This is a genomic window from Caulobacter sp. DWR1-3-2b1 (genome assembly GCF_049895765.1).
Lineage (GTDB): Bacteria > Pseudomonadota > Alphaproteobacteria > Caulobacterales > Caulobacteraceae > Caulobacter.
On sequence record NZ_JAFCSZ010000005.1, the window covers coordinates 1 to 54,555 of the forward strand.

59 protein-coding genes, 2 tRNA genes and 1 pseudogene (1 of these 62 only partly in view) are annotated in these 54,555 nt (G+C 66.0%); 26 read left to right on the top strand and 36 right to left on the bottom strand.

Translation table 11 applies throughout. The features are described from left to right. The 3 genes from ACP69S_RS06430 to ACP69S_RS06440 form a co-directional block, all read right to left on the bottom strand. Positions 1–119 (bottom strand): GTP-binding protein (locus ACP69S_RS06430; RefSeq protein WP_425995007.1); only part of this gene is annotated, 119 nt, incomplete at its 3' end. 55 nt (positions 120–174) lie between these two features. Next, positions 175–248: transfer RNA gene (locus ACP69S_RS06435), tRNA-Gly, on the bottom strand. Positions 249–342: 94 nt separating this feature from the next. Further along, positions 343–428: transfer RNA gene (locus tag ACP69S_RS06440), tRNA-Tyr, on the bottom strand. A gap of 170 nt (positions 429–598) precedes the next feature. Here ACP69S_RS06440 and rlmB point away from each other — a divergent pair. The 3 genes from rlmB to ACP69S_RS06455 all read left to right on the top strand — a co-directional run bounded on the left by rlmB (position 599) and on the right by ACP69S_RS06455 (position 3,984). Next, positions 599–1,423 carry a 23S rRNA (guanosine(2251)-2'-O)-methyltransferase RlmB gene (gene rlmB, locus ACP69S_RS06445; RefSeq protein WP_425995990.1) on the top strand — a complete coding sequence of 275 codons (825 nt, stop codon included), beginning with the start codon at positions 599–601 and terminating at the stop codon, positions 1,421–1,423. A 120-nt stretch (positions 1,424–1,543) separates the two neighbouring features. After that, on the top strand, positions 1,544–3,199 hold the full coding sequence (locus tag ACP69S_RS06450; RefSeq protein ID WP_425995750.1) for a hypothetical protein: 1,656 nt from the start codon (positions 1,544–1,546) through the stop codon (positions 3,197–3,199). A 41-nt stretch (positions 3,200–3,240) separates the two neighbouring features. Next, the gene (locus ACP69S_RS06455; RefSeq protein WP_425995751.1) at positions 3,241–3,984 is read left to right on the top strand and encodes a TerC family protein; all 744 of its coding nucleotides are present in this window, start codon (positions 3,241–3,243) and stop codon (positions 3,982–3,984) included. Between the two features lies 1 nt (position 3,985). Here the strand turns inward: ACP69S_RS06455 and ACP69S_RS06460 are convergent, their stop codons facing one another. From ACP69S_RS06460 to ACP69S_RS06470, 3 genes are read right to left on the bottom strand one after another with little or no spacing between them, the layout of a single operon-like run. Further along, positions 3,986–4,420 carry a hypothetical protein gene (locus ACP69S_RS06460; protein ID WP_425995752.1) on the bottom strand — a complete coding sequence of 145 codons (435 nt, stop codon included), beginning with the start codon at positions 4,418–4,420 and terminating at the stop codon, positions 3,986–3,988. Beyond that, positions 4,417–5,427 (bottom strand): phosphotransferase family protein, encoded by a 1,011-nt coding sequence (locus tag ACP69S_RS06465; RefSeq protein ID WP_425995753.1) that lies wholly within the window; start codon positions 5,425–5,427, stop codon positions 4,417–4,419. Before ACP69S_RS06465 ends, ACP69S_RS06460 begins: the two co-directional genes overlap by 4 nt. Continuing rightward, entirely contained in the window at positions 5,424–6,530 is a 1,107-nt protein-coding gene (locus ACP69S_RS06470; RefSeq protein WP_425995754.1) for a hypothetical protein, read from the bottom strand. The genes ACP69S_RS06465 and ACP69S_RS06470 overlap by 4 nt, the downstream gene beginning before the upstream one ends. Before the next feature lie 109 nt (positions 6,531–6,639). Here ACP69S_RS06470 and ACP69S_RS06475 point away from each other — a divergent pair, with 109 nt between their 5' ends. Continuing rightward, on the top strand, positions 6,640–7,035 hold the full coding sequence (locus ACP69S_RS06475) for a DUF423 domain-containing protein (RefSeq protein WP_425995755.1): 396 nt from the start codon (positions 6,640–6,642) through the stop codon (positions 7,033–7,035). Between the two features lie 53 nt (positions 7,036–7,088). On the opposite strand, the gene ACP69S_RS06480 is transcribed toward ACP69S_RS06475, so the two are convergent. Next, positions 7,089–8,306, bottom strand: coding sequence for a multidrug effflux MFS transporter (locus ACP69S_RS06480; RefSeq protein WP_425995756.1), 1,218 nt, complete (start codon positions 8,304–8,306; stop codon positions 7,089–7,091). A gap of 153 nt (positions 8,307–8,459) precedes the next feature. On the opposite strand from ACP69S_RS06480, the gene ACP69S_RS06485 reads away from it, so the two are divergent. Continuing rightward, a complete protein-coding gene (locus tag ACP69S_RS06485) occupies positions 8,460–9,422 on the top strand; it encodes an alpha/beta fold hydrolase (protein ID WP_425995991.1) in 963 nt (320 codons plus the stop codon). Between the two features lie 4 nt (positions 9,423–9,426). Here ACP69S_RS06485 and ACP69S_RS06490 read toward each other — a convergent pair whose 3' ends face one another. After that, on the bottom strand, positions 9,427–9,681 hold the full coding sequence (locus ACP69S_RS06490) for a low temperature requirement protein A (RefSeq protein WP_425995757.1): 255 nt from the start codon (positions 9,679–9,681) through the stop codon (positions 9,427–9,429). A gap of 98 nt (positions 9,682–9,779) precedes the next feature. Here ACP69S_RS06490 and pip point away from each other — a divergent pair, with 98 nt between their 5' ends. Then, positions 9,780–10,769, top strand: a complete 990-nt coding sequence (pip, locus tag ACP69S_RS06495) for a prolyl aminopeptidase (protein WP_425995758.1) — start codon at positions 9,780–9,782, stop codon at positions 10,767–10,769. A gap of 4 nt (positions 10,770–10,773) precedes the next feature. Here the strand turns inward: pip and ACP69S_RS06500 are convergent, their stop codons facing one another. The 8 genes from ACP69S_RS06500 to ACP69S_RS06535 form a co-directional block, all read right to left on the bottom strand. Further along, positions 10,774–11,322, bottom strand: a complete 549-nt coding sequence (locus ACP69S_RS06500) for a GNAT family N-acetyltransferase (protein WP_425995759.1) — start codon at positions 11,320–11,322, stop codon at positions 10,774–10,776. Then, entirely contained in the window at positions 11,322–12,479 is a 1,158-nt protein-coding gene (rodA, locus tag ACP69S_RS06505; protein WP_425995760.1) for a rod shape-determining protein RodA, read from the bottom strand. The genes ACP69S_RS06500 and rodA overlap by 1 nt, the downstream gene beginning before the upstream one ends. Further along, positions 12,476–14,482, bottom strand: coding sequence for a penicillin-binding protein 2 (mrdA, locus tag ACP69S_RS06510; protein WP_425995761.1), 2,007 nt, complete (start codon positions 14,480–14,482; stop codon positions 12,476–12,478). Before mrdA ends, rodA begins: the two co-directional genes overlap by 4 nt. A 4-nt stretch (positions 14,483–14,486) precedes the next feature. Then, positions 14,487–15,002 carry a hypothetical protein gene (locus tag ACP69S_RS06515; protein ID WP_425995762.1) on the bottom strand — a complete coding sequence of 172 codons (516 nt, stop codon included), beginning with the start codon at positions 15,000–15,002 and terminating at the stop codon, positions 14,487–14,489. Next, positions 14,999–16,090 (bottom strand): rod shape-determining protein MreC, encoded by a 1,092-nt coding sequence (gene mreC, locus ACP69S_RS06520; RefSeq protein WP_425995763.1) that lies wholly within the window; start codon positions 16,088–16,090, stop codon positions 14,999–15,001. Before mreC ends, ACP69S_RS06515 begins: the two co-directional genes overlap by 4 nt. 48 nt (positions 16,091–16,138) lie before the next feature. After that, positions 16,139–17,182, bottom strand: coding sequence for a rod shape-determining protein (locus tag ACP69S_RS06525; protein WP_004623009.1), 1,044 nt, complete (start codon positions 17,180–17,182; stop codon positions 16,139–16,141). Between the two features lie 341 nt (positions 17,183–17,523). Further along, positions 17,524–18,402 (bottom strand): EamA/RhaT family transporter, encoded by an 879-nt coding sequence (locus tag ACP69S_RS06530; RefSeq protein ID WP_425995764.1) that lies wholly within the window; start codon positions 18,400–18,402, stop codon positions 17,524–17,526. Beyond that, a complete protein-coding gene (locus tag ACP69S_RS06535) occupies positions 18,399–18,989 on the bottom strand; it encodes an O-methyltransferase (protein WP_425995765.1) in 591 nt (196 codons plus the stop codon). The genes ACP69S_RS06530 and ACP69S_RS06535 overlap by 4 nt, the downstream gene beginning before the upstream one ends. Positions 18,990–19,118: 129 nt before the next feature. On the opposite strand from ACP69S_RS06535, the gene ACP69S_RS06540 reads away from it, so the two are divergent. Next, positions 19,119–19,592, top strand: coding sequence for a hypothetical protein (locus ACP69S_RS06540; protein ID WP_425995766.1), 474 nt, complete (start codon positions 19,119–19,121; stop codon positions 19,590–19,592). Here ACP69S_RS06540 and ACP69S_RS06545 read toward each other — a convergent pair. From ACP69S_RS06545 to ACP69S_RS06555, 3 genes and pseudogenes are all read right to left on the bottom strand, one after another. After that, on the bottom strand, positions 19,589–21,178 hold the full coding sequence (locus ACP69S_RS06545) for a 2-isopropylmalate synthase (protein ID WP_425995767.1): 1,590 nt from the start codon (positions 21,176–21,178) through the stop codon (positions 19,589–19,591). The two genes, ACP69S_RS06540 and ACP69S_RS06545, sit on opposite strands and share 4 nt — an antisense overlap. Before the next feature lie 236 nt (positions 21,179–21,414). Continuing rightward, a pseudogene (locus tag ACP69S_RS06550) lies at positions 21,415–21,791 on the bottom strand (alkyl sulfatase dimerization domain-containing protein); the annotation flags it as partial. Between the two features lie 33 nt (positions 21,792–21,824). Next, positions 21,825–22,532: a TVP38/TMEM64 family protein gene (locus tag ACP69S_RS06555; protein WP_425995992.1), complete on the bottom strand. Its 708-nt coding sequence runs from the start codon at positions 22,530–22,532 to the stop codon at positions 21,825–21,827. 219 nt (positions 22,533–22,751) lie between these two features. Between ACP69S_RS06555 and ACP69S_RS06560 the strand changes: the two genes are divergently transcribed. After that, positions 22,752–23,414, top strand: coding sequence for an AAA family ATPase (locus tag ACP69S_RS06560; protein WP_425995768.1), 663 nt, complete (start codon positions 22,752–22,754; stop codon positions 23,412–23,414). 153 nt (positions 23,415–23,567) lie between these two features. Here ACP69S_RS06560 and ACP69S_RS06565 read toward each other — a convergent pair whose 3' ends face one another. Further along, positions 23,568–24,152: a hypothetical protein gene (locus ACP69S_RS06565; protein ID WP_425995769.1), complete on the bottom strand. Its 585-nt coding sequence runs from the start codon at positions 24,150–24,152 to the stop codon at positions 23,568–23,570. A gap of 282 nt (positions 24,153–24,434) precedes the next feature. Between ACP69S_RS06565 and ACP69S_RS06570 the strand changes: the two genes are divergently transcribed. The 6 genes from ACP69S_RS06570 to ACP69S_RS06595 all read left to right on the top strand — a co-directional run bounded on the left by ACP69S_RS06570 (position 24,435) and on the right by ACP69S_RS06595 (position 28,206). Further along, entirely contained in the window at positions 24,435–25,637 is a 1,203-nt protein-coding gene (locus ACP69S_RS06570) for a pyridoxal phosphate-dependent aminotransferase (protein ID WP_425995770.1), read from the top strand. Between the two features lie 104 nt (positions 25,638–25,741). Further along, positions 25,742–25,888: a hypothetical protein gene (locus tag ACP69S_RS06575; protein ID WP_425995771.1), complete on the top strand. Its 147-nt coding sequence runs from the start codon at positions 25,742–25,744 to the stop codon at positions 25,886–25,888. Between the two features lie 9 nt (positions 25,889–25,897). After that, positions 25,898–26,158, top strand: coding sequence for a hypothetical protein (locus ACP69S_RS06580; protein WP_425995772.1), 261 nt, complete (start codon positions 25,898–25,900; stop codon positions 26,156–26,158). A 257-nt stretch (positions 26,159–26,415) separates the two neighbouring features. Next, entirely contained in the window at positions 26,416–26,727 is a 312-nt protein-coding gene (locus ACP69S_RS06585; protein WP_425995773.1) for a hypothetical protein, read from the top strand. A gap of 91 nt (positions 26,728–26,818) precedes the next feature. Next, positions 26,819–27,400, top strand: coding sequence for a carboxymuconolactone decarboxylase family protein (locus tag ACP69S_RS06590; RefSeq protein ID WP_425995774.1), 582 nt, complete (start codon positions 26,819–26,821; stop codon positions 27,398–27,400). A gap of 2 nt (positions 27,401–27,402) precedes the next feature. Then, positions 27,403–28,206, top strand: coding sequence for an SDR family NAD(P)-dependent oxidoreductase (locus ACP69S_RS06595; protein ID WP_425995775.1), 804 nt, complete (start codon positions 27,403–27,405; stop codon positions 28,204–28,206). Between the two features lie 115 nt (positions 28,207–28,321). On the opposite strand, the gene ACP69S_RS06600 is transcribed toward ACP69S_RS06595, so the two are convergent. Next, complete coding sequence (locus tag ACP69S_RS06600; RefSeq protein WP_425995776.1) at positions 28,322–28,960, bottom strand: glutathione S-transferase family protein; 639 nt, start codon at positions 28,958–28,960, stop codon at positions 28,322–28,324. A 136-nt stretch (positions 28,961–29,096) separates the two neighbouring features. Here ACP69S_RS06600 and ACP69S_RS06605 point away from each other — a divergent pair, with 136 nt between their 5' ends. The 3 genes from ACP69S_RS06605 to ACP69S_RS06615 are packed head-to-tail and all read left to right on the top strand — an operon-like array spanning position 29,097 to position 30,804. Continuing rightward, positions 29,097–29,681 (top strand): glutathione S-transferase family protein, encoded by a 585-nt coding sequence (locus tag ACP69S_RS06605; RefSeq protein ID WP_425995777.1) that lies wholly within the window; start codon positions 29,097–29,099, stop codon positions 29,679–29,681. Further along, positions 29,681–30,625, top strand: a complete 945-nt coding sequence (locus ACP69S_RS06610) for a DUF6807 family protein (RefSeq protein WP_425995778.1) — start codon at positions 29,681–29,683, stop codon at positions 30,623–30,625. Before ACP69S_RS06605 ends, ACP69S_RS06610 begins: the two co-directional genes overlap by 1 nt. 2 nt (positions 30,626–30,627) lie before the next feature. Then, positions 30,628–30,804 carry a DUF4169 family protein gene (locus ACP69S_RS06615; RefSeq protein WP_425995779.1) on the top strand — a complete coding sequence of 59 codons (177 nt, stop codon included), beginning with the start codon at positions 30,628–30,630 and terminating at the stop codon, positions 30,802–30,804. Between the two features lie 17 nt (positions 30,805–30,821). On the opposite strand, the gene ACP69S_RS06620 is transcribed toward ACP69S_RS06615, so the two are convergent. Beyond that, positions 30,822–31,880 carry a hypothetical protein gene (locus ACP69S_RS06620; RefSeq protein WP_425995780.1) on the bottom strand — a complete coding sequence of 353 codons (1,059 nt, stop codon included), beginning with the start codon at positions 31,878–31,880 and terminating at the stop codon, positions 30,822–30,824. Between the two features lie 62 nt (positions 31,881–31,942). Further along, on the bottom strand, positions 31,943–32,647 hold the full coding sequence (locus ACP69S_RS06625) for a Coq4 family protein (RefSeq protein ID WP_425995781.1): 705 nt from the start codon (positions 32,645–32,647) through the stop codon (positions 31,943–31,945). A gap of 154 nt (positions 32,648–32,801) precedes the next feature. Between ACP69S_RS06625 and ACP69S_RS06630 the strand changes: the two genes are divergently transcribed. Then, positions 32,802–33,050, top strand: a complete 249-nt coding sequence (locus ACP69S_RS06630) for a ribbon-helix-helix domain-containing protein (protein ID WP_425995782.1) — start codon at positions 32,802–32,804, stop codon at positions 33,048–33,050. 181 nt (positions 33,051–33,231) lie between these two features. On the opposite strand, the gene ACP69S_RS06635 is transcribed toward ACP69S_RS06630, so the two are convergent. Further along, positions 33,232–33,438 (bottom strand): hypothetical protein, encoded by a 207-nt coding sequence (locus tag ACP69S_RS06635; RefSeq protein WP_425995783.1) that lies wholly within the window; start codon positions 33,436–33,438, stop codon positions 33,232–33,234. 107 nt (positions 33,439–33,545) lie between these two features. On the opposite strand from ACP69S_RS06635, the gene ACP69S_RS06640 reads away from it, so the two are divergent. From ACP69S_RS06640 to ACP69S_RS06660, 5 genes are all read left to right on the top strand, one after another. Beyond that, on the top strand, positions 33,546–35,948 hold the full coding sequence (locus ACP69S_RS06640) for an ATP-dependent helicase (RefSeq protein ID WP_425995784.1): 2,403 nt from the start codon (positions 33,546–33,548) through the stop codon (positions 35,946–35,948). Positions 35,949–36,152: 204 nt separating this feature from the next. Further along, positions 36,153–36,605, top strand: a complete 453-nt coding sequence (locus ACP69S_RS06645; protein WP_425995785.1) for a hypothetical protein — start codon at positions 36,153–36,155, stop codon at positions 36,603–36,605. Between the two features lie 49 nt (positions 36,606–36,654). Beyond that, the gene (locus tag ACP69S_RS06650) at positions 36,655–37,521 is read left to right on the top strand and encodes a 50S ribosomal protein L11 methyltransferase (RefSeq protein WP_425995786.1); all 867 of its coding nucleotides are present in this window, start codon (positions 36,655–36,657) and stop codon (positions 37,519–37,521) included. Between the two features lie 68 nt (positions 37,522–37,589). Next, positions 37,590–38,012: a hypothetical protein gene (locus tag ACP69S_RS06655; protein WP_425995787.1), complete on the top strand. Its 423-nt coding sequence runs from the start codon at positions 37,590–37,592 to the stop codon at positions 38,010–38,012. A gap of 42 nt (positions 38,013–38,054) precedes the next feature. Continuing rightward, positions 38,055–39,866 (top strand): aminopeptidase P family protein, encoded by a 1,812-nt coding sequence (locus tag ACP69S_RS06660; protein WP_425995788.1) that lies wholly within the window; start codon positions 38,055–38,057, stop codon positions 39,864–39,866. A gap of 5 nt (positions 39,867–39,871) precedes the next feature. On the opposite strand, the gene ACP69S_RS06665 is transcribed toward ACP69S_RS06660, so the two are convergent. Then, positions 39,872–40,291: a DUF2147 domain-containing protein gene (locus tag ACP69S_RS06665; RefSeq protein WP_425995789.1), complete on the bottom strand. Its 420-nt coding sequence runs from the start codon at positions 40,289–40,291 to the stop codon at positions 39,872–39,874. A gap of 110 nt (positions 40,292–40,401) precedes the next feature. On the opposite strand from ACP69S_RS06665, the gene ACP69S_RS06670 reads away from it, so the two are divergent. Then, positions 40,402–40,827 (top strand): DoxX family protein, encoded by a 426-nt coding sequence (locus ACP69S_RS06670; RefSeq protein WP_425995790.1) that lies wholly within the window; start codon positions 40,402–40,404, stop codon positions 40,825–40,827. A 16-nt stretch (positions 40,828–40,843) separates the two neighbouring features. Here the strand turns inward: ACP69S_RS06670 and ACP69S_RS06675 are convergent, their stop codons facing one another. Together ACP69S_RS06675 and ligA are read right to left on the bottom strand one after the other, a co-directional pair. Beyond that, positions 40,844–41,560, bottom strand: coding sequence for a methyltransferase domain-containing protein (locus tag ACP69S_RS06675; protein WP_425995791.1), 717 nt, complete (start codon positions 41,558–41,560; stop codon positions 40,844–40,846). 185 nt (positions 41,561–41,745) lie between these two features. Beyond that, positions 41,746–44,112 (bottom strand): NAD-dependent DNA ligase LigA, encoded by a 2,367-nt coding sequence (gene ligA, locus ACP69S_RS06680; RefSeq protein WP_425995792.1) that lies wholly within the window; start codon positions 44,110–44,112, stop codon positions 41,746–41,748. Between the two features lie 107 nt (positions 44,113–44,219). On the opposite strand from ligA, the gene ACP69S_RS06685 reads away from it, so the two are divergent. After that, on the top strand, positions 44,220–45,386 hold the full coding sequence (locus tag ACP69S_RS06685; protein WP_425995793.1) for an acyltransferase family protein: 1,167 nt from the start codon (positions 44,220–44,222) through the stop codon (positions 45,384–45,386). Here the strand turns inward: ACP69S_RS06685 and recN are convergent. From recN to yajC, 9 genes are all read right to left on the bottom strand, one after another. Continuing rightward, complete coding sequence (gene recN / locus ACP69S_RS06690) at positions 45,383–47,080, bottom strand: DNA repair protein RecN (protein WP_425995794.1); 1,698 nt, start codon at positions 47,078–47,080, stop codon at positions 45,383–45,385. The genes ACP69S_RS06685 and recN overlap by 4 nt on opposite strands. A 93-nt stretch (positions 47,081–47,173) precedes the next feature. Next, on the bottom strand, positions 47,174–48,091 hold the full coding sequence (locus ACP69S_RS06695; protein ID WP_425995795.1) for an outer membrane protein assembly factor BamD: 918 nt from the start codon (positions 48,089–48,091) through the stop codon (positions 47,174–47,176). A gap of 108 nt (positions 48,092–48,199) precedes the next feature. Then, positions 48,200–49,096, bottom strand: a complete 897-nt coding sequence (gene lpxC / locus ACP69S_RS06700; RefSeq protein WP_425995796.1) for a UDP-3-O-acyl-N-acetylglucosamine deacetylase — start codon at positions 49,094–49,096, stop codon at positions 48,200–48,202. A 208-nt stretch (positions 49,097–49,304) separates the two neighbouring features. After that, positions 49,305–50,018 (bottom strand): squalene/phytoene synthase family protein, encoded by a 714-nt coding sequence (locus ACP69S_RS06705; RefSeq protein WP_425995797.1) that lies wholly within the window; start codon positions 50,016–50,018, stop codon positions 49,305–49,307. Positions 50,019–50,087: 69 nt separating this feature from the next. Then, positions 50,088–50,702, bottom strand: coding sequence for a urate hydroxylase PuuD (locus ACP69S_RS06710; protein ID WP_425995798.1), 615 nt, complete (start codon positions 50,700–50,702; stop codon positions 50,088–50,090). 80 nt (positions 50,703–50,782) lie between these two features. After that, positions 50,783–51,145: an Mth938-like domain-containing protein gene (locus tag ACP69S_RS06715; protein ID WP_425995799.1), complete on the bottom strand. Its 363-nt coding sequence runs from the start codon at positions 51,143–51,145 to the stop codon at positions 50,783–50,785. Continuing rightward, positions 51,145–52,110: a protein translocase subunit SecF gene (gene secF / locus ACP69S_RS06720; RefSeq protein WP_425995800.1), complete on the bottom strand. Its 966-nt coding sequence runs from the start codon at positions 52,108–52,110 to the stop codon at positions 51,145–51,147. The genes ACP69S_RS06715 and secF overlap by 1 nt, the downstream gene beginning before the upstream one ends. Next, positions 52,111–53,712, bottom strand: a complete 1,602-nt coding sequence (secD, locus tag ACP69S_RS06725) for a protein translocase subunit SecD (protein WP_425995801.1) — start codon at positions 53,710–53,712, stop codon at positions 52,111–52,113. It lies immediately after the preceding gene. Positions 53,713–53,869: 157 nt separating this feature from the next. Further along, complete coding sequence (yajC, locus tag ACP69S_RS06730; RefSeq protein WP_425995802.1) at positions 53,870–54,178, bottom strand: preprotein translocase subunit YajC; 309 nt, start codon at positions 54,176–54,178, stop codon at positions 53,870–53,872. A 116-nt stretch (positions 54,179–54,294) separates the two neighbouring features. Between yajC and ACP69S_RS06735 the strand changes: the two genes are divergently transcribed. Next, positions 54,295–54,555, top strand: the beginning of a protein-coding gene (locus tag ACP69S_RS06735) for an ATP-binding protein (protein WP_425995803.1). Its footprint extends 579 nt past the window's final position; only the first 261 of its 840 coding nucleotides appear in the window; its start codon is at positions 54,295–54,297; its stop codon lies beyond the right edge, outside the window.

Below are 54,555 nucleotides of genomic sequence, written 5' to 3' on the forward strand. Positions count from 1 at the left end.
CCAATCTTGGACAGCGTAATGGTGATCGCGGCCGTCAGCGTCGTCTTGCCATGGTCAACGTGACCAATGGTGCCGATGTTGCAGTGCGGCTTGTTACGTTCGAACTTTTCCTTGGCCATGGTCTCTACCTTGCGCGCCGGCGGCTATGATTATGGGTCATTATATAGGGGGAGCTGGAGCGGGTAGCGGGAATCGAACCCGCATCCTCAGCTTGGAAGGCTGCTGCACTACCACTGTGCTATACCCGCCCAATATACCCCATCGGGCTAGCGGGGTCGCGGTCGGCTCCCGGTCTCTGGCTTTGGCGTCCTGTCTTGATCGCCCAGAGGAGGTCAACGCGCGTGGTGGGGGAAGCAGGACTCGAACCTGCGAAGGCGTACGCCAGGGGATTTACAGTCCCCCCCCTTTGCCACTCGGGACATTCCCCCAGCGCGCGTTGAGCGACCTCAGTGCGACCCTTCCCTTCCCGCAACGCCCGGCGAACCGCTCGTCATGAAAAAGGAACAAAGACTTCCTTGAACACTGTCGGACGGTGCTAAAGCAGCGCCGTCCTGGCTCGCGGAAACCCTCAGGGCCCCAAATCGGAGCGCGTCTTATAGTGTCCTCTCATTCCGAACGCAACGACCGCCGGAAGCCTTCTGCACCAGGACGTGACTTTAGTCACAAGCCTCGGAATAAGCAGAGCTTTTCCAAGGGGGGCGATGACGCGAAGGACTGGATTTGGGGGACCCACGCCGTTGAGGCGGCCTTGAGCAACCCCGCCAGACCCGCTCCGAAGCGCCTTCTGGTGACCGCCGACAGGGCCAAGCGACTCGCGCCAGATATCGCCAAGCTGCCTTGCGTGCAGATCATGGAAGGCAAGGATATCGCCCGCCAGCTGCCCCAGGGCGCCGTGCATCAGGGCATCGCCCTCAAGATCGACGAGCCCGAACCGCTGTCGATCGCCGAGATCGGCGCGCCGGCCCAAGGCGTGATCGTCATGCTCGACCAGATCACCGATCCCCAGAACATCGGCGCGATCTTCCGGTCGGCCGCCGCCTTCGGGGTCCGAGCCGCCATTCTGCAGGATCGTCACGCGCCGGCGCTGACCGGCGTTCTGGCCAAGACGGCGGTCGGCGCAGTGGACAAGGTGCCCTATGTCCGTGTCGTCAATCTGTCACGCGCGCTGGAGGAACTGGCCGACATGGGTTGGCGCGCCGTTGGCCTCGCCGGCGAGGCTGAAGAAACACTCGAAAATGTGCTCGACGGCACGCCGACCGTACTTGTTCTGGGTTCGGAGGGTGAAGGCGTGCGCCGATTGGTGGCAGAGCATTGTGATGCAATGGGAAAAATTGCCATGCCCGGCGGCTTTGAGAGCCTGAATGTGTCTGCTGCGGCAGCAATAGCGCTCTATGAGGCGTCACGAGTTTCCCGCAGAGGATGAAATCGGTTCGTGAATCTTCTTTAACCGTTTTGATTTCGTCGCACGCTCATGCTTCTCTCACGGACTAGTGTTCCGCGAGCGCTGCTCGTCGGGAAAACTGGCATGGGATCGGGGGACCCGATGTTTGGACGTCATACGCGTTTGGCGGCTCTGAGCGCTTCGGCGCTGAGCGTCTTGGTGCTTGCCGGTTGCGGCGCGGGGGATGTGGACACCACACCGCCCTACGCCATGAACGACGCCAGCGCCGGGACCTCGCCGGATCTGATGGGCGCGCCGCCGGCGCCGGACGCTGGCTCGGCGCCCGATGGGCTGCTGGGCGCGCCGACTGCGGCCACCTCGCCCGTCGCGGTGACTGCCGGACCCTCTCCTGCGGCCAAGGGCCTGAAAACCTGGCGTCGGCCGGACGGAACCCTGGTGACGGCCATGCGGCCGATTCCCAATCCCAAGGAGCGTCGCGCGGCTCGCTATGCGCCGCGTGCGTCTTCCGCGCCCGCACGCCGCGCCGTCGTCGCGACCGCGCCGGTTGCCAAGCCCGTTGCCGTCGCTGCTGTCAAACCCGCGGCGGTCATCGCCCCTCCCGTCCTGAAGCCCATCACGCCGGTCAAGCCCGTCGCGCCGCTGGCCAAGGCTCCGACGCCCGCTATTGCGACCGTCGTGGCGCTCAAGCCGCCGACCAAGCTCGACCAGCTTCAAGCTGCTATCGCGCCCGCGGCCACCAAGGGCGCCGTCCTGGCTGCTGGAGACAGCCTGGGCAAAGGCGAGGCCGGACAGGTCACTCTGTCCCTGCCAGCCACTTTGGGCGACATGATCAAGGCCGAGGCCGCCAAGCTGGGCCTCACCAAGGCCGCCAAGAAGACCAGCGCCTACGCCAAGCTCGAAGGCGAAGGTTATGAGGTCACGCCGAACGGCAAACAGACCGCCGTGGTCAAGCCGGGCGAGCCCACCACCTTCGCTTGGCAGGTCAAGCCCGGCGAAGAGGCCAAGGGCCAGCTGAAGTCGGACTTCGGCATCGACCTGAACGGCGTCAAGCCCGCGCAGTCCTTCTCGCTGGGCGAGATCGTCAAGCGCGTTGCGCCGCTGAAGGAAGAAGCCAAGAAGAAGACCAACGGCCTGCTGTCCAAGCTGAACATGCCAGGTCTCGATGGTCAGGTCGTGCTGCCGGGCCTGGGTCAGACGCCGATGAAATCGGTTCTGGGCGGCGCCCTGGTGCTGCTGGCCGTCCTCATTCTGGCGATCATCTCGCGCAACGCCGCGGCCGGTCGCGCCCAGGCCGAGCGCCGTCGCAAGTTCCGCACCCTCACCGACTATGGTCGCAACGAGATGGAACTGGGCGACGATGCGCCGAAGACCGCGCACGTCTCCTACGTCAATCCGATGGTCGCCGCCGCTGGCGGAGCTGTCGCCGCCACCGCGTTGAGCCATGGTCATGACGATCATGCTCATGCCGACGATCATGGCCACGCCGACAATGGTCATGAGGCGCAGGCTCATGGCGATCACGCACATGATGGTCATGGGCATGATCTGCACGCCGACGCCCATCCCGATCCGCATGCGCCGGCCGAGCATGTCGCCTATGTGAACCCGATGGTCGCCGCGTCGCATGCGCCGGCCCACGGCGAGCATGCCCATGACGATCAAGGTCACGACGCGCACGGTCATGACGACCATGCCGCCGACCACGGCCATGACGCCCATGCCCACGACAATCACGCGCACGAGGGCCATGGCCACGACGCCAAGCACGGCAAGGAACTCGAGCACGCCCACCACTAGGTCGTGCTTGCAACACCGCCCGCCCTGCCGCATGAGGAGTCATGTTTGACGCTCTGATCGCCCAGGCGGGCGGGCTCGAAGGCCCGATGTTCGCCTTCCTGCAAGTCCTGATGATCGACCTTGTTCTGGCCGGCGACAACGCCGTCGCCGTCGGCCTCGCGGCCGGCGGTTTGCCGGCCAAGGAACGCCGCAAGGTCATTATGTATGGCTTGGGCGCGGCCGTGGTCCTGCGGATCGGCTTTGCCCTGATCACCACCTGGCTGCTGGGCGTCATCGGCCTGCTGCTGGCTGGCGGCGTGCTTCTGCTCTGGGTCTGCTGGAAGATGTGGCGCGAGATGCGCGAGCAGGCCACTCACGATCAGGCCGACGCTGTCGCCTCGATCGACGGCGATCCGACGACCGAACCACGCGCCCGACCGGTCAAGACCTTCAAGCAGGCCTTCATCCAGGTGCTGATCGCCGACGTCTCCATGTCGCTCGACAACGTTCTGGCCGTGGCCGGCGCCGCCCGCGAACACCCCGGCATCCTGGTCTTCGGCCTGCTGCTGTCGATCATCCTGATGGGCGTCGCCGCCTCGGCCATCGCCAACCTGCTGCACAAGCATCGCTGGATCGGCTTCGTCGGCCTGGCCATCGTGCTCTACGTCTCCGCCCACATGATCTGGGAAGGCCACCGCAGCGTGGTCATGGATCTGGGCAAGACCGACGCCTACAATGCCTCGGCGCCAGCCTTCATTGACATCGGTCCAGAGGAACTGGCCGATCACATGAAGCACAAAAAGTAGGTTAGCGCCCCGGCAACGGCGGCATCACCAGCCGTCGGGCGTGAGCCATGTCGCGGTAGAGGCGCAGGATCGCATGGTCGCGCTCGGTGTCGCCCGCAGCCTCGACAGCTTCGTGCAACGCGATCAGCGCCCGGCGCAAGGCGGCGTTGGCGCGATCCAGCCCGGCCAATGTAAAATCGTCGACGGAGCCTGCGGTGGCAGCCGCAGCGAAGACCTCGCCATGGACGGGTGCGGCTTCCGACAACAGCACGCGGATCGCGTCATTCTCCCAGACCCGCGCCGTCAACCCGCGCTCGGCCTCCTGGGCCGCCAGCAGCGACAGCAGGGCTGTGGCCCCCACCCTGCCGGCCATGAACTCGCCCGCTGATTCCGGCGGGGGCGGATCGGCCAGACACAGGAAATTGCCGACGAGGATATCGGGCAGGCTTGGGGTCATGACAGGCCCTCCAGACGCATGAGGCCGTCGGCCAGGATCTGATCGTGTCGCCTGGCGGTGTACCAGCCGGAAAAGGCCAGGACCGGATCCTTGAAGCCGCCGTCGCGATACTCCCGCGCCGCCGAGGTCCAGATCGCCTGACCCTTGACCGCGCTGAACAGCCGCCACCATGCCAGGGCCTTGGGGTCGACCGGCAAGCCGCTGACCCTGCTCCAGATCGCCAGGGCTTCGTTTTTCGGAATCATCCCGGCCACGCGTGTATCGTCATAGTGACCCCAGAGCGGATCTATCGCCCAGGCCACGTCCTCCAGCGGGTCGCCCAGATGCGCCATTTCCCAGTCGAGGATCGCCAGAATCGTCCCCTGGCCGTCATGCAGGAAATTGCCGGTGCGATAGTCGCCGTGCACCACCCGCACAACAGCGGCCGGCGGCGGCGGGGCGCGGCGCAGGCGGCGGATGGCGGCGCGCACGATGGGTTGTGGATGCTGCTCGTCGGCCTCGATCACGCCGGCCCAGTGGTCCAGCGCAACGCGCCAACAGTCGCCGGGGTCGGGCGTTACCGCTGCCTTGGCCAACGGCAGGCCAGCCGGATCGGTCGCCGCGATGGCGCCCAGGGCAGCGAAAAAGGTCTCGCCGATGGCCTGGGCATGCGGGCCGTACGGCTGGACGGTGAAGGGCGAGGCCGCCGCGCCGCCATCGACGCGGCTCATGATGAAGAACGGCCGTTCCAGCTCCGCGCCTTGCGCCTCCAGCACGACCGGTTCAGGCACGGGCGCGCGGCCGTGGAAAGACTGGATGGCCAGGTATTCCAGCCTGCGATCCGTCTCGATCAGGCTGGCGGGGGGATCGCGGCGCAAGATCAGCGGCCGCACTTCGCCATCGACCGCTGCATCAAAGCGGTAGGTCTCCCGGCTGGCCCCGCCGGGAATGCGCGAAAGGTCCAGCACCTTGGTCGGTGATGCGAAGTGACGGGTCAGATAGGTTTCAAGCTGCTCCGCCAGCGTCATGGAGCGACATCCAGGATAGACTTGAAGCCCGATGGCCCGTGTGGCCCCAGCGCCAGTTGTTCGAACACCCCGCGCCCGACGCGACTGCGCCCCCGAGCGTCGGTGAAGACGACCCGGCTGAGCGCCTGGACGTGCATGTGATGCGGCAGGCGTCGGTCGAGATCGGCGGCGGCGAAATCTTCGCGCTCCACGGCCAGCTCGCCGTGATTGAGCCCATGACCCCATGCGGGGTGGCTATAGCCCAAGCCCAGCATGAAGAACTCGGCCTGCGGCTCGATCACCACTTTGCCATCGGCGCCGAGGTCGAGCCTCGCCGCCGAGGCATGACGAGAGCCGGGCCGCCAGTCGATGGCCCAGGTCGCTTGCTCGAACTCGCCCTTCCCGTCTTCGCGAGCCCCGTCATCGAGCCAGACGGCGCGGCGATTCCAGGGTCGGCCAAGTTCGTCGTCGTTAGTGTGGAAAAACAGGCTCCCGTCCTCGAAGCTGCACGGCGACCATAGCCAGAAGAACTGGGGCATGGTCGGCGGAGCCATATCCTGCGGATCGCGCGCCCCGACGGGCCGCACGCCCCACGACCGGTCGCGGGTACCGACATAGCCATCGACGGCTGAGCGGACGCCATCGACCTCGATCCAGCCGCTGTAACGGCCGTTCTGGGTCAGGCGGGTATAGTCCAGGACTGTGCGCGGGCCACTGCGGCGGATGAAGCGCGGCTCTTCGACGGGAAAGGCCCGGCCTTCGAAGACGATCTCGGCGCGGATGGCGTGCTCGGGCGCCTCGACCGTGAGCTTGAGGCGTTGAAGCGGCGCCAGCACATCGATGCGGATCGGCCCGACGGTCAGGTCCATCCGCTCCATGCGCAGCCATCGGCTGGCGTGCAGATTGACCTGCTTGCCGTCCTTCATCACGCAAAAGGCGGCGTCGGCGATGTTCAGATGCGGATAGACGCCGAACGCGGCGGCGAAGAACAGATCGCTGCCATCGCCGTCAAGCGCGTAGCCGTTGAAGAAATAGCGGTCGTAGAAGTTCCGATCCGTACCGGCATAGGCGACCGGCTCCGGCGTCTGATGGATCGGATAATCGTCGCCCCAGGTGAGCGCCATGCCGTCCTCCCGACTGCCCGCGCCGGCCCTCTGACGGGGTGGCTTTACGGGCAGGTGAACAACGTTAAGGTCGCGCCAGACGATTGCAACAGTGACGGAGCGTAAGCCGATGGCCGCCTGGACACCCAAGACCTGGACACCCCGGATTTGGACGGGCCTGGCGGCGCTGAGCGGCCTGTGCGCCGTCGCACTGGGAGCCTTTGCGGCGCATGGCGTGGAGGCGCCCAAGCCGGCCGAATGGCTGGACACTGGCTCGCTCTATCAGATGACCCACGCTCTGGCGGTGTTCGGCGCATTCGCCCTGCACAGGGCCGGCGCGCGCGGCATGGGTCTGGTCGCCGGCCTGTTCCTGGTCGGAACGCTGCTGTTCTCCGGTTCGCTCTACGCGATGGCTCTGGGCGGTCCGCGCGTGCTTGGCGCGGTGACGCCGTTGGGCGGCTTGGCCTTCATGGCGGGCTGGGCGCTTTTGGCCTGGCGAGCTTTTACCCTGCCGCCGCAAGCGTGACAGCCGAAAGGGGACGCCGGTTTCGGCGCCCGTCACGCGCCTGAGAATAGAGCCTAGGCTTCGGCTTTCGCGCCGCCCTCGGGCAAGGCGAGCAGGAAGATGGCGAGGGACGAGCCGACAAGACAGATGACCATGACGCTCGCCATGGGGCGCGCTGTGCCATCGTGAAGCAAGCTCCCGACCCACGACGCCAAGGCGCCAAAGGCGAAGGACGCCGAGCCCATCAGGGCCGAGGTCGAGCCCGCTCGCCTCGGATCGACACTGAGCGCCCCGGCCATGGTGTTGCCGGCCATCAAGCCGTAGGTCGACAAGGCCAGGAACAGCAGCGGCAGGACGGTCCACTGCTCGCCCAGACCTGACCAAGCCGCGACCGCCAGCAACAGGGCGCAGACAATGGACGCCACGCTGGCCCGCATCAGCACCCGATCCGGGGTGGTTCGACGCAGCAGCAGACGGTTCACCTGGCCAGCGCCGATAATGCCAACCGCGTTGAGCGCGAAGATGATGTTGAACACCAGCGGCGAGTGGCCATAGGTGCTCATGATCAGGTCCGGCGCCCCGGCGATGTAGCTGAACAGCACCGCGCTGTTCAGCATGCCGGCCATTCCGTATCCGACCAGACGTCGCATGCCCAGCAAGGCTGCGAACGCCTTCAAAGGGTTCTCCGACCGCGCCTGGGCCTCGGTCTCTGCGGATCGGGACTCGCCGAGTCCCAGCGCCACCCAGAGACCGATGGCGAGACCAAACACCGCCAGTGTCCAGAAGACACCACGCCAGCCGGCAATCAACTGGATCAGCCCGCCGAACTGCGGCGCCAGAACCGGCGCCAGCCCCATGATCAGGGTCATCAGCGACAAAACGCGAGCGGTGTCGGCATGGCCAAATTTGTCGCGCACCACGGCCCGCGCCACCACGGCGCCGGCGCAGCCGCCGAGAGCTTGAACGAAACGGGCGGCGATCAAGGCCTCAATGGTCGGCGCCAGGGCGCAGGCGATCGACGCCACGACATACAGACCGACGCCGAACAGGATGGGACCCCGTCGTCCAAGACGGTCGGACGCGGGACCGTAAACGACTTGTCCGATCGCCATGCCCGCGAAGAAGGCCGCCAGGGTCGCCTGGGTCTGATCGGCGCCTGCGTTCAGAGCGCGTCCGATCGCCGGCAGGCTCGACAGGTACATGTCGATCGACATCGGCGCGAACGCGGTCAAGGCGCCCAGCAGCAGGATCAATTTCCACGGCGTGACGGCGGGCGGAGCTAGAGCGTTCATGCGCAGCTTCTACTCCCGTTTGACGTTAGGTGAACACCTTATCCGGCTTGCGGCTGGTTGAACGCAGGCCCAAGGTGATCGGCAATCATATAGGGCAGGAAATCAGCAGGAGACGCTATGAGCCGCACTGAGGCGCGACCGCTCGCCCCGCCGATGCCGCAGCCGTCGTTCGCGACGATCAATGGCATACGGATGGCCTATTACGAGGCCGGTCCGCGCCAGGGCGTTCCCGTCGTGCTCTGCCATGGCTTTCCCGAGTTCTCCTATTCCTGGCGCCATCAGGTCGCCGCGCTGGCGGCTGCCGGGCGGTGGGTAATCGCGCCGGATCAGCGCGGCTATGGCCTCACCGACCGTCCCGAGGCCCTCCAGGCTTATGACATGGAGCATCTGACCGGCGATCTGGTCGGGTTGCTCGACCACCTGGGCGTCGAAAAGGCGGTATTCTGCGGTCACGACTGGGGCGGCATCATCGTCTGGGCCATGCCGTTGCTGCACCCGACGCGCTGCGCCGGGATCATTGGCCTCAACACACCGTTCGTACCGCGCCTGCCGGTGGATCCGATCGAGATGTTCCGCCACGCCTATGGCGACGAGATGTATATCGTCCATTTCCAGAAGCCCGGCGTCGCCGACGCTCAGCTTGGCGCCGATCCGGGCAAGACCATCCGCTTCTTCATGCGCGCGCCCGCCGATGGCGTGGAGGCCTTCGAGGCCCGTCCCGCCGAGCGCCGCAGCCTGGCGCTTCAAGAAGGCCTGGCGCGCTACGATCCGGCCAATGATCCGTTGCAGTTCCTGCGCCCGGAGGAACTGGCGGTATTCACCGAAAGCTTCGAGCGCACCGGCTTTACCGGCGGCATCAACTGGTATCGCAACTTCACCCGCAACTGGGAGCGGTCAGAACACCTGCCGCGACGCATCGACGGCATGCCCTGCCTGATGATCATGGCCGAGCACGACGTGGTCCTGCCGCCCTCGCTCTGCGACCGGATGGGCGAGCAGATCGAGGATCTGGAAAAGGTGCTGATCGAGGGCAGCGGTCACTGGACCCAGCAGGAGAAGCCGGCGGAGGTGAACACCGCCATTCTCGACTGGCTGGATCGGCGCTTTCCGGCCTGACTGGTCAGGCCCCGCCGCCAGCCAGCACCTGGGCCCGGCGGCGCATCGCGGCCGCCAGCTGCAGCATGGCCAGGGCGGAGGTCTCGTCCCGCTCGGCGGCGCGCATCGAATAGACCTGGGCCAGGGCGAACAGCGCCTCGGCGCGATCCACGCCGCCGTCGGCGAAGGTCTCGCCGATGGTGCGGTCCAGTTCGGCCAGCTGGCGCGGGGTGAGCATGCCCAGCAGCTCTTCGTCGGTCAGATCTTCAGGCGAGTCCATCAGCGGAAGATAGCAACTCGGCGAGCTTGCGTATCCCTGAAGGCTTCAAGATCGATCTTCCGTTCACAGGAGGGCGTGAAGCGCGCTAGGTTCTGGGGATGGATCGTAACGCCTCCTCCATCGTCATGTCCTCGACCGGCCGGCGCGGCCTGTTTCGCGAAGTCGAGCCCTATTCGTTCGGCTGGATGCCCACGGGCGGCCCGCATGAGATCTATTACGAAGAATGCGGCAACCCGCGCGGCAAGCCTTGCGTGATCCTGCACGGCGGTCCGGGCGGGGCGGTCAATCCGACCATGCGGCGGTTCTTCGACCCGGCCAAATGGCGCATGACCCTGTTCGACCAGCGCGGCTGCGGACGTTCGCGCCCCAATGCCAGCCTCGAGGACAACACCACCTGGAGCCTGATCGAGGACATCGAACGCCTTCGCGAGCATCTGGGTGTCGAGAAGTGGACGGTGTTCGGCGGCTCCTGGGGTTCGACCCTGGCCCTGGCCTACGCCATCAAGCATCCCGACCGCGTCGAGGGTCTGGTGCTGCGCGGCATCTTCCTGCTGACCGAGAAGGAACTGCGCTGGTTCTACCAGGAAGGCGCGTCGATGCTGTTTCCCGACGCCTGGGAGCGGTTCTTGGCGCCTATCCCGGAGGAAGAGCGCGGCGACCTGATGAGCGCCTATCACCGGCGACTGGTGGCCCAGGACCGCAAGGTTCAGCTGGAAGCCGCCGCCGCCTGGAGCCAGTGGGAAGGCGACACCATCTCACTGCGAGGACCGGAGGCCCGCCCCCCGAAATTCAACGAAGAAGACTTCGCCATCGCCTTCGCGCGGATCGAATGCCACTTCTTCACCAACCGGGGTTTCTTCGATCACGACGGCTGGATCCTGAAGAACATCGACAAGATCAAGCACATACCGGGCTGGATCGTTCAGGGCCGCTTTGACGTGGTCACACCGTTAGACAGCGCCTGGAAGCTGCACAAGGCCTGGCCGCAGGCCCGCTTCGACATCATCTGGGACGCCGGTCACGCCTCAACCGAGCCGGGGGTCATCGACGGACTGGTCCGCGCCACCGAGGCTGCGCTGGTTTCCTGAAGTCCTAGGTCGGCCGACCGATCGCCTGAACGCCGCACCACTCCCAGCGGTCCCGCGCCGGCGAATGGACCAGGCGCTGGCCCGTCGGGGTCATGCCTAGGCGCCGCATGATCGCGAAAGACGCTGCGTTCTCACGCTGGGCGACTGCCTCGATGACCCGCATCGGCAGCAGATCCCACATCGCCGCGATGGCCGCCCTCCCCGCTTCGACCATGTAGCCCTGGCCATGGGCATGCTCGGCCAGATGATAGCCGACATCGACAGGGTCCGGGGCGTCGGCGGTTCCGCCGCCGAAGCCGCCGATCAAGACGCCGTCGGACAACCGCTCGATCGCATAGCCCACGTGCCATCCGGCCAGCGCGCCCTGGCGCGCGGTTGCGATCCGCTCGGCGGCCAATGCGACGGACACCGGGTCCGGCCAGGTCGCCAGCCAACGGGTAACGGCCGGGGTGAGGTTGGCGGCCAGGACGGGTGCGTCCGAGATACGGAAGCAGCGCAGCTTGAGACGCGGCGTCGTCAGGACAGGCAGCGGTTCGGCGGCCTCGTTCTGCATTACATCAGCGAGCCCTTGCCGCTGGTCACTTCGGTGTAGCGATGCACTCGCACGGCCTGCACCAGGCCAAAGCCGATCATCACCGTCAACATCACGGTGCCGCCGTAAGACAACATCGGCATGGGCACGCCGACCACGGGAGCCATACCCATGACCATGGCGCCATTGATCATCACATAGAGCGCGAAGGTGGCCGTGGTCCCGGCCGCCGCCAGGCGCCCGAAATGGCTGTGGCTGATCGAGGCGATGCGCAGGGCCATGAAGATCACGACGCCATACAGGAAGAGAACGCTGAAGCAGCCCGCGAAGCCGAACTCCTCGGCCAGGGTGGCGAAGATGAAGTCGGTCTGTTTCTCGGGCAGGAAGTTCAGCTGGCTCTGTGAGCCCAGGCCAAAGCCCTTGCCCATCAAGCCGCCCGAGCCGAGGGCGATCTTGGACTGCACGATCTGGTAGCCCTTGCCTGACGGGTCGCTCTCCGGGTTCATGAAGGTCAGGATGCGGTTGCGCTGATATTCGTGCAGCACGAACAGCACAAAGGGCGGAAGGGCGACAAGCGCCCCCACTACACCCGCGACAATGATCTTCCACGACAGTCCCGCCAGGATGACGATCGCCAGGCCCGTGGCCGCGATCAGCACCGCCGTGCCAAGATCTGGCTGGTGGGCCACCAGCAGCACGGGCGCGCCGATCATCAGCGCCGGGACCAGCAGGCGCCAAGACATCCGGGCGCTGTCGGCGGATAGGCCGTGATAGTAGCGGGCCAAGGCCAGGACGAGGCCCACCTTCATGATTTCGGAGGGTTGGAAGCGGAAGCCGCCAATTGACAGCCAGCGCTGGGCGCCGAGCGAGGTGTCGCCGACCACTTCAACGGCGACCAGCAGGACCAGACCTGCAACATAGACCGGATAGGCGATAATGAACCACAGGCGCAGGTCGACCATGGCCAACACGATCATGATCACGAAATAGATGCCGAAGCGCACCAGATGCTTGGCCGCCCAGGGTTCCCACGAGGCGCCGGCGATCGAGAACAGCATCAGCGCGCCCGCGCCGGCGATCAGGCAGAGCGCCAGACAGAACGTCCAGTCGATCTCCATGAACTTGATAATCGGCCGGTCGCGTTCGCCGGGCCGGCTGAGGCCGCCGCTAAGGGTCATTCTTGCGGCTCCTGCTGCGCGGCCGGCGGCGGCGCGCTCACGATCGGATCCTCGGGCGCAGCGCCTTCGATTACCTCTTCGGGTGGGACGTCGGGCAAGGGCATTGGCTTTTCGATGCGGGCGCGAATTTCCGGATCCTTCAGCAGGGCCACGCGCATCACCTCGCGCGCCCGAGGCGCGCCGGCGACGGCGCCGCCCAGGCCCCCGTGCTCGATGATAACCGATACCGCGTAGCGCGGATCGTCATAGGGGGCGAAGGCGACGAACAGGTTGTGGTCCCTGAGCCTCCAGGTCGTCGCATAGCCCTTGCGGTTGGCCACCCCGTCATAGCTGCGGACCTGGGCCGTGCCGGTCTTGCCGGCCATCTGCACGTCACCCAGGCCGAGTTGGCTTTGCCGATAGGCCGTGCCGCGCACGTCGTTGGCGACGGCGGCCATGGCGCCCCGCACATAGGCCAGATGCTCGGCCGAGAACGGCAGGTCGGGCACAGCCGCGCCACTGGGCTGCTCGACCCCTCCGACTGACTTGATCAGGCGCGGGGTCAGGGCCTTCTTGCCGTTGGCCAGGCGCGCGGTCATTACCGCCAGCTGGAGGGCGTTGACCGTCAGGGCCCCTTGCCCGATCGCGTAGCTAGGGGTTTCGCCAGGAAACCAGATTTGGTTGGCGGGATTTTTCTTAAAGGCCCGTTTCTTCCAGGCCCGGTCGGGGACGTTACCCTTCTTCTGGCCGGGAATGCCGATGTCGAACAGCTGGCCGAAACCCACGGCCCGCGCCGCGTTGGCGATGGCGTCGGGGCCGATCTTCAGCGATGTCTGATAGAAATAGACGTCGCACGAGTTCTTGATCGCGTCGTGCAGGTTCTGCGAGCCGTGGCCGCGCGGCTCCCAGCACCGCCAAGTGCGGCCGCCATAGTACCAGCTGCCGCCGCAATTGATCCGCACCTCGGGATCGATGCCGGCGGTAAGAGCCGCTAAGCCCACGGTCGGCTTGAAGGTCGAGCCCGGCGGGAAGGTGCCGGTCATCGACTTGTCGAGCAGGGGTTTGCGTTCGTATTCCGACAGCGCCTTGTATTCCGGGCCGCTAAGTCCCTTGACGAAGCGGTTGGCGTCGAAGCTGGGCGCCGAGACCATGCACAAGATGTCGCCGTTGCGGCAGTCCATCAGCACGATGGCGCCGCTCTCCTCGCCCATCACCTCGAGGGCGCGGTTCTGGATGTCGGCGTCGAGGGTGAGGCGAATTTCCTTACCCGGCGTCGGCCGGATATCCCCCTCGGGGTCCAGGCGCACGACACGGCCCAGGGAGTCGACCTCTGCCTTGGTCGCGCCGGCGCGGCCTCGCAGGTCGATGTCGAAGGCCTTCTCCACGCCCTGTTTGCCGATCCGGAAGCCGGGATGGTGCAGCAGATCCTGATCCTGGGTCGGGTCCTTTTCGGCCGCCGTCAGGTCGCGGTCCGAGACCTTGGCGACATAGCCGATCACGTGGGCGAAGGCTCCGCCGAACGGATAGACCCGCACCTCGCCCATGTCGGCGGTGACGCCCGGCAGTTCCGGCGCGCGGATATTGACCCGGGAGAACTCTTCCCAGCTCATGTCTTCCATGATCGCCACCGGCGCCTTGCGGGGCGCGCGGGCGATGTCCTTGATCAGGCGAGCGCGGCGCGAGCCATCGATGGGCACCAGCTTGGACAGGTCGTCGAGGGCGGCCTCGACATCCATGCCCTTGTCCTTGGTGATCATCAGCCGGAAGTTTGGCCGGTTGGACGCCAGGGGAACGCCGTTACGGTCGAGGATCAAGCCGCGCGGCGGCGGCATCAGGCGGTAGTTGAACTGATTGCCGGCCGATAGCTTCTGGTACCGCTGAGCCTCGACCAGCTGCAGCTGCGCCAGACGACCGCCCAAGGCCAGCAGACCAGCGCCCGCCAAGCCGCCCATCAGGAACGCGCGCCGGTGGAAGACCCCCTGGCGTTCATTGACCTCGAAAAACAGGATTGACGGTTCGCTCATCGCCCTACCGGAAACGGACGTCGGCATCGTCGAAGCGATCGACGAGGCGGTGGGCGAACGGGAACAGCAGCGCCGTGGCCAGGAACTGCCAGAACACGGCCAGCAAGCTGGGCATGGCCAGGCTATCCAGCATCGAGAACAGGAAGCCCGCGCCCATCGCCACGGCGGTGACGCCCGCGAACCAAGCCCACATCATCGGTCGGCTCTGACCCGTCATCATGTTGCGGGCGATGAGCACCATGGCATAGGCGACCAGCAGGGACAGGCCCCAAAGTCCCGTTGGTCCGCCCCAGAACAGGTCGAGAAACAGACCGAGCAGCAGGATGGCGAACGGGGCCAGGATCGACGGTCGGATCAGGGCCCAGGCGAACGCCGGGATCATGGCGAACACCGGCTCGGGCAGTTGCAGGCCCCAAATGCGCAGCGGCGCCGAAAACACGATGGTCGCCCCTATGCAGACCAGCAGCGGAATACCCAGCCAGCGCGCCGGGTGCAGAGGCTTGGCGCCGCGCATGCTCATTGCGGCGCCCCGACGACCGGCGTTGGCGTCACGGGCCTGGGAGCGGCAGGTTTGGGCGCAGCAGGTTTGGGCGCAGCAGGTTTGGGCGGGGGTGGTTTAGGCGTCGAGGTTGCGGCTGGCGCGGTCGTGGCCGGAGCAGCCGGCGGCTTCGCGATGGGAGCTGGCGCGCTGAGGATCGAAGTCTGCGGATCTTCGGTCGTCACTGGCGGCAGGGTGCGGGTCTGCAACTGCTTTTCGTCGGCCAGCTGAGCGAAGTCCTTGAAGAGCAGGATGCGGACAAAGTCTATGGCCGCGTCGTCGGCAAACAGCACCACGCGCCAGCGACCGTCCAGACCCTTCACCGCCGCGCCCACCGGCAGGCCGCGCGGCACCACGCCGCCGTCGCCGGAGGTCACGACCCGGTCGCCCTCCTGGATCGGATCGACGCCGCGCAGATATTCCAGCTTGGGGTTGGGGCCGCCATCGCCGGTCAGGATAGCGCGGGCGTTGGTGCGGTCGATCATCACCGGAGTGCGCGAGGCGATGTCGGTCAGCAGCAGCACCCGACTGGCCCCGCGCGAAACGCCAACGATGCGGCCTACCAGGCCACGCTCATTGAGCACAGGATTGCCGACCAGCACGCCCTTTTCCGAGCCGGCGTCGGCCAGGCGAGTATTGGCGAACGGCCCCCTGCTGTCGCTGACCACGCGCGCCGAGGCCATCGGAATCGGCGGATCAGTCTTCAGCCCCAGCAGCGACTTGTAACGGTCGTTGGTGTCCTGCAGCGCCAGCGCCTGATCGCGCCAATGGCGCAGATCGGCGATCTCGGCTTTCAACCGACGGTTTTCCGAAGCGGTGAAGAAGTAGCTACGGGCGAAATCAAGCCCCAGGCCCGTCCAGCGTCCCGGTGCGGCGATGACGCCGCTGACCGGCTTCGACACCGTGTCGACCGTCTGACGGGTCACGCCATAGGCATGGTCTTGGAGCGTCTCGCGCCGGTCCGCCAGCAGGAACGCCACCGCGATCACGACCGCGACGATAAGCGCCACGGCCGCGGTCCAGGTGAGCGGCACTTTCAGGTCGCCGAGGGGACCTTCGCGAAAGGGCACTGACGGTTTCTCCCGACGCCCCCCAGGCGCCTTTGTCGGAACTTAGGCCTAGGCCAGGGTGGATTCCAGCACGCCCTTCATCCACTTGGGATGCTCGAGCACCTTGCCGCAGCCCAGGGCCACGCAGGACAGCGGATCATCGGCCACGGTGACCGGCAGGCCGGTGTGGTCGCGGATCTCGGCGTCCAGGCCGCGCAGCAGCGCGCCGCCGCCCGTCAGCATGATGCCCTTGTCGGCGATGTCGGAGGCCAGTTCCGGGGGTGTGGCTTCCAGCGCGACCTTCACGGCCTCGACGATCTGCCCGACCGGTTCGGCCAGGGCGTCGGCGGCCTGCTTCTCGCTGATGCGGACTTCGCGCGGCACGCCCTGCATAAGGTCGCGGCCCTTGACGTCGATCGACAGGCCTTCGCCGTCAGCCGGAGCCCGGGCGGTGCCGATTTCCTTCTTGATGCGCTCGGCGGTCGTCTCGCCGATAAGCAGATTATGGTGGCGACGCATGTAGCTGATGATCGCCTCGTCCATCTTGTCGCCGCCGACCCGGACCGAACGTGAATAGACAATGCCCGACAGCGACAGCACGGCCACCTCGGTAGTGCCGCCGCCGATATCGACGACCATCGAGCCGGTGGGCTCGTGGATCGGCAGGCCGGCGCCGATCGCGGCGGCCATCGGCTCGTCGATCAGGCCGACGCGGCGGGCCGAGGCGTTCAGGCAGCTGTCATTGATAGCGCGACGCTCGACAGCGGTAGCGCCCGACGGCACGCAGACGATAACCTTGGGGTTCACGAAGCCCTTGCGGTTGTGAACCTTGCGGATGAAATATTTGATCATCTCTTCGGCGACTTCGAAGTCGGCGATGACCCCGTCGCGCATCGGACGGATGGCTTCCATGTGGCCGGGCGTGCGGCCCAGCATCTGCTTGGCCTCTATTCCCACGGCGTGGACGATCTTGCGACCACCGACATTGCGAAGCGCCACCACCGACGGTTCGTTCAGAACGATGCCCTTGCCCTTCATATAGATAAGGGTGTTGGCCGTACCAAGGTCGATGGCGATGTCGTTGGAGATCACGCCGAAGAGGGAAGAAAACATTGAAAGCCCTGACTGAGGGATAGAGGGGCAAGACGCGGCAATTCAAGACAAGGGCGGGTTGAGAACGGTCCGGCGCACGAAGCGGACTTCATGCGCGAATCTCTCCTAACCCACTACCGAACAAGGACAACATGATTCCCCGGAATCGCCGTCTCATCTGGGTCTTCGTGCTCCGGGACACGACGGTAGCGCCGCCCCGTGGCCGCGCCGTCGCCTGACACCCCCCAAAGCGCGTCGACATCGCCCGTTTGCCCTGCGAAAGCGTTGATTTCAAGGTCTATTCGCGGCTCGTCCAAAGGCAATTTCCGCAAGGGTCGCCAAGCACTGTATCATGGCGAAATCTAGCCGACCGCAGCCATGATCACGCCGGCCGCCGTGATCAGTCCAGCGAATATCTGAAGGCGGGTCAGGCGCTCCGCGAACAGACGCCGCCCGGCCAAGGCGGCAATGGGCATTTCGATCACGCCGACCGCCCGAACAGGCCCCACGGGGCTCAGCGCCATCGCCGTGAACCACAGGCCCGAGGCCGCCGCTCCACAGAAACCGGCGCCCAGCGATTGTCGCCAGACCGCAACCACCGCTGTCAGGGCGGCGGGATTGCGGACGGCCAGGAAACTGGTCAGGACCACGGTCTGGATGGCCTGCACCACCATCACCGTGACGAAGGCCGAAACCACCGCATGCGCGGGATCGAGGGTCAGACTGGCTTGACGGAAACAATTGGCGCTGAGCGCGAACAGCGCGCCGGAGCCAAGGCCCGCCAGCGCCGCGCCGCGCCGCATGACGACATCGCCCCTCGGCCAGGTCAGGGCGGCCAGCCCCGCTGACGCGATCAACCCGCCGGTCCACATCAGCGCGCTGATGTGGTCGCCAAACAGCAAGGCCCCCCACACCAGAGCGAACGGCAGGCCGCTCTGCTGCATCGCTGTGCCCAGAGCGAAAGTCGAGCGGTGCATGGCGACCAGCTGGGCCGCCGTTGCGGCCATCTGCGCGCCCGCGCCCAAGGCGCAGGCCAGCCAGAACCAAGCGGTCGGATGGGCTTGGGCGCCCGGGGTCAGCAGCCAGGCGACGGCCGCAAACAGGGTCGCGAATGGCAAGCCGAACAGAAACCGCACCAGGGTCGCGCCCCACGGCCCCGCCCCACCCATGACCGAGCGTTGGGCGGCGTTGCGGGCGACCTGCAGGGCGGCCGCGGCGATCGTAATGGGAATCCAGATCATGGCCGTCGCGCCGCCAGGATCAAACCCGAAGCCCAGGACAGGCTGACAGCCGTGAGGTCGGCATGGCTCTTGAGGCGCGCGGTCAGATCGTCAACCCGCGCCTGGTGATTGTCCGGCCAATTGGGCTGGGGAAGCATGTCATCGACCACATAAAGCCCGCCCGGCGCCAGCAACGCCAGGGTTTCATCCAAACCGTCGTACTTGCCGGGCCAGGCGTCGGCGAAGATCAGGTCGAAGACCCCCACCGCCTGCCCGCGCAAGAAGTCCAGACCATCGGCGACCACGAAGGTTACGCGCGGGTCTTGACCCAACGCCTCGCGCGCCACGGCCTGGACGCGGGCGTCGTTGTCGATGCTGACCAGGGACGCGGCGGCGTCCATGCCTGCCACAAGAGCGGCCGTGGCCAGGCCCGTGCCCGTTCCGAGCTCCAGAAAAAGTCCGCCGGGCTTGGAGGTCGCCAGCAGTCGCAACATCGCGCCGGCGTCGGCCTCGGATGGCATGTCAAAACCGAGAGCCGCCGTGCGGGCGCCGATTTTCCGCCAGTTGGCGGGCAGGACGTTCTGGTTGTCGCCGAACCTCAAGGTCATCGACCGTTTCCTTACGCCGCTCTTATGCGGGCGGGCTGTTTTCGAATGGAGCCCTTTCGGGGCCTGGGCGCAAAACGCTGCATCGGCTTCGTCGCGTGACGGGCCGTTTCAGTAGAAGGCAGTTCGACAATGTCGCTCCATCCCATCAGGCAGGCCGCCCAGTTCCTGCTCGGCGTCCCGACGCAAGGGATCAACCCCGTGCTCGACCGTATGCTGGACCTGGCTCAGGCCACGCCGCTCTGCTTCGTGGCCGTGGCCGGGCCCGATGCGGGAGAAGCGATGAGTCAGCTATGGCGACGCGGCTATCAGCGCGTCGAGGCGGCGCGTCGCGCCACCTGCCGCGCGGCCGACGAGCAAAGCGACGTTCTGCTGATCCTGGGCTGCGAGACCCTGGCCGACGCGCGCGCCATCGCGGCCTCGACCATGTCGATGCTGCGTCCCGGCGGTACGCTGATCATCGACGCCGGAGCGTTCCTCGACGAAGCGCCGCACAGGATGCTCTGCGACAGCCTCCGCGACCTGGGCCTGGAGACCCAACCGCAGGCCTATCTGTCGGCGGAGATCCTGGCGACGCGTCCCTGGAGCCGCAGCCGGGCTGCTTAGAACCCGCTGGCGATCGCCGCCTCGGGGCGGCTCTTTTCCTTGCGGGCAAAGAGGTTATTGAGCGCGTTCACATAGGCCTTTGCAGAGGCAGTAAGCGTGTCGGTATCGGCGGCCTGGCCGGTGGCGATGCGGCCATCCTCTTCCAGACGCACCGAGACCTGAGCCTGGGCGTCTGTGCCTTCGGTCACTGCATGCACCTGGAACAGGCGCAGGGCGGCGCTGTGGGGCACGATCTTGTGGATGGCGTTGAACACGGCGTCCACGGGACCGTCGCCGGTCGCTTCGGCGGTGCGTTCCTGGCCGTCGACATCCAGAGTCAACTCGGCCGACTGGCCTTCGGTGCCGGCCACCACGCGCAGGTGCAGAACGCGGATTTTCTCCGAGCCACGCGCCAGGGCGTCGTCGACCAGGGCGATGATGTCGTCGTCGTAGACATGCTTCTTGCGGTCGGCCAGGTCCTTGAAGCGGCCGAAAGCCTCCTTCAGGGCGTTATGACCCAGCTCGTAGCCCAGGTCCTTCAGCTTGGCGCGGAAGGCGTGGCTGCCTGAGTGCTTGCCCATAACCAGGCTGGACGGCGCCTGGCCGACCGATTCCGGGGTCATGATCTCGTAGGTTTCGCGGTTCTTCAACATCCCGTCCTGGTGGATGCCGCTTTCATGCGCGAAGGCGTTCTTGCCGACGATGGCCTTGTTGTACTGCACCGGGAAACCGGTGATGGCCGAGACATAGCGGCTGGCGCGGGTGATGTGGGTGGTGTCGATCTTGGTCTCGTAAGGCAGGCGGTCGCCGCGCACCTTCAGGGCCATGACGATCTCTTCCAGGGCGGCGTTGCCGGCCCGCTCGCCCAGGCCGTTGATCGCGCACTCGATCTGGCGCGCTCCGCCCTGAACGCCGGCCAGGCTGTTGGCCACAGCCAAGCCCAGGTCGTTATGGCAATGGGTCGAGAAGATCACCCTGTCGGCGCCCTCGACGTTCTGGGTCATCCAGCCAAACAGGTCGGCATATTCCGACGGATAGGTGTAGCCGACGGTATCAGGCAGGTTGATCGTGGTCGCGCCGGCCTTGATGGCGGTCTCGATCGCGCGGCGCAGGAACTGGCGGTCGCTGCGGGTGGCGTCCTCGGCCGACCACTCCACGTCGTCGCGCAGGTTGCGGGCATGGGTCACCGAGCGGGCGATCACGTCGATGACGGCGTCCGGCTCCATCTGCAGCTTATGCTTCATGTGCAGGTCGCTGGTGGCGATAACCACATGAATCCGCCCGCGCTGAGTGCCCTTCAGGGCTTCGGCGCAGCGGTCGATATCAACCTGATGGGCGCGACACAGGCCCGCGATGGTCGAGTTCTTGACGATCTTGGCGATCTCGCGCACCGCCTCGAAATCACCATTCGAGGCGATCGGGAAGCCGGCCTCGATGACATCGACGCCCATTTCCTCGAGGATCTTGGCCAGTTCCAGCTTTTCGTCATGCGACATCGACGCGCCGGGCGATTGCTCGCCGTCGCGCATGGTGGTGTCGAAGATCACGACGTTGTCGCGCTTGTCGAAAGCCCCCGAAGACGAGGGGGTGGACGATACGGAGGTCATTTGATTACTCGTCGGAAGGTGTCTGCGTGCGGGCGGCTGCGGGTAAATCATCCCCTGCGCGCCCGGCCACGACGATGCGTGACCCTAGAGCGCCCAGGGGCTGGTAAGCCGAAGCAGAAGCAGAGTGCGCGCGACGTTCATGCGTACTTTCTACACATCGCCCCCAAATCCAGCAAGCATTTTGCGCCTAGAGCGCGATTGGCCGCACGCAACGCAACTTCCATCCAAACATCAAACTATTTGAGGCGCGTCACGATCGGAAAATCGTTCGGGAAGGCGTCAAACCACCCCGACAGCCGCCCATGGCGGCCCGATCGCCCTCGAGCTTGACCTCGCCGGCCAGTATCTTGGGCAGCAGAGGCATTCCCCGGAACAGCGAGTCGAGAAACACGGGGCGGGCCACGGTCAGGGTGGCGTCGGCGGCCATGGCCTTGACCTTGTCGGCCCCGCCCATCGCCGTGACATAGCGCTTGCCCGTTTCGGCCGGCGGCGCGGGAGCGAGATGCGCCGGGTTGGCGTCATACCAGCCCGTGTAGCGCTGATAGACCGCGCGACTATTGAAGCTCATGCTTCCGTAGTCGCGCCTGGCGAACCGCGACGCGCGAAGCCCTGGGGTTGCCGGACGCGCAGGAGCCAGCCGTGCTGGCTAGTCAGCCGCCTCGCGCTTCTTGAGCCAGGCGCGGGCCACCAGGCCCGCGACGATCCAGATGGTGATCGCGATAACCAGCAGCACGATATGCTGCGTGCCGCCGCCTCGCATGGCCTGGACGATCGAATTGCCGGCAAAGGCGGTCAGGGCGATCTTCGGGACGATGCCGATGGCGGTGCCCGCCGCGAAGTCGCGCAGTTTCATCGGCGTCACGCCCGCCGCCATATTGACGACGATGAAGGGCGCAGAGGGCACCAGCCGCACGATCAGGCTGGCCAGAAAGCCGTTCTTGCCGATCAGCTTCATGAACTTGGCCACGCCTTCGCCTGCGAAGTCGCGCAACACCTTGGCTCCGAAAGCCCGACCCAGCCAGAAACCGACCAGCGACGAGACCAGGGTGCCGATCCAGCTGTAGGCGAAGCCCGTCACTGGTCCGAACGCAACCACCGCCGCGGCGATCAGCACGAACTGCGGCACGCCGATGAAAGCCAGGGCGGCGAAAGCCCCTACCGCCACCGGCAGAGCCCAGGGACCATGAGCAGCGCCCAGCCAATGCTCGACAGCCATTTCTCCGTCCAGGCCCAGCATCCGGGCGCCGAACAGGAAGACGATCCCAACCCCGCCGAACAGCACAAAGGACACCGCCACCGTGCGCCAGGCGCGGGCGTCCATATTCGTCACGAACTCGATGAGGCGGCGCATCACGCCCCCTGCCTCGCCCATGGGCGCCAGTGGGTCAAGCATTGGCGACTCGCATGGCGCCTCAATGGCGGGCGAATTAACCACGCCGCAGCCCCTAACCCTTGTTTTTCAAAGGGCGGCACTCGCCTGCGACGACAATTCGGTTGCTAAGGTTTCACATTACACTGTTACTTATCCACAGGCCGGTAGGGGCAATACCGTGTCTGAACTGGAGTTACGGACGTGAAGACCGTCGCTGTGATTTCTCGCAAAGGCGGGGCCGGCAAGACCACGCTGTCGGTAAACCTGGCCATCACCGCCCATCTGGCGGGGATGAAGACGATGCTGGCCGACATTGATCCGCAGCGTTCCGCGACCGATGTCATGAAAGCTCGCCTGGACCCCGGCCCGGCCCTGATGGAAATCAACGCCGGCAAGCTCTTTCAGACCAAGACCCACGCCGAATATTCCGGCCTGGACCTGCTGATCGTCGACACCCCGGCCGCGCCGGACACCGACGTGCTGCAGGCGGTGCAGTGCGCCGACCTCTGCGTGCTGGTCTGCCGCCCAACGTTCCTGGACATCGCTTCCGTAGCGCGCTCGGCCGAGGCCGTTCGGCGCCTGGGCAAGAAGGCGGTGATCGTCCTCAACCAGGCCCCACCCCGCCGCAATGGCGTGGAGCCGACCAGCGTCACCAAGGCCGCCGAGGCCCTGCGCTTCGCCGGCATGCCGGTGGCGCCCATCGGCCTGCGCGCCCGCGCCGCCTTCCAGCAGTCGATCGCCCATGGCCGCTCGGTCTGCGAGTGGGAGCCCGGATCGGCAGCCAGCCAGGAAATCGAGCGCCTTTGGGGCCATATCGTTCCGATGCTGCACGGTCAGGTCGATCTTGAGACCCGCGCGGGCTGATCGGCTTGGCTTGCTATAGCCCTTTCCGACCTGATGGCTTCATCAGGGTCGGGCGAAAAAGGCTCTAAATCATAAGCTTAGAGCCTTTTCCGATAACCGTTTCACACTTATCGGAAAATGCTCCAGAGGCGGCCTTCGCCAACAGCGTCGCGACTAGTTGGTCAGCTTCGACAGGTCGTAGTCCGGACCGAAATCCAGCACGAACACCGGCCCAAGCACCACCGTCTGCCTGGCAGAAGCCAGATGCAGCGAGACGTTGCCGCCGCCGGCCGGGATGTCGATGACCGCCTTGCCCGGCACCGTGTGCATCGCCCATTCGCCGCCGACCTTGACCGAGCCCTGCAGGGCGGCGTCATAGGGCGCGATGGACTGCTGTATCCGCGCGCCCGAGATCGTCGCCGTGGCCGGCCCGCCGTCGACGCTCTCGGCCTTGGCCCAGAAGGCCAGAAGCAAGGTGTCGCCCTTGGCGATCTTGCCGCTGATCGGCTGCTGGGCGGCCACGGCCCACGGCTGGGCGCTGGCGGCCACGACTTCGACGCGCATCCCACCGCCGCCGACCACCGTCTTGTCCTTGACCGGCTTGCTGGTCTGACCCGCGCCTTGGACTTGCCAGTTGGCCGAGGGCTTGTTGATGGCCTTCTGCAGGATGTCGCCATCCTTGTCCTGACGCGCCAGGACCGACGATCCAGCGCCGACAGCCAGCGCCACGAGCGACGCGGCGACGATGACAGCTTTCATGCTGCTCCCTCCCCTTGTTTAATATGAACGAAATCATCCTTCAGGACGGCTCCGGCGTTTCCTCCAGGGTTGGCCGATCGAACGGTCCAAAGCCCTGATTGTTTTTATTGATGGTAGCGCTACCGTCTGATTGGGGCCGATGCAAGACGCGCGAGGGCCACAGGCCTGTCGCCCAAAGGCCTCACCTGCCGCAAGAGCGCCTTCCCCGCGTTGCGCCGCAGCAAGTGGAGGCGTAAAGACCGCCGCAATCCTGAAAACCGATTTCCCAGGGGAGTCCCAAGAATGTCGCTCGAGTCCGCCGCCCTGCGGCGCATCGCACCGTCGGCCACCATCGCCATCAGCGCCAAGGCGCGCGCGTTGAAGCTCGCCGGCCGTGACATCATCGCCCTATCGGCGGGCGAGCCCGACTTCGACACTCCGGACAATATCAAGGAAGCCGGCATCGCGGCGATCCGCGCCGGCAAGACCAAGTACACCGACCCCGACGGCATGCCCGAACTGAAGGCGGCGATCTGCGCCAAGTTCAAGCGCGAGAACGGCCTCGACTACAAGCCAAGCCAGGTCCACGTCGCGCCGGGCGGCAAGCCGGTGATCTTCAACGCCCTGGTCGCCACCCTGAACCCGGGCGACGAGGTGATCATCCCTGCCCCGTACTGGGTGTCGTATCCCGACATGACCCTGCTGGCCGGCGGCACGCCCGTGCCGGTCGAAACCACAGCCGAAAGCGGCTTCAAGCTAACGCCGGAAGCGCTCGAACAGGTCATCACGCCCAAGTCCAAGTGGCTGATCATCAACAGCCCGTCCAACCCCTCGGGCGGCGCCTACACCCGCTCCGAGCTGCAGGCCATCGCCGACGTGCTGCTCAAGCACCCGCAGGTCTGGGTGCTGACCGACGACATGTACGAGCACCTGGTGTTCGACGACTTCGAGTTCACCACCATCGCCCAGGTCGAGCCCAGGCTCTACGACCGCACCCTGACGATGAACGGCGTGTCCAAGGCCTACGCCATGACCGGATGGCGGATCGGCTACGCCGCCGGCCCCGAGCCGCTGATCAAGGCCATGGCCAAGATGATCAGCCAGACGACCTCGAACCCGTCGTCCATCTCGCAATGGGCGGCCCTCGAAGCGCTGAACGGCACGCAGGACTTCATCAAGCCCAACGCCAAGCTGTTCCAGGAACGCCGCGACCTGGTCGTGTCGATGCTGAACCAGGCCACCGGCATCCACTGCCCGACCCCGGAAGGCGCCTTCTACGTCTATCCGTCCTGCGCAGGCCTGATCGGCAAGACAGCGCCGAGCGGCAAGCTCATCGAAAGCGACGAGGATTTTGCCGTCGAATTGCTGGAGACCGAAGGCGTCGCCGTGGTCCATGGCGCGGCTTTCGGCCTCTCTCCGTTCTTCCGGATCAGCTACGCCACCAGCAACGATGTGCTGGAAGATGCCTGCTCGCGGATCCAACGTTTCTGCGGCAACGTTACCTAATTCGATAAAATCCTCCCCCTCGGGGGAGGATTCCACTGCGCATCGCGCACAAAGCGCGCTAGGGGTCTCGCCCGTCGCGCTTCCAGCGACCAAGGAGGTCTTAAATGGCGCGTACCCCCAACTATTCCTTCGAACGTCAGGAACGCGAGCGCGCCAAGGCTCGCAAGGTCGCCGAGAAGGCCGCGGAAAAAGCCGCCGCCAAGCAGGCGCAAAACCCCGACGGCGATCCGCCCCCGTCCGACGATCAGTAAAGACCCATCATGCCCACCCTGACGATGTACAACCACGAGACCGTCGCCCTAGATGGCGAGGTCTTTTCGGACTGCGAGTTTCGCGGTTGTCGCCTCGTCTACTCCGGTGGTGAGGCCCCGACCTTTGACGGCTGCCGGTTCGACGACTGCGAATGGAAGTTCGATGATGCGGCCGAACGCACCCTGGCTCACCTGAGGGTGGTCTGGAACAACGGCGGCAAGGGCCCTGTCCAGGCGATGATCAAGGAAATCACCGGCGGTGGTCGCTAGAGCCCTTTCCGACCTGATGGCTTCATCAGGGTAGGGCGAAAAGGGCTCTAAATCAAAAGTTTAGAGCATTTTTCGATCCGATAACCGTTTCACACTCATCGGAAAATGCTCTAGCTTCCCGGAGATCTTCCGCGTCGCGGCATTTTCTTCAGCCTCTCGCGTTGGGCGGCCGGCCAAACGCTGCAACAACAGCAGCTGGCAAGCGCGTAGAGCTTGCCTAACGGTATCGATCCGCTGCCGTCGATCCGCAGCAGACCATGGGCTGCCTGCTCTATGCGCTGGGCGATGACCAATGGGACATCCCTGCCCTGCGCCTGCTCGAAACGATCATTCCCGAGCACACGGCCATCGACGGCTTCGAGGTCCACCACGACTTTTCGGGTATCGGCCGACGGAACATGCCGCTGAACGCCCGCAACGTGCTCTACGGAGCCAGCATGGCGGTCTCGGCACGGTCATCGTCCAGGCCTTGGTCACAAGCAATTGGATGCGACCTCACTGGACCTGTCCGCAGGCGTGAGCGTGAGCGTGAGCTTGTCGATCCGGCATCCTTCGCCACTGTCGCTTGACAAGGCCGCTTAAACGACCGTTTGACCGAACCCACTCGTAAGGTGATGCTGGCGGCGGCGCGGCGGCAGACCGCGCGAGCGGAGGCCAACGATGCGGTTGAATCAGCCCAGGATCAAACCCCTGTCGCCTGAGGGGCTAACGCCCGAGCAGGCCGAGATTCTCGCTCCCCTGGGCGGCGGCGGCGTGATCCCGGCCGGACCGGTGCTCAATATTTTCCGCACCATGGCCCACGCGCCCAAGGCCCTGAAGGCCTTCCTGACGTGGGGAAATTACATCCTCTCCAGGAAGAACGACCTGCCGCCGCGCGAACGTGAGATCGTGATCCTGCGCACCGGTTTCCTCTGCAAGAGCGGCTACGAGTGGACGCAGCATGTCGAGATCGGCCTGCGCTGCGGCCTGACGCAAGACGAGATTGTCATGCTCAAGACCGGCCCGGACGCGGGTTGGAGCCCGGCCGATGCGGCCTTGATCCGCGCGGCCGACGAACTCAACGCCGACTACTTCATCAGCGATGCGACCTGGGCCGCCCTGCTGACCTACTTCAGCGAGAAGCAGGCGATGGATGTGGTCTTCACGGCTGGCCAGTACACCCAGGTCAGCATGATGCTGAACAGCTTCGGCGTGCAGTTGGACTCCGGCCAGACCCTGGATCCCGACCTGCGGAAAGCCTGACCATGACCGGACGGCTGGCGGGCAAGCGCGCGGTGATCGTCGGAGCGGGCCAGACGCCGGGCGAGACCCTGGGCAATGGTCGCGCCATGGCCCTGTTGTTCGCCCGCGAAGGCGCTCGGGTGCTGTGCGTGGATCGCGAGGCCGACCGCGCCGAAGAGACCGCAGCGATGATCGCCGCCGAGGGCGGCAAGGCCTTCGCCATCGCCACCGATATCCGCGAGACCGAAGCCGGCCCGGCCATTGTCGCGGCTGCGATCTCCCACCTCGGTGGCATGGACATTCTGATCAACAATGTCGGCATCGGCGGACGAGGCGATGGTCCGGCGCATCTGCTGGGCGACGAGGCCTTCGATCTGATCCTTGACGTCAATCTCAAGGGCACATGGCGGACGATCAAGGCCGCCCTGCCCGGACTGCGCGACCAGGGCTCGGGCGCTATCGTCAACATCTCGTCCCTCGCCGGGATCGCCGGCGGCATGCAGTTGGCCTATGAGGTTTCAAAAGCTGGCGTGAACCGTCTGACCGCCAGCGTGGCCCAGGCCAATGCCGGCAAGGGCGTGCGCTGCAACGCCGTCGCGCCGGGCCTGATGGATACGCCGATGGCCGTGACCGGCATAGCCGAGGCCAGCGGTCAGGACATCGAGGCTGTTCGCGCGGCCCGCAACGCCCGCGTGCCTCTCGGCAAGGTGATGGGTACGGCTTGGGACACGGCCCATGCGGCGCTGTTCCTGGCCTCCGACGACGCCCGCTTCATCACCGGCGTGGTGCTGCCGGTGGACGGCGGGATGTCCAGTCGGATCGGCTAGAGCATTTTTCGATCCGATAAGTGTGAAACGGTTATCGGATCGAAAAATGCTCTAAACTTCTGATTTAGAGCCCTTTTCGCCCGACCCTGATGAAGCCATCAGGTCGGAAAGGGCTCTAGCCGTCAATCCAGTCGGTCAGGCCTTCGCGGGCATGGACCTCGCGCAGCGACGGCATGGCGCGCATCCGGGTCAGATAAGCGTCGATATGAGGCCAGGCGACAGCGGTCTTGGGCATGTTGCGCGACCAGCGCATCAGCATCACAGCCAGGAAATCGGCGGCGGTAAGAGCGTCACCCAACAGATAGGGACCGGCCGCGGCCAGTTGGGCGTCGATACGGTCCCACGCGGCCTCGATCCGGTCGAGTGCGACGCCCCGCGCCGCGTCGCTCGCCTCGGCCAAGGCCGGCTCGTCTGGATAGAACCAGGCGCGAAAGGCCGGCAGCAGGGTGTTGGCCAGATAAATCATCCATTGCAGGTAGGCGGCTCGTCCCGGCGAGCCGGGCGCCGGCGAAAGGCTGCCCGGGGCATGGCGCTCGGCCAGCAGCATCAGGATCGCGGCGCTTTCGCTCATGGGCGCCCCGTCGACCATCAGGGTCGGCACCAGGCCACCGGGGTTGAGCGCCAGATAGTCCGGGCTCTTCTGCTGCCTGGCCTCGGTGTCGATCAGCTCAAGCTCAAACGGGACGCCTAACTCGATCAGCATCCAGTGGACCGCCAGGCTGGCCGCGCCGGGACTGTAATAGAGCCGATACATGCCAAAATCCCTTACCTAGTTCGAGGCGAAGGGATCGTTCAGGCCACGAGCGGTGTCAACGGCGCATTGGATTGGCGACTGGCTTGCCCAAACATTTTGTTCCGGTTACGTTCGCGCCCAGATAGAGGAAACCCGCATGCTCACCCTGTTCCACGCCCCGCGCTCGCGCTCGACACGCTTCTTGTGGCTGCTTGAGGAACTGGGCGCGACCTATGAGGTCGAGACCGTCGACATCTATCGCTCGACGACGGGAACCGGCGCGCGCGATCCGGCCAATCCACACCCGCACGGCCAGGTGCCGGCCCTGCTGGACGATGGCGTCCTGATCACGGAATCCGCTGCTATCGCGCTCTATCTGACCGACAAGTTTCCGGCCAACGGCCTGGGTCCCCAGGTCAGCGACCCGCTGCGCGGTCCCTATCTCAGCTGGCTGGCCTATTATGCCGGCGTGCTAGAGCCTGCTGTCGTCAATCTCTGGAAACAGCGACAGGACGAGGAAGACAAGGCGACCTATCAGGCCCTCGACGACCGCTTGCGGACTACGCTGGAAAAGTCGCCCTGGCTGCTGGGCGACGACTTCTCGGCGGCCGACATGGTGTTTATCAGCCTGCTGCAGTTCGCCCGCCAGATGTTGCCGCCGCACGCGGTCTATGACGACTGGCTGGCGCGCGCCAATGCCCGCCCCGCCCTGGCGCGAGCCCTTGCCAAGGACGCCGCCTGATGGTTCGACGCACGCTGATCCTCGCCCTCGCTGCGGCTGTAGGCCTGCTGGCGTCCGCGACCCTGGCCCACGCCGAACCCCAGATTGGGGCCGAGGTCGACGCCGTACTGACCGACGACGCGGTGACCGTCACCGAAGCGGGCAAGACAGTGCTGGTCTATCGAACCAAGCCTTTGGACCCGGCCGCCGAGCCGGGCCGGCTGAACTACGTGCATCCGCTCTATGCGCCGGACGGAACCGTTCTGACCGAGGACAGGCCCGCCGATCATCTGCACCAGCGGGGCGCCTTCTGGAGCTGGCACCAGGTGCTGGTGAACGGCAAGTCGATCGGCGACGGCTGGTTCATGAAGGGCCTGACCTTCCATATCCGCGAAAAGCGCTTCAAGGGCGACGCCCAGGGCGGCGGGACCCTGACGGTCAATGCCGACTGGATCGTCACCTCTGGACCCGAGCTGAGCTATGTGGCCCGCGAAACCACGCGGGTCAGGGTCTATCCGCTGAAGAATGGCGCTCGTCGCATCGACTTCGACACCCGGATCACCTCGCGGGTTGATGCTCTGGGCCTGGGCGGCAGCGACGACGCCAAGGGCTATGGCGGGTTCTCGATTCGGCTGATCCGCCCGGACCGCCTGACCTTCGCCTCGGGCGGCAAGACCATCGTGCCGACCGACACAGCCCTTGAAGCCGGAAGTTCTATGGGCTTTGCCTGGCCGGCCGAAGCGGGCTCGCCTGCCTGGACCGTGGGCCTGAGCTGCAAGGCGAACGATCAGCCCATCAAGAGCTGGATCCTGCGCAAGTCGCTCTCCATGCAAAACTGCGTCTTCCCCGGTCGCGCGCCCGTCGTGATCAAGAAGGACGAAACCCTGCGACTTCGCGAGACCCTGGTCATCCGGCCTGCTTCGCCGCCAAAGCCTCTCTCGGCGTCCAAGGTCGCGAAGCCCTGACCATGGCCGAGATCCTGAATCTGAACCGGGCGCGCAAGGCGAAGGTCAAAGCCGAGGACAAGACCCGCGCCACCGAGAACCGCGCCAAGTTCGGTCGCGCCAAGGTTGACAAGGCGCTGGAAGCGGCTCGCGCCGACAAGCTGCGACGCGATCTGGACGGCGCCAAGCGAGAGGACTGACCGCCCTATGTGGTGCTCTATTTGTGGATATGATTGATCGCGGTCGAGCGCGGATAGGTCGCCAGGAACCGTTCGGCCACGAAATGCAAGATCACGTCGGGCTGCTCCCTATCGATCAGATCGCCGATCACATCGCCATCCTGCCAGACGAACACTGAGCGCGAGAAGTGTTGCGCCAGCAGTTCGATGCTAAGGGTCGCGGTGGAATCGCGGAAGATCAGCGCCTTGGGCAGGCTCTTGTCGGCCTGCTCCATGATCACCGTTTCGCGTCCGCCGCCGCCGGGGATGAACCCTTCGGGCGTGAGAACCGGCCGGGCGCGCTTGCGGGCTTCCGGCAGGGTATGGGAGATCACCAGCTCCAGCATATTGCCGACGCGCGCCAATGAGGCGTCGACCTCGAACGCGTCTTTCGCCGCTTCGGGCAGCTGGATCAGTACATCGCCCTCCATGCCCGCGACGAAGTGCTGGAGGTGGCTGAAGGTCAGGGGCGGTCCGACCGGCGCGCCGCGGGCCTGGAGCGCCAGGATCGTTTCACGATAGAGGTGGTAGGCCCCCATCCAGTTGACGTGGGTGTCGCCCCGGAAGAACAGCATGCCCAGGCGCTTGAGGGCGTCGAAACGATCCGCCAGATAGTGCACCGCGTCCGGCCGCATCCGCGCCATGGCCAGGGCTGGCCTGTCATCGCACGGGGCCGCGGCGTCGAGGCCGGCGGGCAGATAGTCCCGATAGACGATGCTTTTCTCGGGGCAGATGAACATCTGGTAGTAGCGCCCCGACAACTGCTCGATGCGCTCGTCCAGAATGTTCCGGACGGCGGCCTGCTCGTCGTCAGACCAGCGTTTGAGACCCAGGTGCCAGCTGAGAAAGTCGTTGGTGTCGTTGATCAGGAACACCCAGCCACCACGCGCGGCCAAGCCCTTAGCGCCGTTCTGGATGGCCTTCAGGCCTGCCAGAAGCGCGGATACGGCCTCAAGAGGATCTTCCTCCGGCGGAGCCGGCATCGGCGGTGGCGGCGCTGGCTGCCGATGCCGCGGCGCGGCCTCGGCCTGCTTTTGACGACCAAACCAAAATTGCATGCGCCCGCCACTCCCCAACGCTGGACGCTAGACGCTGATCTTCGCAAGATCAATCAGCGGCCTCAGGCGGCTGTCGCTGGGGCCAGCCTGTCTCGCCGGTCAGGCGGGATGCGCTGATAGAGCGCGTTGGGGGCGAGGCCCAGGCTACGGCGCGCCTCGTCCAGCGGCAGGGCGAAGAGCGCCGGATAGTCGACCGCCGGCAACCAGGCCGCCGCCTTGCCGTTGCGCCATGCCTCACGGATCGCCGCGCCATAGGGCTCGCCATTCCTGGCCCGGCCAAATTCGCGGGCGCCGGCCAGGGCGATCGCCGCGAAGCCCAGGCTGCGGGTCTGGGCGTACGAGAAGGCGACCACGCAGACCTCGCCCAACGCGTCCGTGCCATAGCCGGTCAGCACGTGCCAGACGTCGTGGACGTCACGCAGACGCCGGCCGTACCAGGCCAGGGGATGGGCCGCGTCGATATCGGTGTCGGGAATCTTGCGGCTCTCGTCGGCCAGACCCTCGGCTGACAGCCCGCGAGGCGCGATGAAGTCCCGATAGGCGGCGCCGACCGTTCCGGGTCCGAAACCGGCCAGCCATGTCTTGTCCGAAAGACGCATGGCGAACTCGTCGCGTTCATAGGCGATCCGCCCGCCTTCGGGCGTCGACAGCAGGCGGCGAAAGCCATTGGGAGTCGCCTTGCCGGCCAGGGCGCGCATGATCTCGAAGACCTGGACGGTGTCTTCCTTGTCGGCGATCAGTCGCCGCACGGCTTTCAAGGCCCGCATCGGCTGCAATCGATAGGTGTCGCGCCCTCGAAACGCGGCTCTTGAAGCAGCAGATCGATCAAGCGCTTGTGTGGCGGCGTTCATGAGGCATGCTCCGGCGGACCTGTCGAAGATGACATTGCGTCACCTTTAATCAAGGGGCATTTGACCAGGCATGGGCAGTCTAAAGAAGCGCTCGGTAAATCTGGCGGGCCACGCCACGTCCCTGGCGCTTGAGCCAGAGTTCTGGACCGCCCTCGATCGGGCGGCGCAGGCCGAGGCAATGAGCCTTGCAGCCCTGATCCAGCAGATCGACACCGGCCGAGGCGAGCGGCCACTCGCCTCGGCTTGCAGGGTCTTCGCCCTTCGACGCGCCGGCGCCGATCAGCCGGGTCGCGGCGAGGTCGGCAACGGCGACGGCTGAGGGTTTGGCATAGACCGCGACGGTGCGGACGGCGTCCGGAACTGAAGCTCGGACGGAACGCTCACCGTCCCGCCCAGACGCCAGGCCACCAACAGCGTCACCACCACGACAAGTACGATCAGACCGGCCAGCCAGCCGCCCGATCCGTCGTGATGCGAATGCGCGTGTTTCATCCTCGAGCCTAGTTGCCCGGCGGCTTTGGCGCGTCCGGAAGCTTGGGCGCAGAAGCCGAGATGTTGACATCGACCGACTTCTTCTGGGTCATTCCGCCGGAATAGACAAAGAAGGCGATGATCGCGACGATCACCACCAGACCGCCGACGATGAACGCCAGGGCGCTGTTGCCGCCACCGCTGTTGCCGCTGCTATTGCTCGAACCCTCGGCCATGTAGGCCTCCCTTATTGATGTGTCGGATCAACGACGTTCAACGCTGACGGTTCCGTAATCGCTGCCGGGGGGCTTAAGCCGGCCACCGTTCGTGCTACATATGTTCCATGTCTTCTGGCCCCGACTCGCCCCCTCATCATGGCGACCTCTCCTCTCCGCGCATCTCCGATCTGGCCCGCCCCCGCGGCCCGGGCGGCGGCGACCCCCATGGGCAAGCAAGCTATCTCGACGGACTGAACCCCGAGCAGCGCGCGGCCGTCGAGACGACGGAAGGACCCGTGCTGGTCCTGGCCGGCGCCGGCACCGGCAAGACGCGGGTGCTGACCACGCGCCTGGCTCACATCCTGTCGATCGGCCGCGCCCGCCCTTGGGAACTGTTGGCCGTGACCTTCACCAACAAGGCCGCCCGCGAGATGCGCGAGCGGATCACTCACATCATCGGCGCCGAGGCCGAAGGCCTGCGGTGGCTCGGCACCTTCCACTCGGTGGCCGCCCAGATCCTGCGCCGCCACGCCGAGCTTGTCGGCCTGAAGTCCAGCTACACCATCATCGACAATGACGATCAGGAACGCCTGCTCAAGCAGTTGATCGAGGCCGAGAACATCGACGCCAAGCGCTGGACGCCCAAGATCCTGGCGGGGATGATCGACAACTGGAAGAACAAGGGCTGGACGCCCGAGCGCGTGCCGCCTGCCGAAGGGTCCGAGTTCGCTGCGGGCAAGGGCGTCACCCTTTACCGTCAGTACCAGGAGCGGCTGCGCATCCTGAACGCCTGCGATTTCGGCGACCTGCTGCTGCACAACATCACCATCTTCACCAGCCATCCCGATGTGCTGACCGACTACCAGACCCGGTTCAAATATGTGCTGGTCGACGAGTACCAAGACACCAACATCGCCCAGTATCTGTGGCTGCGCCTGCTGGCCCAGGGCCGTCAGAACGTGTGCTGCGTTGGCGACGACGACCAGTCGATCTATGGCTGGCGCGGGGCCGAGGTCGATAACATCCTGCGGTTCGAGCGTGACTTTCCAGGCGCCAAGGTGGTCCGGCTGGAGCGCAATTATCGCTCGACCGAGCACATCCTGGCCGCCGCCTCGGGCCTGATCACCGCCAACAAGGACCGCCTGGGCAAGACCCTGTGGACCGAGGCCATGGGCGGCGAAAAGGTCAAGGTCAGCGGCGTCTGGGACGGCGAGGCCGAGAGCCGAATGGTCGCCGACGAGATCGAGAAGGCTAAGCGGGCCGGCCGAAAATATAGCCATATGGCGATATTGGTCCGGGCCAGCTTCCAGATGCGCGCTTTCGAAGAGCGCTTCGTGATGCTGCAGATCCCCTACAAGGTGGTCGGCGGCCCGCGCTTCTTCGAGCGGGCCGAGATCCGCGACGCCCATGCCTATCTGCGCCTGATCCAGTCGCCCGACGACGACCTGGCCTTCGAGCGCATCGTCAACACGCCCAAGCGCGGCATCGGCGACACCTCGGTGCAGAAACTGCTGCACATCGCGCGGGCTGAAAGCCTGTCGGCGGTGGAGTCGGCTCGTGTTCTGGTCGGCAGCGACGAGCTTCCGGCCCGCACCCGCACGGCCCTGTCCAATTTCCTGCGCGACCTCGATCGCTGGCGAGCCTTGGCCGCCACCACCCCGCACCAGCGCGTGCTGGAGGCGGTGCTGGAAGAGAGCGGCTATACCGACGCCCTGCGCCTCGACAAGGGGCCTACCAGCCAGACCCGGTTGGAGAACCTGAAGGAGCTCGTCCAGTCGATGAGCGCCTTCGACACGCTGGAAAGCTATCTGGAGCACGTGTCGCTGGTCATGGACCTGGACAAGGGCGCCGGCGACGACGCGGTCTGGATCATGACCCTGCACTCGGCCAAGGGCCTGGAGTTCCCGCTGGTCTTCCTGCCCGGCTGGGAGGAAGGCGTCTTCCCCAGCCAGCGCAGCATGGACGACAAGGGGACCAAGGGCCTCGAGGAAGAGCGGCGCCTGGCCTATGTCGGCATTACCCGGGCCCGCGAGGAGGCCCGGATCAGCTTCGTTGCAAACCGGCAGGTCTATGGCCGCTGGACCAGCCAGCTTCCCAGCCGCTTCGTGGATGAACTTCCGCTGGCCAATGTCGAGGCGGCGTCCGAGACCGGCTATTACGGCGGCGGTCCGGGCATGCAGCAAACCGCCGCCTCGCGCTGGGACGATGCGGGCCAGAGCTCGTTTGGCGGTTCCGGCTATGCCAGCCCCGGCTGGAAGCGGGCTCAGGATCGCATGGCGGGCGGCGCCTCGTGGAGCAATCCTCGCGCCGGCGGCTCGGGCGGACGCTCGGCCCCTATCGAGGGCGAAGGCCGTCTGGTGGCGGTGTCGACGCCGTCGAAGGCCAGCGCCTACAAGCGCGGCGACCGGGTGTTCCACGTCAAGTTCGGCTACGGCCATATCTCGAGCGTCGAGGGCAACAAGCTGTCGGTTGCCTTCGACAAGGCCGGCGACAAGAAGGTGATCGACAGTTTCGTCGAGAAGGCGTGAGCTCACCTTTAGTCTCCGGCGCTTCGCGCCACCTCCCCCTGGCGGGGGAGGTGGCGCGAAGCGCCGGAGGGGGAAGTCCGCAATGACTCGCTAGCACTACCCTTCGTCGGCTGCGCCGTTGGACCTGTCGCCTAACCCGCTCGCGTCCCGACAAGGCGCCCGGATTGAACGGAACCGCTCGTCGAGCGCTAACAGGTCATGGACATGGATCTGACCCCTTTGAAGACCTTCACCAGCTCGCGACCGGTGATGTATGGCGCGCCTTTCGCGGCCGTGCTGGGCGTGGCGCTGGGTCTGGTGTTCCAGGTGGGATCCCAGACCGAAGCTTCCGATTACGCCCTGGCTCCCAACCGCGCCTATGCCGAGGAGGACGCCAACCCTATCGCCTGGCCGTCGGGCAAGGTCCCGGACTATGTGATCGGGACCGATTTCCTGGCGGAGGCGCCGTCCCGCCAAATCTACCAGGCCCGATACGAGGTTGAGCCGGAACCGGTCGTTCATGCCGCATCGGACTACACCGCCCCCGAGCCCGCGCCGCCTGTCGCGGTAGCGCCCCGCCCGGCGCGTGAAGAGACCCGCTGGGCCTCGACCCAAGGCGACATCATGGACATTCGCCTGCCCGAAGACGAGCCGTCGGAGCCGGCGTCGCTGAACTAGAGCCGCGCCAAGGCTCGCCTTTCGGTTCCAGGATCGCTACTGGAGCGGCATGACCGACTATACGCCTCAACAGATCGTCGCCCGCGGCGCCCGTGCCGACGCCGAAGCCGCCGCTGAAGCGATTGATTCCGACAGCGCGCTGGAAAGCGCGACCTACTCGATCCTGGAAGAGGACGAGGACAAGAACATCTGGCGGATCGACGCCTTCCCGACGACGCAGGACGAGTCCGACGGCCTGACGCGCGTGCTGGCCGGTTTCGACCTCAAAGCGACCACCGAAGTGCTGGCCGACGCCGACTGGCTGGCCATGGCGCTGTCGGGCCTGCCGCCGGTCAAGGCCGGCCGGTTCTTCGTCTATGGCATGCATGACCGCGGCCGCCTGCCGGCCAGCACCGTCAACCTGCGCATCGAGGCCGGGGCGGCCTTCGGCACAGGCCACCACGGCACCACGGTGGGCTGCCTGCAGGCCTATGACCGCCTGATCAAGGCCCGCAAGTTCAGGAAGGTGCTCGACGTCGGCGCCGGTACGGGCCTGCTGGCCATCGCCGCCGCCCGCACCGGTAGCAAGCTGGCCGTCGGCACTGATATCGACCGACCAAGCGTCCGCATCGCCAGGGAAAATGCGCTGGTGAACCAGGCCAACGCCAAGTTCGTCCACGCCTCGGGCCTTGGCCACCGTCTGGTCGCCGACAACGCCCCCTACGACCTGGTGTTCGCCAACATCCTGGCCCGGCCGCTGATCAGCCTGGCCCAGGACATCAAGCGCGCCCTGGTTCCGGGCGGCACGGTGATCCTGTCGGGACTGCTGCGCACCCAGGAGCGGATGGTCAAGGCCGCCTACCTGTCGCGGGGCTTCAAGGTGGTCAGTCGCATTCACCGCGACGCCTGGGCGACACTGGTTCTGCAACGTCCCTGATCCAAGCGGAACCAGGGGACCAGGGGCACGTTCCCAAGCCAAGACTTCCCGGCTCAAGGAACAGCCCGATGACCTATACCGATCCCCAAGTCCCGCCGACCGAGCGCGTCATCGAGATCCGTGAGCGCAACACGACCGGTTGGGTCGTGGCTGGCATCGTGGCCATCGTCGCCGTGATCGCGGTGGCCTTCATGTTGACCCAGCGCCCCGCCGACACCACCCAGAGCGATCTTCTTCAGGCCCAGGAACAGGGCCGCGCGGCCGGCGTGATCGAAGGCGCGCAGTCCAGCGTCGCCACCAGCGCCCAGCAGGCCCAGTTCGCCGCCGAGAACGCTGCGCGCAACGCCGGCGCCGCCGCTGACGAGGCTCGTCGCGAGACCGAGCGTGCCGCCGCCAACGCCAGCCAGGCCGCCCAGGACGCAGCCGACCGCGTCGCGGCCAGCGGCGATAGCCGTACGCCTTCGACGGAACCGGCGCCCCAGCCGCAATAATCATCCCCTTCCCAGGCTCGGGTCGGCGGATTACATCGAGGCATGCGCCAGACCTTCGATGAATCCACCGACCCGTCCTTCGGCCCTCAGCACGTCCCCCTGATCCGCGCCGCCATGGCGCGCCAAGGCCTGGACGGCTTCCTCGTTCCGCACGAGGACGAGCATCAGAACGAATACCTGCCCGCCGCCAATGACCGCCTGGCCTGGGCCAGCGGATTCACCGGCTCGGCCGGGGCGGGCGTGATCATGAGCGACCGCGCCGCAGTCTTCGTGGATGGCCGTTATACCCTTCAGGTGCGCGAACAGGTCGATCAGGGCGTGTTCGAGATCCGCGACCTCGTTGAGGGCGGCGTCTCGGCCTATCTGGAAACCGCCAAGGCCGGGACCGTCATCGGCTACGACGCCCGCCTTCACAGCCCGCAAGCCCTCGAGAGCCTGAAGGCCGCCGCCGCCAAGGTTGGCGCGGAGCTCAAGCCCGTCGCCATCAACCCGCTGGACGAGGCCTGGGGCGCGGAGCGTCCTGCCCAGCCCGCAGCGCCCATCGTTCCGCAGCCCGTCGACTATGCCGGCGAAGACTCTGCCTCCAAGCGCGGCCGCGTGGGCGCAAGCCTGGCCAATCTGGGCGCCGACGCCGCCGTGATCACTGCCCCGGCCTCCATCGCCTGGCTGTTCAATGTGCGCGGTGGCGATGTCATCCGCTCGCCCCTGCCGTTGTCCCAGGCCATCATCAACGCCGACGGCACGGCCCGCGTCTTCATCGATCCGGCCAAGATCACCGAGGAACTGCCCGCGTGGCTGGGCAACCAGGTGTCGCTCGAAACGCCGGACGCTCTGGACCGCGCCCTGGCCGATCTGGCCGGCAAGAGCGTGCTGGTCGATCCCGGCCAATCCTCGGCCTGGTATTTCGACACCCTGACGACGGCCGGCGCCAAGGTCGTACGCGGCATGGATCCCTGCACCCTGCCTCGCGCCTGCAAGAACCAGGTCGAGATCGACGGTACGCGCGAGGCCCACCGCCGCGACGGCGCCGCCCTGACCCGCTTCCTCCACTGGCTGGCCACCGAGGGTCAGATCAATCCCCCGGACGAGAAAGAGGCCGTCGCCAAGCTGGAAAGCTTCCGCGAAGCGACCGGCGTGCTGAAGGATCTATCGTTCGACACCATCGGCGCAGCCAACGGCCACGGCGCCCTGCCCCACTATCGCCCGACCGAGCGCAGCAACGAACGCGCGAGACCAGGTTCACTGCTCCTGGTCGACAGCGGCGGCCAGTATCTGGATGGCACCACTGATGTCACCCGCACCGTGGCGATTGGAGAGCCGACCGCCGAGATGGTCCAGCGCAACACCCTGGTGCTGAGGGGCCATCTGGCCATCGCCCGTCTGCGCTTCCCGGCCGGCACCGCGGGTTCGGCTATCGACGCCTTCGCCCGCGCCGCCCTCTGGGCCCATGGCCTGGACTACGATCACGGCACCGGTCACGGCGTCGGCGTCTATCTGGGCGTCCACGAGGGTCCGCAACGGATCTCCAAGGCCCCCAACACGGTTGCCCTGCAGCCCGGCATGATCGTTTCCAACGAACCCGGCTACTACAAGGACGGCGAATACGGCATCCGCATCGAGAACCTGGAAGTCGTGATGCCTGCAGAAGACGTCGCCGGCGGCGAGCGCCCGATGCATCGCTTCGAGGCCCTGACCCTGGCTCCCATCGACCGCCGCCTGGTCGACAAGGCGTTGCTGAGCGCCGAAGAGGGCGCCCAGTTCGACGCCTATCATGCGCGGGTGCTTAAGGAGATCGGGCCCCGGGTCGACGCCGAGGTGCGAGCTTGGATGGAAGAGGTCTGCGCGCCGCTTTAGGCGGTCTACCGCACCCGGTTCCACACCTGGGTCTTGCACAACGGCGCGACAACGCAGCCCTTCAGCTTCAGCTGGTTGTCGCTGGGCATCTCGATCGTCCCGGCATAGGTGCGTCCGTCGTCGGGGTTATAGATCTTGCCGCCGCTCCACTTGGTCGGACCGCCGGTAAAGTCGTAGAGCATCTGCAGGCCCTTCAGGGTGCGCGCCCGTTGAGCCGGATCCTTGTTCTTGAAGTCCTTCAGGCCGGGCTCGCTGCGGATCCGGCCCGAGCTCACCAGCTTGCCGCACAGGCTGTTGCCGCAGCGGGCGATCTCGACCTGGCCGCCATTGGTGGACGTCGCCCACAGGCCGGTGACGTCAGCGGCCAAGGCCGGACTGGCCAGCGCGCCGAGGGCCGCGACGGCGATCAAGGTAGTGCGGAACATGGTCTACTCCCTGGGTCGCGCTGCGATGCGCGTTCGCTGCATTGGTTGCGCGATCCGCCCAGCAACGGCAAGCTCCGCGGCGATTTGAGGGCGGGGAGCCAGAGAAGATCATGAACAAGCATCTGTTTCTGCCAAACCTGAAGGGCGGCGCGGATCTGGCCTTCCTGTTGCTGCGGGTGCTGGTCGGCGTCTTCCTGATCCACGGCGTCTGGGACAATGTCGTCAGTCTGGCCCGCATGGCCGAGTTCACGACCTTCCTGGCCGACCACAAGAGCCCTCTACCCGGCTTGGCCGCGCCGCTTTCGGTCTATGCACAGCTGATCTGCGGCGCGTTGATTCTGACGGGACTGCTGACGCGCTGGGCGGGCCTGATCATGGCGCTCAACTTCGTGGTCGCCATGGTGCTGGTGCATCTGGACCAGAGCCTGCGCGAGCAGTTCCCGGCCTTGGTGCTGATCGCGATTTCGCTGGTCCTGGCGACGCATGGCGCGGGAGGCTACGCGCTGGATGCCATACTGGGCGGCAAACGGCGCTAACGGACGCGCCCGTTCCTCAGGCGCGCTTCTGGAACACGCAGAGGGCCTGGCCCAGAGCGCCCTCCGGGACCACCTCATCGCCGCCGCCGCGAATCTCAACAACATCGAAGACCAGTCCCGGCGCCCAGATGGCCAGAATATCGCGATGCAAGAAGACATTCAGTGGCGAACGGCCGCCGGTCTTGATGTGTTCGACCGTCGGTTTGAACGTGTTCTTGAAGTGCCAAGGTTCGCTGAACTCCAGGAAGGAGAGCACGACTCGACCACCTGGCTTCAGCACACGATGTGCCTCCTCAAGGTACCAATAGCTCTGTTCGTGCAGCAGGTGCGTCAGGACGGAGAAGAAGCAGACCATGTCGGCTGCAGCGTCTTCTTCCGGAATTCCGATGTGATCGATCACCTCGAAGCGCCAATCTGCGCGTTCAGTGATGCGGCGCGCGTTCTCCACAAGCGCAGGGACCAGATCGATCCCCAAATAGTCACCGCGGTGCTGCACCGCGAGGGGCTTCGCAAGACGGCCAGACCCGCAACCAACGTCGACAAGATAGCTGTCGGTCGGCAGGCCGTAATGCTTCAGAGGGGCGACTTGCAGATTGCCAAAAAAGGTCCAGTGGCCGCCGATCGCAACCGCCATCGCCTCATCGTGAGGCATGGCGCGCATCAGTTCATCGACCATGGCGATGTTGACCGCCTTGAGATCCTGCGGATCCCGGCTTGGCGCCGCGGTCGTCAACTTCGGCCGTATCCAGCTCCTCACAAGTTCACGAAGACCCATACGCGCCCCTTAGGTTGTGCGGCAGACCTAAAGACATCCGGATTGCACTGTCTATCAGAGCAGAGCCATGGCCTGCGGGTGCACAAGAGTCGATCACCGGCAAGCAATGCGAATCCGGTGCGAGCTTCTGGACTTCGGCCCGCCTAACCCGCCACCATCGCCAGCCAGTCGTCCTCGGTCATCACCTGGATGCCGAGGTCGGTAGCGGTCTTGAGCTTGGAGCCCGCGCCCGGACCCGCGACCACCAGGTCGGTCTTCTTCGACACCGAGGACGCCACCTTGGCCCCCAGCGCCTCGGCCTGGGCCTTGGCTTCGTCCCGGGTCATCTTCTCCAGCGCACCAGTGAAGACCACGGTCTTACCGGCCACGGCGGTGTCGGTCTGGGGCTTGGCCACAGCCTGGATGTCGAGTTGCTCGATCAGATTGGCCACCTTTTCCCGATTGTGGTCTTCGCTGAAGAACCGGGCCAGGGATTGGGCGGCGACCGGGCCGACGCCGTCGACGGCAGCCAAATGCAGGTAATCCTCGCCCGGCGCGCCATTGGCCGCTTCGGCCAGCGCTTCGGCAAAGGCGTTCCAGGTCCCGTAGCGTTCGGTCAGGGCGGCGCGTGCCGGCTTGGTCAGCTTGGGAACCGCGTGGCCGATCTTGACCTCAAGGCTGTCAGCGTCGGGCCAGGGATCGGCTTTCAGACCACCCTTTCCGACCTCGACCAGCAGGTCCAGCGCCTTGGGGCCGACGCCCGGCGCGGTGGAAAGCTCCAGATAGGTCGCGGTCGGCAGGCCCGTGGCGGCGCGGGTCGCGGCGTCCTGCAGGTCTTCGAAGCGGTCGAAGTTGCGGGCCAGCACGGTCGAGGTGGTCTCGCCGATATCGCGCATGCCCAGGCCGTAAATCGCGCGGTCGAGGCCGATGGCGCGGCGGGCCTCGATGCCCTTGACCAGATTGGCTACCGAGGTCTCGCCATAGCCGTCGCGGGTGCGTAAGGCCTCCAGCTTCTCCTCGTCACGGGCCAGCCGGAAGATGTCGGCCGGCTCCTTGATCCAGCCTTCGTCGAAAAAGGCCTGCAGCTGCTTCTCGCCCAAACCCTCGATGTCGAAAGCTCGGCGGGAAACAAAATGGCGCAGGTGCTCGACCCGCTGGAACGGACAGGCGAACTCGCCGGTGCAGCGACGCACCACCGACTCGGCCCCCGAGGCGTTGGTCTCGCGAGCTAGCGGCGTCTTCAGCGGACACGGGCAGACGTGCGGGAACTCGAACGGCTCCGGCGCGGGATCGGGCCGAGCGTCAAGCGCCACCTCGACGATCTGCGGGATCACATCGCCGGCCCGCTGGATCACCACCGTGTCGCCGATCCGCACGTCCAGCCGGGCGATCTCGTCGCCATTGTGCAGGGTGGCGTTGGTCACCGAGACCCCGCCCACGGTCACAGGCTTTAGTCGCGCCACCGGCGTGATCGCCCCGGTGCGGCCGACCTGCAGGTCGATGGCTTCAAGGATCGTGCGGGCCTTTTGGGCCGGGAATTTGCGAGCGACCGCCCAGCGCGGCGAGCGCGAGACGAAGCCCAGGCGGCGCTGCCGCTCCAGGTCGTCGACCTTGTAGACGACCCCGTCGATGTCGAAGTCGAGCGTGGGCCGCAAGACCTCGAACGCGGCATAGATGTCGAGCAGGCCCTGGGCGTTCTCCACCCGCTTGGCCGGCGGGGCCGTGGTCACGAAACCCCACTCCTCCAGCTTGGCTAGGGCTTCCCATTGGCTGGCCGCGAAACTCTCGCTGATCAGGCCCCAGGCATAGCCGAAGAACCGCAACGGCCGCTGGGCGGTGATCTTCGGATCGATCTGGCGCAGCGAACCGGCGGCGAAATTCCTGGGGTTGGCGTAGGTGCGCTGGCCAGCTGCTTCGGCGGCGGCGTTGAAGGCAGCGAAGGCGGCCAGTTCGACATAGACCTCGCCGCGCACCTCGATCACCTCGGGCCAGCCCCCTCCTTCAAGACCAGAGCCCTTCAGCCGGTGCGGAATATCGGCGATGGTGCGCAGGTTGGCGGTGACATCCTCGCCCACCCGGCCATCGCCCCGCGTCGCGCCCTGGACCAGCACGCCCTTCTCGTAACGGAGGGAGGCCGACAGGCCGTCGATCTTGGGCTCGGCGGTATAGGCGACAGGTTCGTCCGGCGAGAGCTTCAGGAAGCGCCGGATGCGGGCGTCGAACTCAGTGGCCTCGTCATTGGAGAAGGCGTTGTCGAGGCTCAGCATCGGCGCGCCATGCTCGACGGGGGAAAACTGGTCGGCGCGCGCCGCACCCACCCGCAACGACGGTGAGTTCTCGCGGATCAGATGCGGAAAACGGGTCTCGATATCGAGATTGCGGCGCTTTAGGGCGTCGTAGTCGGCGTCCGAGATCGTGGGCGCGTCCTGCTGATGATAGCGCAGGTCGTGGGTCGCGAGTTCGTCGGCCAGCGCCTCCAACGCCTCAACGGCCTGGGCTTCGGAGAGGTCTGCGACGGGCGTCAGGGTCACGGGCGAATCCGGCTGGGAAGGTCAGGTGGTCTTTTTAACCGATGCCAAGGCAAAACGCTCCTGCTGGCGCGCGGCTTGCTGCGGCGGGCGCGAGTCAGGAGCCCGTCATGTCGAAAGCCCCGCAAACGTCCCGTATTGGCGCCCGCGAACTTGTGAAAGCGAGAGATTTGGCGCGCGGTGGCCCCCTGGACGCCCTTCGGTTCTTTGCGGCCTTCTTCATGGTGATCTATCACTATGCCGAGCAGGCGCCGGTTAGCCTGTTTGCGATCCATCCCGCACTGGGTCGCGGCTATCTGGCCACCGATTTCTTCCTGATGCTGTCGGGCTATGTGCTGGGCCGCGCCTATGGCGACCGGGTCGCCAGCCGGGAGGTCGGCGACCGCGAATTCCTGCTCAAGCGCTTCGCCCGCGTCTGGCCCTCGCATCTGGTCATGCTGGCTGGCTTCGTCGCCTTGATCCTGGCCACCACCCTGATCGGCATTGCCCCGCAGAACCCGCAGTGGTTCCAATGGTCGCAACTGCCGGCCCAGGCCCTGCTGGTGCAGTCCTGGGGCTTTGACGGCCCGTCAGGCTGGAACACCCCGACCTGGACCCTGTCGGCCCTGATCTTCTGCTACGCCGCCTTCCCGGTGCTTTGGCGCATGTTCGCCGCCATCCGCTCGCCGTGGCTCGCCATGGCCGTGGGCGCGGCGATCTTCGTGGTCGTGGACCTCGCCTGCCGCTACTGGCTGGGTCAGGCCTCCTACCGCCTGGCCCTGAAGTACGGCGTGATCCGCGCCCTGCCCCTTTTCCTGATCGGCGTCCTGATCGCCCGCATGGGCCGCGAGATCGTGGTCAGCGGCCGCGCCGCCGACCTTTTGGGCGCGGCGGCCATCGCCGGCGTGGTGGTGCTGCAACTGGTCGGGCAGTTCGACTATGCCAGCCTGGCCTTGCTGGGCGTGCTGATCTTCGCGGCCGGCGCTTCGGTCCGCAAGGACTGGGGCTGGGCCAAGACGGCGGGCGGGCTGGCCTTTGCGCTGTACCTCACCAACCAGTTCGTCGGCGTCGTATGGTTTGGCGCCCAGAACGTCGCCGCGGGAAAGCTTGCTCTTAACGACGGCGCCATGTGGTTGACCTGGGCTCTGGCCTTCCCGGCCGCCGTGGTCTTCGCCGCCATGTTCGAGCGTTTCGTGGACACGCCGTTGCAAGCCTGGGTCAAGCCGCGCGTCGGGGTAGGCACCCTGCGGTCGATGTTCCGCGCCAGGCCTTCCATGTGGCGTCGCGTTGTCGGCTAGTTGATCAAGGCCCGGGCGGCGGCGCGAGCGGCTTCCGTGACCTCGGCCCCCGACAGCATGCGGGCAATCTCTTCCTCGCGCTGAACTGGCGACAGCGGTTCGACACGGGTGCGCGTCGATTGATCGTCGCCGGACTTGGCGATGCGCCAGTGGACGTCGCTGCGCGCCGCGACCTGGGCCGAGTGGGTGACCACCAGAACCTGGGCGTTCTCGGCCAGGCGTTTCAGGCGCAAGCCTACCGCGTCGGCCACGGCCCCGCCGACGCCCTGATCGACCTCGTCAAAGATCATCAGCGGCTGGGGACCGGTTCCCCGGCCCGCCAGCGCCGCTTTCAGCGCTAGAGCGAAACGCGCCAGCTCGCCGCCCGAAGCGATGGCCTCCATCGGCCCGAACGGCGCGCCGGGATTGGTCGAGATCTCGAAAGCGACGCGGTCCATGCCGGTCGGGCCGACGCGGTCTTCGGGCAGAGCCTCGACGGCGACCCGGAACCTTGCCTTGTCCAGCTTCAGCGGGGCCAGCTCGGCCTCGACGGCCACGGCCAGCCGGTCGCCGGCGGCGCGGCGCTCGGCCGACAGGGCTTCGGCGGCGAAGATGTAGCCGTCACGAGCCGAGGCGGCTTCTTCCTCGGCGGCCCTCAGGGCTTCGCTGGACGTTTCGATGGCCTGCAGCTGAGCGGCGAACTCGGCGCGCAGGGACGGCAGGTTCTCGGTGGCGACGTTCAGCTTGCGGGCCATGCCGCGTAGAGCAAACAACCGCTCCTCGGTCTTTTCCAGCCGGTCGGGCTCAAACTCGAAACTCTCGGCCACTGCGTCGATGGCGGCGCTGGCCTCCTGAGCCTCGACCAGAGCGCGGTCGACGGCGTCGCAGGCGGCGGTCAGCCGGGTCATGGCCGCGCCGTCGGCGGGCGCGCCGGCATGCAGCGCGCGCTCGCGGGCCCGCTCAAGGGCGCGGAAGGCCTGGGCCAGTTTGCCCGACAGCGCGTCGCCGCCCAGCGCGTCTTGCGCCGAGGCGATATCGGCCAGGGCCTTTTCGGCCGAGCCCAGCAGGGCGCGTTCCTCGGCCAAGGCGGTTTCCTCGCCCTCGCGAGGGTCGAGGCGATCCAGTTCCGACAGGCGGAGAGTCAGTTCCTCGGTCTCGGCGGCGGCGCGGTTGGCGAGGTCACGCAGGCCCTCGGCCTTCTCGCGCGCGGCGCGCCAGCCGCTCCAGGCCGAGGCGACGGCCGAGACGGACACGGCGCCGAAGGCGTCCAGCAGGGTGCGATGAGTGCGAGGGTCCAGCAGGCCGACGGTCTCGTGCTGGCCATGGACCTCGAGCAACAGACTGCCGAGGTCTTTCAGCACGCCCACGCTGGTGGCTTGATCATTGACGAAGGCCCGCGAGCGGCCATCAGGCGACAGCTGGCGGCGCAGGACCAGATCCTCGTCGCGGCCATAGTCCAGGCCCTTGTCGTCGAGATAGGCAAAGGCGGGATGGTCGGCAGGCAGGGCGAAGATGGCGGTGGCCGAGGCGTGACCCGCAGCCCCCCGTCGCACGAGGCCGGCGTCGGCCCGCGCGCCCGTCGCCAGGCCCAGGGCGTCAAGGATGATCGACTTGCCCGCGCCGGTCTCGCCGGTCAGGGCGGTCAGGCCCGGGCCGATGGCCAGGTCCAGGCTCTCGATGAGCACGACGTCGCGAATGGAGAGACCAATCAGCATGGCGCGGAGATTCGCCCAGAATCAGCGTTTTTCAAAGCGCTCAGACGCTCCGATGTTCGGCATGTGTTCCGGAAGGCCAGGATCCGCCCGGGGCTAGAGCCCGAGCAGGCCCCGCATGCCGCCGCTCTTGGCCGGCTTTTCGCCGGGAGGGGCCAAGGTGGCGTCCTTATCGCGAACCAGGCGGTCCAGCAGGTTCTTCTTGGAACCTGGGGTCAGCGGCTCCACGGCGGGCTTGAGGCCAGCGTCGTTGAGCAGCTTGTAGGCGTCCGAGTACCAGCGATCGCCCGGGAAGTTGTAGCCCAGCACCGCGCCATTGCGCTTGGCCTCGTCGGCCAGGCCGAGGGTCAGGTAGGACTCCACCAGACGGAACAGGGCCTCGGGCGTATGCGAGGTGGTCTGGTGACGGTCGATCGCGGTCTTGAAGCGGCCGATGGCGGCCAGGGTCTGGCCCTGGCGCAGGTAGTAGCGGCCGATAGCCATTTCCTTGCCCGCCAGCTGGTCGTTGACCATGTCAATCTTCAGACGGGCGTCTTGGGCGTATTCGCTGTTGGGGTAACGCTGCACCACGTCGCGCAGAGACGCGAGCGCCTGCTCGGTGGCGGCCTGATCGCGGTTCACGTCGACGATCTGCTCGAAATAGCAGACGGCCTTCAGATAGTAGGCGTAGGAGGCCGAGGGATTGCCGGGGTACAGCGAGATAAACCGGTCGGCGTCGCCGATGGCGTCATTGTACTGGTTGCCCTGATAGTGGGCGAAGCCGGTCATCAGGATCGAGCGGCGCGACCATTCCGAATAGGGGTGCTGGCGCTCGACTTCGCGGAAATAGTCGACGGCCTCGTTCCAGTTGCCGCGGTCCAGGCGATCGGCGCCCGTGGCGTAGAGCAGCTCCACCGGGCGCTCTTCATAGGCCAGGGTCGGCTTCTTGGATTTGCCGGCGCAGCCCGCAACCGTGACGGAGACGAGAACGGCGGCGAGGACAACTGCCGAACGACCCGGGAATTTAAGAAGCACGGACTATCACCCTCGAAGCAAACGCGCGCCTCGGCGCGTTGCAAGGCTTCTACACCACGCCGCTTTGGGCGCAAATGCGAAGGCCGACAACAACCGGTCGCGCTTTATCTAGACAGCCTCGGCCAGTTCCAGCGCATGGGTGCGCAGGCGCCAGGCGCGCGGCTGGGCCAGCAACGCCCGAACCACGGCGTTATTGAGGCCATGACCGGCCAGAACACCCTCGAAACGGCCGATGATCGGCGCGCCCAGAACGTAGAGATCGCCCACCGCGTCCAGCGCCTTGTGGCGCACGAATTCGTCGGCGCGGCGCAGGCCCTCCGGGTTCAGCACCCGGTCGCCATCGATGACGACGGCGTTGTCCATCGAGCCGCCCCGCGCCAGACCGATGGCCCGCAGAGCCTCGACATCGCGCAAGAAGCCGAAGGTCCGGCAGTTGGAGAGCTCGGCCCGGAACGATTCCTCGTCCACGGTCAGATCGACGCGCTGGCGGCCAATGGCCTTGCTGCCAAAGGCAATCTCGAAGGCGACCTCGAAACGATCCGACGGGGTCAGGCTGGCGCGCTTGTCGCCCTCTTCGACCAGGATCGGCTCGAGGATCTCGATATATTTGCGGGCGGCTTCCTGCTTGCGGCGGCCGGCGCGATCCAGGATCTGCACGAAGGGCTCGGACGAGCCGTCCATGATCGGAACCTCGGGACCGTCCAATTCGACGATGCAGTTGTCGATCGACAGGGCGGCCAGGGCGGCCATCAGATGCTCGATGGTCGAGACCCGCACGTCGTCGGCGTTGTTGATCACCGTGCCAAGCTGGGTCTGGCAGACTGCCTCGGGCTTCACGGCCACCCGGTTGTCGCGGTCATGGACATCGGTGCGCACGAAGACTATCCCGGCGTCGATCGCGGCTGGACGCACCGCGATACGGACATGCTCGCCCGTATGCAGGCCAATCCCCGCGAAGATCACCGGTCCTGCGACCGTGTGCTGAAAATAAGCCGAAGCCGACACGAAAAACCTTTGCTCTGGCCAATGACGGTTTTTCGACCGCTTAAGCCTCATGTACCATTTAGGGACTATGCCGCAGTGCGACAACGCAAGTCGTGTTTCCGATTGTTACCGCTCAAGCCTTTGTAATCACGTCTCTTTTTTGACACGAAACTGCCACATGAAAATGGCCGGCGGGCGGCCATCAGGGCGTGGTCGTCGACAGAAAACCCTACAGAAGGCCCGTCGCCACCGCCCAAGTAAGGCGGGCCTTTTTTTCGAATTCGCCGGGGTCGCGACCTCGAACATAGGCGCCGGCGAGCGCCGCCGGGGCGATGGCCGGGAAGGCGTTGACGGGCAGGCCCCTGAGCTGGCGGCGCGCAGCCCTCAGTTGTTCGGCCACGCGGCGCGCCAGATCGGCCTGCGTCCAGCTCTCCGGCAAGCGAGAACGCCCGAACTGTTTCAACCGCCACAGGCCCGCCAGACCATAGGCCCGCGCGGCGCCCTTTACGGCGTGCGGGTCGGCGGACGGGTCGAGGCGCCGCGCGGCCAGTACGGCCAAGGCCCCTGCGGTGGAGTCGATATAGGCCAGCGCCCTGCCCTCGTCGCTCGGTGGCGTGTCGTCCAGGTCGGCGAAACGGGCCTCGACCATGGCGGCCAGGGCCACAGGATCGATTCCCGAGGCGGCAATGGCTTCGACATTGGGATGTTTACGCGGCGTCTTGCCGGCTGCGATCTCTTCCATGGCCTCGCGCCACCAGGTCAGGCGGATCTCGCCCATCAGGGCATTGGAGACCCCGCCGGCCACGCGAGCCAGTTCGTAATTGAAAGCGTAGAGCGCGATGACATCGGCCCGCGCCTTCAGGTCGCCGATGAAGCGGCTGGCCAGCCAGCGGTCGGGATCGACGCGGCGGACAAGGTCGTCGAGGGTTTCGGTGTCGGCCATGGGTCTTCAAACGAAAAGGGCCCGCCGATTCCTCGACGGACCCTTCCCTTACACGATTTTGATCGGGGTTCAGCCGAACAGCGTCTGATACATCGCCATGGTCGCCAGCATCGGCAGGCTCAGCAGCGTGTTGATGCGGCTGAACAGCATGGCCATCTTCGCCGCCTTGGCCTTGGTGTCGGCGTCCGCCTCGACGATACCCAGCGCGCGCTTCTGGTTTGGCCAGATCACGCCCCAGACATTGATGAACATGATCGTCGCCAGCCACATGCCCAGGCCGATGAAGGTGAAGCCCATGTCGACGCCGCGCTCATAGCCGCCCCACATGCCCAACGTCATCGCTTCGGCGAAATAGCCGCGATTGACGGCCAGGACCACGCCCATGACCCAGGTGGCCAGAGCTGACCAACGGAACCAGAACAGCGCTTCCGGAGCGATATACTTGGAGACCGCGGGCTTCAGCTCGGCCGGGATCTGCGGCATGACGCGGATCTGAACGAAATTGAAGTAATACAGCAGACCTATCCACAGGATGCCGAAGAAGACGTGCAACCAACGGAACACCGCCTGAAAATAGGCGCCGTCGAAACCGTGCGGGCCGTGCCCGAAACCGAAGACGATCACCAGCGCCAGAATGCTGCTGGCGATGAACGTATTGCGGAAATTGGAAAGCAGTCCGACCATTGTCAGCCCCCTGAGCCTGTGTCTTTGACAGAGCTATAAGCTTCTTCGCAGAGTCGGGCAAAGCCTCGAAACGACGTTCGCTAGACCGCTATCAGCGCCGCCGCCAGTCGCCGGCCTTCGCTGGCGAGCACGTTGTAGGTGCGGGCTGCGGCCTCGGTGCTCATGAATTCCAGACCGATCCCGGCCGCCTTCAGGGCGTCGCGGATGGGGCGCGGCGGCATGGCGTTGACCAGGCCCCCGCCCAGCAACACGAACTCGACCGCGCCGCCGGCCGCGAAGACCTCGGCGAAGTCGCCGGGCGTCAGCTCGGCCAGAGCGGTGGCGGTCCAGACGCGCGGCTTGTCGTCGATGATCAGCAGCGAGCCGGGACGCCAGTCGCCGGAGACCCGAAAGCCGCCACCACCCCAGGCGTCAATCGAAGGCGGGCGACGCGGTTCGGCCATCAGGGACGCGAGGCCGCGCCGAGCTTGATCGGCGTCGCCTCTTCCTCGCCGCGCTTGACGCCCCACAGCAGGATGATCGGCGCGCCGACATAGATCGACGAATAGGTGCCGACGATGATGCCGAATATCATCACCACCGAGAAGCCAAACAGCGCCTTGCCGCCGAAAACCGCCAGGCCTGCCAGAGCCATGACAGCCGTCACACCTGTGATGATGGTGCGCGACAGGATCTCGTTGATCGACAGGTCGATCACTTCGCCCAATGGCATCCTCTTGTACTTGCGCAGGTTCTCACGAAGGCGATCGAACACGACCACGGTGTCGTTCATCGAATAGCCGATCACCGTCAGCAGCGCCGCCACGGTGTTGAGGCCAAACTCGATCCTGAACAGCACGATGAAGCCGAAGGTCAGGATCAGGTCGTGCAACAGGCCGGCGACCGCGCCCAGGCCAAATTGCGGCTCGAAGCGGAACCAGATGTAGAGGAACATCAGGCCGACGGCGAGGGCCAGGGCGATGATCCCGCTGCGGAAGAGTTCGCCGGAAACCTTGGGGCCCACCGCCGAGGGATTGATGAACTGGACGGGATCGCCCAGCGACTGGCGCAGGGCGGTCTTGACGTTGGTCAGGGTCGCGCCGGCGTCGGCGCCGACAGCGGTCTGGAACCGCACCAGCGCCCGGTCTGGCGCGCCGAAGGCCTGAACCTGAACGTCGCCCAGGCCCTGGGCTTCAAGCGTGGTGCGCACCTTGGCCAGGTCCACCGCGCGGGGCGCGGTCGAAACCTCCATGACCGAGCCGCCCTTGAAGTCGATACCCATGTTCAATCCGGGAATGAACACGCTGACCAGGGAGGCGACCACCAGGATGGCGCTGATCGCGGCCATCAGGCGCGCGAACTTGACGAAGGTAAGGTTTGTTTTCTGCGGGAGCAGCTTGATCAGGGGCCAGGCCATGGGTGCGCTCACTCAGATCGGAAGTTTCTTGGGGCGGGCGGCGCGGAACCACCAGCCGATGAGAAGCTGGCTGACCAGCACGGCGGTGAACACCGAGGTGAACACGCCGATCGAAAGGGTCCAGGCAAAGCCGCGGACCGGGCCAGCGCCGAAGGCGAACATGATGCCGGCCGCCACCAGGGTGGTGACGTTGGCGTCGATGATCGTGCTCATGGCGCGGGAGAAGCCGGCGTCGGCGGCCATGATCGCCGATTTTCCGGCCCGCGCCTCGTCGCGCATCCGCTCGTAGATCAACACGTTGGCGTCGACAGCCACGGCCAAAGTCAGGATCAGGCCGGCGATGCCGGGCAGGGTCAGGGTGGCCTGGGTCAGCGACATGGCCGCGACGATCAACATGCCGTTGATCAGCAGGGCGATCACCGCGATGCCGCCAAACAGCAGGCCATAGGCCAGCAGCATGAAGGCCACGATGGTGACGAAGGCCACCAGGGTGGAGATCGCCCCCGCCCTCACGGCGTCTGCGCCAAGCTCGGCGCCGACGGTGCGCTGTTCTTCGACCGTCAAGGGAGCGGGCAGAGCGCCCGATCGCAACAGCAGGGCCAGCTCCGAAGCGCTCTCCGGCGTGAAATTGCCGGTGATGATGCCCGATCCGCCGGTGATGGCGCTGTTGATGACCGGCGCCGAGATGATCTTGCCATCCAGGACGATGGCGAACTTCTTGTTGATATTGCGCGCGGTGGCGTCGCCGAACTTGCGCGCGCCCTGGCCGTTGAAATTGAACGAGACGACCGGGTTGCCGCTCTGGGAATCGAAGGTCTGGCGGGAATCGGTCAGCTCGTCGCCCGACACCACGGCGCGCTTGCGCACTGCATAGGCCGGCACATAGCCGTCCTCGCTGGGCAGCACTTCCGAGCCGGGCGGGATGCGCCCCGCCGCCATGTCCTCGGCGGTGACGCCTTCGTCGACCATCTGGAAGGTCAGCTTGGCGGTCTTGCCGATTACCGACTTCAGCTTTTCGGGATCGCTTTCACCGGCCGCCTGGATGACGATCCGGTCAGTGCCCTGGCGGGTGATCGTCGGTTCCTTGGTGCCCAGGCTGTCGATTCGGCGACGGATGGTCTCGATCGACTGCTCGACCGCCATCGCCGCGTCGGCCTTGGCGGCCTCGGCCACGAAGCTGATTTCCAGCCGCTGGTTATCCCGCGTGGCGACAGAGATGTCGCGACCGCCGACGGCGCCGACCAATGGCGAGCCGACCGACTGCCGGAGCAGGTTGGCGGCGTCACTCACCTTGGCGGCGTCAGCGATACGCACACTGATCACGCCACCGGCTTCACGCAGCTCACCAAACGCGATCTGCTCGCCCCGCAGGCTGGTGCGGACGTCTTCGACCAGATTGGTCAGACGTTCGCGGCGCAGCGCGGCCATATCGACTTCCATGAGCAGATACGATCCGCCCTGAAGGTCGAGGCCCAGGTTGAGCTTCTGCTTGGGAACCCAGCCGGGCAGAGCGTCGAGCGCCCGTTGCGGCAACAGGTTCGGCAGGGTGAAGACAAGGCCGAAGATCACCGCCAGGGTGACGACGATGATCTTCCAGCGGGACAGTGTCAGCATGGATTACAGGCTCTGGACGACGCCTTGCGGCGTCTTGTTGTAGGCGCTTTAGAGCATTTTCGAGCGAAGCGGATGCCGGTTCGCGTGAGGAAAATGCGTAAAATCAGAAAGTTCCGGAGCGGGCCCGGTTCTGTAGGAACGGTCCCGCTCCAGGAAATCAGCTCTTGGGGTCGTTGGCCGGGGCGGGTTCACCCTTGGTGCGGACTTCGGTGATCATGCCCTTGACGACCTTGACGGTCACGCCCTGGGCGATCTCGACGCCGACTTCCTTGTCCTCGACCCGCACGATCTTGCCGAGCATGCCGCTGGACAGCACGACATTGTCGCCGCGCTTCAGATTGCCGAGCATCACCTTATGCTCCTTGGCCCGCTTTTGCTGCGGACGGATCAGCATGAAGTAGAACAGAACCACCATCAGGATGATGGGGGCGATTTGCATAAGCTGCGCGTTCAGGCCACCGGGCATAACGTCTCCAAAATTTCTGCGGTCGAAGCCTCCATATGGGGTCTCGCCAAGTCGGCGGAAGCTATGCGTTCACCTCCGCTTTTGCAATGACGGCGCGGCGAGGTTAGGACCGCGCCATGATCGACGCCCAAAACGCCCTGCTCGCCCGCATCGCCGACGCTCTGGAGCGCCTGGCGCCGGCCGCGCCGAGCCCGCCGGATTTCGCCGGCGCGCGGTTGTTTCGGCATGATTCCGCGGGCGAGGCCTTCGTTGCCGCCCCCGACTATCCGATGGCCCTGGACCTGCTGGTCGGGGTCGAGCGGCAGAAGGATCGCTTCGTCGAGAACCTGACCCGCTTCGCCGTCGGCCTGCCCTGCAACCACGTTCTGCTGTGGGGC

Bases quoted from the DNA above. Each gene is read 5' to 3' on its own strand.
- ACP69S_RS06450 (WP_425995750.1), top strand. From the start codon at position 1,544: ATGTTTGGACGTCATACGCGTTTGGCGGCTCTGAGCGCTTCGGCGCTG.
- ACP69S_RS06455 (WP_425995751.1), top strand. From the start codon at position 3,241: ATGTTTGACGCTCTGATCGCCCAGGCGGGCGGGCTCGAAGGCCCGATG.
- ACP69S_RS06460 (WP_425995752.1), bottom strand. From the start codon at position 4,420: ATGACCCCAAGCCTGCCCGATATCCTCGTCGGCAATTTCCTGTGTCTG.
- ACP69S_RS06465 (WP_425995753.1), bottom strand. From the start codon at position 5,427: ATGACGCTGGCGGAGCAGCTTGAAACCTATCTGACCCGTCACTTCGCA.
- ACP69S_RS06470 (WP_425995754.1), bottom strand. From the start codon at position 6,530: ATGGCGCTCACCTGGGGCGACGATTATCCGATCCATCAGACGCCGGAG.
- ACP69S_RS06475 (WP_425995755.1), top strand. From the start codon at position 6,640: ATGGCCGCCTGGACACCCAAGACCTGGACACCCCGGATTTGGACGGGC.
- ACP69S_RS06480 (WP_425995756.1), bottom strand. From the start codon at position 8,306: ATGAACGCTCTAGCTCCGCCCGCCGTCACGCCGTGGAAATTGATCCTG.
- ACP69S_RS06485 (WP_425995991.1), top strand. From the start codon at position 8,460: ATGCCGCAGCCGTCGTTCGCGACGATCAATGGCATACGGATGGCCTAT.
- ACP69S_RS06490 (WP_425995757.1), bottom strand. From the start codon at position 9,681: ATGGACTCGCCTGAAGATCTGACCGACGAAGAGCTGCTGGGCATGCTC.
- pip (WP_425995758.1), top strand. From the start codon at position 9,780: ATGGATCGTAACGCCTCCTCCATCGTCATGTCCTCGACCGGCCGGCGC.
- ACP69S_RS06500 (WP_425995759.1), bottom strand. From the start codon at position 11,322: ATGCAGAACGAGGCCGCCGAACCGCTGCCTGTCCTGACGACGCCGCGT.
- rodA (WP_425995760.1), bottom strand. From the start codon at position 12,479: ATGACCCTTAGCGGCGGCCTCAGCCGGCCCGGCGAACGCGACCGGCCG.
- mrdA (WP_425995761.1), bottom strand. From the start codon at position 14,482: ATGAGCGAACCGTCAATCCTGTTTTTCGAGGTCAATGAACGCCAGGGG.
- ACP69S_RS06515 (WP_425995762.1), bottom strand. From the start codon at position 15,002: ATGAGCATGCGCGGCGCCAAGCCTCTGCACCCGGCGCGCTGGCTGGGT.
- ACP69S_RS06525 (WP_004623009.1), bottom strand. From the start codon at position 17,182: ATGTTTTCTTCCCTCTTCGGCGTGATCTCCAACGACATCGCCATCGAC.
- ACP69S_RS06530 (WP_425995764.1), bottom strand. From the start codon at position 18,402: ATGATCTGGATTCCCATTACGATCGCCGCGGCCGCCCTGCAGGTCGCC.
- ACP69S_RS06535 (WP_425995765.1), bottom strand. From the start codon at position 18,989: ATGACCTTGAGGTTCGGCGACAACCAGAACGTCCTGCCCGCCAACTGG.
- ACP69S_RS06540 (WP_425995766.1), top strand. From the start codon at position 19,119: ATGTCGCTCCATCCCATCAGGCAGGCCGCCCAGTTCCTGCTCGGCGTC.
- ACP69S_RS06545 (WP_425995767.1), bottom strand. From the start codon at position 21,178: ATGACCTCCGTATCGTCCACCCCCTCGTCTTCGGGGGCTTTCGACAAG.
- ACP69S_RS06565 (WP_425995769.1), bottom strand. From the start codon at position 24,152: ATGAAAGCTGTCATCGTCGCCGCGTCGCTCGTGGCGCTGGCTGTCGGC.
- ACP69S_RS06570 (WP_425995770.1), top strand. From the start codon at position 24,435: ATGTCGCTCGAGTCCGCCGCCCTGCGGCGCATCGCACCGTCGGCCACC.
- ACP69S_RS06575 (WP_425995771.1), top strand. From the start codon at position 25,742: ATGGCGCGTACCCCCAACTATTCCTTCGAACGTCAGGAACGCGAGCGC.
- ACP69S_RS06580 (WP_425995772.1), top strand. From the start codon at position 25,898: ATGCCCACCCTGACGATGTACAACCACGAGACCGTCGCCCTAGATGGC.
- ACP69S_RS06585 (WP_425995773.1), top strand. From the start codon at position 26,416: ATGGGCTGCCTGCTCTATGCGCTGGGCGATGACCAATGGGACATCCCT.
- ACP69S_RS06590 (WP_425995774.1), top strand. From the start codon at position 26,819: ATGCGGTTGAATCAGCCCAGGATCAAACCCCTGTCGCCTGAGGGGCTA.
- ACP69S_RS06595 (WP_425995775.1), top strand. From the start codon at position 27,403: ATGACCGGACGGCTGGCGGGCAAGCGCGCGGTGATCGTCGGAGCGGGC.
- ACP69S_RS06600 (WP_425995776.1), bottom strand. From the start codon at position 28,960: ATGTATCGGCTCTATTACAGTCCCGGCGCGGCCAGCCTGGCGGTCCAC.
- ACP69S_RS06605 (WP_425995777.1), top strand. From the start codon at position 29,097: ATGCTCACCCTGTTCCACGCCCCGCGCTCGCGCTCGACACGCTTCTTG.
- ACP69S_RS06610 (WP_425995778.1), top strand. From the start codon at position 29,681: ATGGTTCGACGCACGCTGATCCTCGCCCTCGCTGCGGCTGTAGGCCTG.
- ACP69S_RS06615 (WP_425995779.1), top strand. From the start codon at position 30,628: ATGGCCGAGATCCTGAATCTGAACCGGGCGCGCAAGGCGAAGGTCAAA.
- ACP69S_RS06620 (WP_425995780.1), bottom strand. From the start codon at position 31,880: ATGCAATTTTGGTTTGGTCGTCAAAAGCAGGCCGAGGCCGCGCCGCGG.
- ACP69S_RS06625 (WP_425995781.1), bottom strand. From the start codon at position 32,647: ATGCGGGCCTTGAAAGCCGTGCGGCGACTGATCGCCGACAAGGAAGAC.
- ACP69S_RS06630 (WP_425995782.1), top strand. From the start codon at position 32,802: ATGGGCAGTCTAAAGAAGCGCTCGGTAAATCTGGCGGGCCACGCCACG.
- ACP69S_RS06635 (WP_425995783.1), bottom strand. From the start codon at position 33,438: ATGGCCGAGGGTTCGAGCAATAGCAGCGGCAACAGCGGTGGCGGCAAC.
- ACP69S_RS06640 (WP_425995784.1), top strand. From the start codon at position 33,546: ATGTCTTCTGGCCCCGACTCGCCCCCTCATCATGGCGACCTCTCCTCT.
- ACP69S_RS06645 (WP_425995785.1), top strand. From the start codon at position 36,153: ATGGATCTGACCCCTTTGAAGACCTTCACCAGCTCGCGACCGGTGATG.
- ACP69S_RS06650 (WP_425995786.1), top strand. From the start codon at position 36,655: ATGACCGACTATACGCCTCAACAGATCGTCGCCCGCGGCGCCCGTGCC.
- ACP69S_RS06655 (WP_425995787.1), top strand. From the start codon at position 37,590: ATGACCTATACCGATCCCCAAGTCCCGCCGACCGAGCGCGTCATCGAG.
- ACP69S_RS06660 (WP_425995788.1), top strand. From the start codon at position 38,055: ATGCGCCAGACCTTCGATGAATCCACCGACCCGTCCTTCGGCCCTCAG.
- ACP69S_RS06665 (WP_425995789.1), bottom strand. From the start codon at position 40,291: ATGTTCCGCACTACCTTGATCGCCGTCGCGGCCCTCGGCGCGCTGGCC.
- ACP69S_RS06670 (WP_425995790.1), top strand. From the start codon at position 40,402: ATGAACAAGCATCTGTTTCTGCCAAACCTGAAGGGCGGCGCGGATCTG.
- ACP69S_RS06685 (WP_425995793.1), top strand. From the start codon at position 44,220: ATGTCGAAAGCCCCGCAAACGTCCCGTATTGGCGCCCGCGAACTTGTG.
- recN (WP_425995794.1), bottom strand. From the start codon at position 47,080: ATGCTGATTGGTCTCTCCATTCGCGACGTCGTGCTCATCGAGAGCCTG.
- ACP69S_RS06705 (WP_425995797.1), bottom strand. From the start codon at position 50,018: ATGGCCGACACCGAAACCCTCGACGACCTTGTCCGCCGCGTCGATCCC.
- ACP69S_RS06710 (WP_425995798.1), bottom strand. From the start codon at position 50,702: ATGGTCGGACTGCTTTCCAATTTCCGCAATACGTTCATCGCCAGCAGC.
- ACP69S_RS06715 (WP_425995799.1), bottom strand. From the start codon at position 51,145: ATGGCCGAACCGCGTCGCCCGCCTTCGATTGACGCCTGGGGTGGTGGC.
- secD (WP_425995801.1), bottom strand. From the start codon at position 53,712: ATGCTGACACTGTCCCGCTGGAAGATCATCGTCGTCACCCTGGCGGTG.
- yajC (WP_425995802.1), bottom strand. From the start codon at position 54,178: ATGCCCGGTGGCCTGAACGCGCAGCTTATGCAAATCGCCCCCATCATC.